This window comes from Methylobacterium endophyticum, from assembly GCF_050591105.1.
Classification (GTDB): domain Bacteria; phylum Pseudomonadota; class Alphaproteobacteria; order Rhizobiales; family Beijerinckiaceae; genus Methylobacterium.
The window spans coordinates 113,678-168,955 of the sequence record NZ_JBNHES010000008.1 but is presented as its reverse complement, the minus strand read 5'-3'; the positions used below and the strand labels follow the sequence as shown (position 1 = coordinate 168,955).

Below are 55,278 nucleotides of genomic sequence, written 5' to 3'. Positions count from 1 at the left end.
CTCGGCCGAGAGGTGCTCGGACTGGCGCGACAGTTCCGAGGCGGAGGCAAGCACCTGGCTCGCCGCCGCGCCCGTCTCCTCCGAGGCCTGCGCCACGCCTGCGATGTTGCTCGTCACCTCGGACGTACCCGAAGACGCCTGGGCGACGTTGCGCACGATCTCCTGCGTCGCCGCACCCTGCTGCTCCACCGCCGCGGCAATGCCGGTCGCCACCGTGTTGATCTCTCGGATCCGGGTCGTGATCGTCCCGATGGCCGAGACCGCCCGATCCGTCACGCCCTGGATCTCCCCGATCTGCCCGCCGATCTCCTCGGTCGCCCGGGCGGTCTGGTTCGCCAACTCCTTTACCTCCGCAGCCACCACGGCAAAGCCCCGGCCTGCCTCGCCCGCCCGCGCCGCCTCGATCGTCGCGTTCAGCGCCAGCAGGTTGGTCTGGCTGGCGATGGTCGAGATCAGCCCGACCATGTCGCCGATCCTAGCCGAGGTCGCCCGCAGCGCCTGGACGAGTTGGGCCGTCTGGTCCGCCTCGCCGACCGCCGCCTGGGCCAGCCCGGTCGATCCCTGCACTTGCCGGCTGATCTCCTGGACGGAGGAGCCGAGTTCCTCGGCGGCCGCGGCGACCGTGCCGACGTTGCAGGCGGCCTCCTCGGCCGCCGCTGCCACGGTGGTGGACTGCGAGGCGGTCTCGGTGGCGGTCGAGGTCAGTTGCTGGGCGGTGGCCTGCAACTCGGTGGCCGAGGATGCGACCAGGCCGACGATGCCGCCCACCGCCGCCTCGAAGCCGTCGGCCAATTCGATCATCGTGCGCCGGCGCTCGGCAGCGGCCGCTTCGTCGGCGCGCCGCTTCACCTCGGCTTCCTCGGCGGCCTTGCGCGCCACCATGGCCTTGATGCCCTCGACCGCCCGGCCGACCGCGCCGATCTCGTCGCCGCGCGCAGCCTCCCCGATCTCGGCCTCGATCTCGCCCTTCGCCATGCGTTGCAACACGCTCACCAGGGAGCCGAGCGGGCGGGTGATCGAGACCAAGACGATCAGGCCGGCCAGCGCCAGGGCGGCGACAAGGCCCGTCACCGCGAAGCCGATCAGCATGTGGGTGCCTTGTGCCGCCTCCTCGGCCGCGCGTACCTTCGCCGCCGCGAGTTCGCCGGCCTGCGCCTTGGCCCGATCCTTCATCCATTCGGTGAGCTTGAGCCGGGCTGGGATGCCCTCGTCGCGGGCGATCCGGAAGGCCTCGTCGCGCTGCCCGCGCATCCCGATCTCGTTGACGCGATCGAGGGTCGCGAAATAACCGTCGACGTCCCTGCGGAAGCTCTCGTTGAAGGCGCGCCGCTCGGGCGTTCCCGCGAGCGCGATGAGCCGGTCGCTGGCTTCGCGCGCCTCGGCCATGCCGGCCTGCTGGAGCGTCCGGAAGCGAGCCTTGGTCTGGGGATCGCTCTCGAGCAGCATGTTGCGGTCCATGACCGCGGCCTCGGTGATGCCGCCGCGCAGGTGCATCAGTGCATCGAGGCGCGCGGCCTGGACATCAGCGATGCCGGCCGCCTGATCCGCCAATCCGTGCATCACGGAGCGGGCGTAAGTGATCAGGCCGGCGCCGATCATCAGTGTCAGAGCAAAGGGTAAGGCAATCTTAACGATTAAACTTATGTTGTTCAGGAAGCGCATCAATTCCTCCCAGAATTGGAAATTGCACCCAATCAATAAAAAGCCGGCAACATGATTAAACAATCGATAAGTTTATCTCCCAATCGGGGTCAGTCATTCAACTAAAAGTGATAGCGATTACATCTTAGGTTGTGTTTGATCCCGTGACAGTCTCTGAGGTGTCGAAGGCGAGCATGCCGTCGACCATGAAGTCCGGGACTGTGTCGCCCTGCCCGGCGTGGTCGACCGGCTTGGGGAGGCCGAGCGAAGCAAGGGCTTCGCGACGGGGTGAGTGATCGGAAAGAGGCTCCGGCGCCCGTCGCGAAAGCGTCTCCATGGACCGATGTGGCTCCGCTCAGGCCGATCCTTCGTCCCGGCCCACCCGCCTCCTCGTGCTCGCCTGCTCGGCGACCAAGCGCCCCAATCCCGGCCGGATCCCAGCGATTGTGCGCTACGACGGCCCGCTGTGGCGGACCCTGCGCGCCGCCGATCCCGAGGGCCGGCTCGCGCAGGTGGCGGTCCTGTCCGCCCACTTCGGCTTCCGCGACGCGGCGACGCCGATTGCGGACTACGATGCGCGGCTGACCGAGGATCTCGCCGCCCGAATGATCGCCGGCGGCGTGACCACGCGCTGGCCGCGGCCGCCCTCGCCACGGCAGTCCGACACCTACGGGATGCAAGCCGGCGCCGAGATCGCCTCGATGACACGGTACGGCGCCGCTCCGTTCGAGGCGATCGCGCTGGTCGGCGGCCGGCTCTACCTCGACGTCATGCAGGCGTTACTGCCGGGCTTCGCCGGCATGGGCTGCGTGCAGCCGAACGCCCGCATCAACTTCATCAACGGGCCGATCGGCCGGATGCGCCAGGATCTGCGGCGCTGGCTGTGCGAGGCCGAACCGGCGGGCGGAGAACAGCCATGACAGGGCGCCTCGGGCACAACGGCGGGCCGGCCCTGCATGAGCCGGCCGACACCCGCCCGGGCCGGTGCAAGCACTGCCGGCACTGGAAGGTACCCTCGGACGAGGAGCAGCGGGTCTACGAGCTTTTCCACTTCGGCCTGTCGCGGCGCCACGTTCGGAGGCCGACGGGCGCCTGCGACGGTGTCCTGATCGGCAACAACCCCACGCCGTCCTTTTCGGCCACGACGGGCGAGTTCGGCTGCGCGAACTTCGAGGCCGCTCCGCCACCGCCGATCCCCAAGGGGGGCGGGTTCGTCACGATCTGGCAGGGCGGTCGCGCCATCTGGCAGGGCAGGGAGGAGGACACCCCGGCCCGCTTCCTCCAGCAGGATCTCGACCTGTAAGCCTTCAGTCGCCGCGATCCCCGAGTTCTCTGTGGTGCAGCGGACGCTTGCGGGCACAAGCAGGAAGCAACCCCAAAGCCGCGGGAAGCCGGCAGCATAACCGCGTATCGCGCTGATATTGATATCCGGTCGATGTCGCGCCCGGCAGGCGGAGGCTGACCCCGCTCTCTCGCAGCAACCCCGATAGGCCGTCGCGGCCTTCCACGATCAACCCTCAAGGGGTCCGCTCCGCAAGCGGGCGGCCGCTGCGGCTACGCCTCTCGCGGTGATCGCGGCCTCTCCCGGCCTCCTGGGGCGCTGTCGAGCGGGGATCACCCCCGCTCCCGCAGGAGCCCGACCCCATGGCGACCGATCTCACCCTCGCCCAGCGCTATGCCCACAGCCTCGCGCTCTCTCTGATGGTCCCGGTCACCGTCTTCCGCTCCGAGGCCGGATACGCCGTCGTCACCTCGGACGAGTTCGAGGGCGATCCCGCCAGCGTCGTCACCGAGTTCGACCCCTACGAGGGGTGAACCGTTCGCAGGGGCAGTTCCACGCCTGCCCCTTCCCGCGAGCGGTCCGGCCGGGCTTGCCTCGCGTCAGGGTGGGGACGTCCTCTGTATCCGATCGGGATTGATCTGGCACTCTTCGTCAAGGATTCCCGAGGCCGATGCGCCCGCCCAGGAACTGGCGCCCTACGAGCACACCAGCCAGACCGAGGCTGTACGGAAAGCTCTGCGCCCGCATCTTTCGCGTACCGTTGTTGTTCACGGGTGACAACATTCCCCTGACCGACGTTCAGGCCACATGATGTCGGCTTGCCCTCGTTGACTTGGGACACTCTTCTCCCCGACGCTCACGCCAGTGCATGAGGGGGAGATCGTCGTGACGCGTGACGTTGGGTCATCCACCGACCGGGATATGGACAGGATCGAACACACGGCCGCGATCGTGTCGGCGTATGTTTCCAACAATCACATCCAGCCCAGTGAAGTCCCCGGCCTGATCGCGGCCGTGCATGCGACCTTCAGCGGGCTCGACCAACTCGCACCGGATGCCGAACCCGAGGCTCAGAAATCCACGCCGGCACAGATCCGCCGGTCGATCACACCGGGGGCGCTGATCTCCTTCATCGACGGTAGGCCCTACAAGACGCTCAAGCGCCACCTGACCACGAACGGTCTGAGCTTCGAGGACTACAAGGTCCGCTACGGCCTGCCGGCCGACTACCCTGCGATCTGCGCCGAGTACTCGGCCACGCGCTCCGCCCTCGCCCGAAGCCTCGGCCTCGGCCAAAAGAGCAAGCCGGCAGCCGAAGCGGTCGAGCCGGACGTGCCTGCGGCTCTGCCATCCAAGCGGCGCGGTCGCCCGAAGAAGGCCGCCGAGTAAGCACTGGGTCCGCCCCGGCAGGCATGTGGGACATCCTCGCGTGCGGCTCCGGCCCTCGCGGCGGACAGATCGCGGTGACAGGCCTCATCGGCCTCGCCGAGGCCCGTTCGGACCGCCGGGGTGGCGTGTCGATCCGGCCGTGAGCCGGGCGCGTCCCTGCTGATCCGCTCCCAGGAACGACCAACCTGCAGGCCCCGTGGAGGCCGGATCGGGGAGGGGGCGGTCGCCAGCGTGCCTTCCCGCGTGTCGGGTGGGCTGAGGGGCCGGGCGTGGCGACGGCGGAGAGCCGTGAACGGGCTGATGGCGGATCCGGGCCGGCCAGGGTTTGCCTGCGCGCCGACGCTCAGAGCCGCTGCCCACGGGCCTCGTAGATGGGCGTGTCTATCCGGGGCCCCCGGGACCACCGCAACGGCGGGGTCCGGGTTATCTTCCCCGCCGCCTGCGGCGGCTCCTCGCGCAGCAAGAAACCCGTCCCCACGCCGTCTTCCGCTCCGCTTCAGCCTGCACGCAGGTGCGGCGCCGGTCGCCTCCGGCTCAGCGACCGCCATCGAGGCCGCGAGGGCGCGGCAGCGAGCAACGGACGAGGATCCAAGACCATGGCGACCATCGGCACCTTCACCCAGACCGAGACCGGCTTCTCCGGCGACATCACCACCCTGACGATCCAGGCCCGGAAGGTCACGATCGTGCGGGAAAGTCGCGGCGGCGAGAACGCACCGACCCACCGCATCTTCCTCGGCAAGGCCGAGATCGGCGCCGGCTGGGCCAAGCGGTCGCGGGAGGAGCGGGACTACATCTCGATCAAACTCGACGACCCGAGCCTGCCGGCTCCGCTCTACGCCGGGCTCTACGGCGAGGAGGACGGCAAGACTTTCTCGCTGATCTGGAACCGTCCCACAGGCCGCCGCCGGGATTGATCCCGGCCTCCGCCGCCCCGCCCAATGGGCGGGGCGGGTTAGCGCGTGCTCAGCTTGACTTTAGAACGGCCGCTAAGAAGGGTTTCCTGCCCGAGCACTCGAACCTGAGATCGCGAAAAGCGAACATGTCGAAGCCCGTCCGTGAACATCTCTTCAATCGGGTGAACCTATGGTGCTGCGGAACAGCCTCCCTACGAGTATCGCTCGATGGTCAACCTATCTCTCTCGTCACGCTTACTCGATGCGCTCCTGCATCAGGACGGGAAGCAGGATCCAGAAATCCGGACCCTCTCGCTCGCGACCCTGAACGATGACGACCTGCTTTCGACAGCCGCGTTGTTCTGGACGCAACTCGGCTGGTTCTGGGCGCTGGCTGCTTCGGATTGGCAGTGGCTCTACGCGTTCAGTGCGATCGATGTGGTCCTCTTCGGTATTCGGTGGCGGTTGCGGCGACGGCTGACGCCAACGGGGCAACCGCTCGACGCGGGCTCACAGGCATTATCCGCCTGGATCAACCTCTGGCTGATTGCCTTGATCGCGATCGATATCTTCATCCTCGCTCAAGCGCCGTCCGAGCGGACCGCGATCCTCGGCATCATCCTGACAGTTGGTTTCTGCGGGTATATCACTGCCCTCTTCGCGGCATTTCCTGTATTGGCAATGCTGAACATCGTCATGCTGAATGGGTCGCTGGCATTCGGGCTGGCGGTGGGCTTTTCGGACATCGCCCGGCCCTTCGCCATCCTCGGTCCAGGTATCGCCATCGCGTTCTGGCTTCTAATGCGGCGCACGCATACCAGCCTTCTCGGTGCGATTCACGGGCAGCATGCGAACAGGCAGACTTCTCTGCACGACGCGCTCACCAAGCTTCCCAACCGGACCTTCATGCGGGAAAAGCTCGCACATCTCTTATCGATCATCGCCGGCTGCAAAGGGTCGTCTACGGTTGGGGTCCTTTGCATAGACCTCGACGGGTTCAAGGAGATCAACGACAGGTATGGTCATGCGGCTGGAGATTGGGTTCTGATCCACGTAGCCGACATACTGCGCCGGCTTCTGCCTCCGGAGTGCCTCGCTTGCCGCATTGGCGGAGACGAATACGTCGTGTTGCTCCCGAATTGGGGCGAAGATCGCATCTGGTCCTTTGGCAGGATCCTGATCGCAGAGATCGAACGACCATTCGATATCGGGCGCGCCATTCCAGCGCGGATCGGGGCGAGCGTCGGCGCGGCAATCACGAGCGACCCCAGGACGCGTCTGGACGATCTTCTGGAGGAAGCGGACACCGCACTATATGGCGCGAAACGTGCCGGCAAGGGTCGCCTACACCTCGGTAACGTAGCCCTGCCTAGCTCCAGAGCGAGCGTCCACTAGGAAAATACGGTCATAAGTCCCTGTATGACTTGAGAGGGTCGCAATCGGGCCCGTGCATGCGCAAGCAGATGAGGTTCTGACCCAGGCGTCCGCATGCCGACGATGCCCAGGGTGCCTTGTGGGGAGGAACGTGCGGGAGTGAGAGGAGGCCGGAGCGGCATGACGGGAGATCAGGCCGGAGAGAGGCTCCGGCGCCCGTCGCGAAAGCCCGCCGATGGCCCGCCGCCCCTCCTCGTCCCTGAAAGCCCGCAGCCCCCGCGCCGACGCGGCTCCCGTCCAGCGCGTCGACCTGTACCGGCGGATCACCGACACGATCGTCGCCCAACTCGAGGCCGGCTGCGTGCCTTGGGTCCAGCCCTGGAGCGCCGGGTCCGGCACCGCCGCGGTGGCCATGCCGCGCAACGCCGCCACCGCCCGCGCTTACTCGGGCATAAACGTGATGCTGCTCTGGGCCGCCGGCATCGAGGCCGGCTACGCCACCCAGCGCTGGATCACGTTTCGCCAGGCCTTGTCGCTTGGCGGCTGCGTCCGCCGGGGCGAGAAGGGGAGCGCGGTCGTCTACGCCGACCGCTTCACCCCCGAGCAGGAGCGCGCGCGTGCTGCGCGGGAGGGTGAGGAGGCGCGCTCGATCGCCTTCCTGAAGCAGTACACGGTCTTCAACTGTGCGCAGTGCGACGGCCTGCCGGAGGACCTCTACGTGCCCCCGCCGCCCCCGCGCGAGGACCTGATCGAGCCGCGCTTCCGCGCGCTGATGGAGGCCTCTGGCATCACCATCCGCATCGGCGGCGACCGGGCCTTCTACCGCCCGGCCGACGACGTGGTCGTGCTGCCCCCGCCCGAGGCCTTCCACGAGGCGGTGAACTTCCACCGGACCGCGGCCCATGAGCTGAGCCACGCGAGTGGCCATTCCTCGCGCCTGAACCGGGAGATGAAGGGGCGGCATGGCAGCCCCTGCTACGCTCGGGAGGAACTCGTCGCAGAGATCTCCGCCGCCTTCGTCTGCGCCAGCCTCGGCATCGTGCCGACGGTGCGGCACGCCGACTACATCAACTCGTGGATCGAGGTGCTGCGCGAGGACGACAGGGCGATCGTACGCGCCGCCTCGCACGCCAGCAAGGCTGCCGACTGGCTGCTCGCCCGCCTGCCCGACGGGGAACCCTCCGCCTCGGCCGAGGACGGCGATGCCGCGCCGTCGGCCGCGACGATCGTGGCGGAGGCGGCCTGATGCGCTTCCGCCGCTCGCCCCGATCCGAACCCTACCGCGAGACCACGCGCAAGCGCGCGGCGTTCCTGCGCAAGCAGCGCTTGGAGCGCGAGGCCCTGCCGCTCTTCGCCGAGGCCATCGCGGCCCGCCAGCACGGCGTCGACGCGGAGATGGCCCGCCGCGCCGTCTGGTGGGGCGAGGCCGAGCGCGCGCGCCGCACCCAGCGCGCCGCCGATTGGCGGCGGATGCGCGCCCGGCTGTTTGCCTTCGACCCCGCGCTGCGCCGGACCATCCGCGCCCTGTGGCGGACCTGCCCCTATCCGGCCGATCCCCACAGCTTCGGCGACCTGCTGCACCAGATCGCCGTCGGCCGGATCGACCCGCTCCGGCCGCCGTGGATCTTCCACGCCCCGACGCAGGCGCGCACCACCCTGAACCCGGCCACCTTCGACTCCGCGTTCCGCCAGATCGGGAAGCGTACGGTCGGGGGCGGCCCCACGACCACGCCGGCCGACGAACTGATCTTTTGCGGCAATCTCGGCGCCGGGATCCTGTTTCTGACCTCGCGCGTTCGGCTCGTCGAGTCGAACGGGAACTTCTACATCTCCTCGAACCACCGGCTGCGTGACAGTCATGTCGGCCGGTCCGGACACTGGATCGACATCGAGGTGCGCGGGCCGTGCTCGGACGCGGACCTCGCCCTGATCGACCATCTCGCGCAGGCCGCCAACACCCGGCCGGTCGTGGTCCGGCGCGTCGTACCGTTCGGGGCCGGCGCCGAGGCGAGGGCGGGGTCATGAGCGTCGCCCGTCCTCCCCGCCTGCTCGGGCTCGCCTGCTCGGCCACCAGGTCATCCGATCCCGGCCTCACGGCAGACGCCCGACTGTTTCTATTTGAGCGCTGCTCTCGAAGTTGTGTATCTAGTATTCGATCGACATGGGTGACGCCGATTTGCTCAGTATTTTGAGCACTTCTTGCTGACTTTAGGAGAGCGTCGGCAGAACATGACCGATGTCAGCCTGTCTCGGGTCGAGATTGTATCGACTGGTCTCGGGTGTTGCGCGGAAGGCACAGATTTTGACGGGCTTATTTTCTACGAACGGCTTTAGTTCTTTCCTGAGACCAAGAACCACCTTGAGGCGCGCCTCTCCGACGAGAGGCGCGCCGATTGTTTTTCGGCCACGTGTCGCAGCCGCTCGCCTGTCCCCGGCGGAGATCATAGGACCGACGCCATCAGCGCCACCGGTCGCTCGTCCCGACACCGATCTCCCGTCCGTCTAGGCGGGCCAGTTCGACCGCGACGCGCGTCCAGAACCAGGTCCGCCGCCCATCCGGACGCCGCGCCCGCTCCCGGGCCAGATAGTAGGCATCACCGCCGTAGCGCGCGTGCATGATCCGGGCTCGCGCCCGCACGCGGGCCCAGCGGCGCGGATGACGATGACATTGCGGCCACATGGCGGTCCGAGAGGCTCAGGCGTCGAACTTCGGCTGCCGCGGCGTCCGGACGGTCGCGTCGTTCGGCCGCCAGCCCAGGGCAGCGAGGATGGCGCCGAGCAGATCCCTCGACCGGAGGAGATCCTGGTCGGTCGCCCGCCAGTCGTCCCAGGCCAGGGAGTCCAGATAGACGCCGCCCAACTCGTCGAGATCGCGCTTGCTGATCGGTCGGAACAGGTCTGCGTCGGGATCGCGCGAAGCGCCCATCGGCCGTCTCCCCGGAAGGCCCGTGTCCGCGGTGCGCCCCCGCAAACGAGCCTCGACCATCCCAGTCGGGGAGTTGGAAAACCGCAACGAAACGGTCCCTGCAACCTTTAGCACCGAGGCGCCTGGACATGCGTCGCAGGCTCCCCGACCCATAGGTCAAGGATTCCGGTGCCCAAGCCGGCGGGCACCAAACCGTTCGTTGAGGGGTTTCCACGCCCCAGGGCGGCGCGTACCGCCCCACGGAGATCATAGGCGCTCGCTCTGCTTCGATCCAGCGTCGCAGTTCAGGAGAGGCGGAGGGTTCGACGTCTCCAACGAGGGATCAGCAAGCTGAGAGAGAGGCTCTCAGCCCCTCCTGGCGGATTGAGCGCACATGACCGAGAGCCTGTCCTACACCCTGGCCCTCCACCTCACGGTCCAGGAACCGGCCCGGGTGCTCGAAGCGGCCGCCCGCAAGATCTTCCGGCACCGCTTAGCCACCTCGGTCGACGCAACTCGAGCCCTGCTCGCCGGTGACGTGCCGAAGGCGCTCACGGTGCTGATCGAACTGCACGATCTCGCCTCGGCCGGTGCGGTGGTGCTGCAGATCCAGTCCGGATCGAGCGAACCGATCCTGTCGGGGTCGGGCCTACCGCTCCCGACCGTCCTCGTACAGCCCGGAACCTGACGACGCCCATGCCGGCCTCCCTCAGGCGAGAGGGGGGCCCTTCGACCGTGCAGGATCGCCGGCTCCCGGCGGATCCGCGGTGAAGGAACGAGCACCATGGGCGAGTACGTGATGACCACCGTGACCGTCGGCGGCCCTCTGCCGGGCCCTGAGGCCGTCGCAGCGCTGATCGCGGCGGCGAGCGTGTACTTCGCCGAGGCCGGCAGCCTCGTGCACGAGGCCCTGGCCGAGGGGACGAACGTGACCTTCGAGGATGCGCAGGATTTCGGCCTGACGCCGAACCTCGACCGCTTCTGCCAAGCGAACGGGCTTCCATACCAGCGCGCCTGGATCGCGCGGCCCGGCGTGTTCGAGGCCGGCGTGAAATTTTGGAAGCCGGGCATGGGGAGCCCGGTGGAGGAGGCGGCCGACGATGGCGGCGAGCCGATGATCACCCTGGCGGCCCTCCGGTGCTGCGTAGACGCGGGCAGACGCTCGCGGACATCGTGGTGCGGCTCGACGAGGCCGTGGCCACTGCCGCGCCGCCGCTGACCCTGGTCGAGGTCGCCGGCGCCGGCCGGCCGACCGCCGCCTAATCCGGCCTCGTCTCAAGTCCCGCGAACTCCTTCAGAGTCGGAGGGGGGCTTCGCCTTTTAGGGTTTCGAGGTCGGGAGAGGGCCCGGCCGCTCGAACCAGGAATGATGGACCATGACCATGTGCGGCGCTGCCCTTCAGAGGAAGAGGCGGCGCTGCGCTGCGTGACGGATTTCAAGGTCGAGAGAGGGTTCTCGGCACCCGTCGCGGAGACATCACGATGGCCAACGCCCCCAAGAAGATCACCCTCGCCCCGGCCCGGCCGATCCCCTTCAGCAAGCTGGTGTTGAGCCAGGCCAACGTCCGGCGGGTCAAGGCCGGCGGTTCGATCGAGGAACTGGCCGAGTCGATCGCCCGGCGCGGCCTGATCCAGAGCCTGCACGTGCGCCCGGTCCTCGACGGCGAGGGCGGGGAGACTGGGATGTACGAGGTCCCGGCCGGCGGTCGCCGCTACCGGGCGCTGGAATTGCTGGTGAAGCAGAAGCGGCTCAACAAGACCAGCCCGGTGCCCTGCATCGTGTCGGATCCGGCCGGCGAGATCCTGATCGACGAGATCTCGCTGGCCGAGAACGTCGAGCGCGCCCCGCTCCACCCGCTCGACCAGTTCCGCGCCTTCCAGACCATGCGCGACAAAGGCATGACCGAGGAGGCGGTCGCCGCGGCGTTCTTCATCGACGTCAAGGTGGTCAAGCAGCGCCTGCGCCTGGCCGAGGTCGCCCCCGCCCTCCTCGATGTCTACGCCGCTGAGGGCATGACGCTGGAGATGCTGATGGCCTTCACCGTCACGCCGGATCACGCCCGCCAGGAGCAGGTCTGGGCGGCGTTGGGAAATTCCTGGCAGAAGGAGCCCTACCAGATCCGCCGCCTGCTGACCGAAAAGACGGTGGCGGCTTCGGACAAGCGGGCGGTGTTCCTCGGACTCGCGGCCTACGAGGAAGCCGGCGGCACCGTGCTGCGCGACCTATTCCAGGACGACCGGGGTGGTTGGCTGCAGGACGTGGCGCTCCTGGATCGGCTTGCCGGCGACAGGCTGAAGGCCGAGGCCGAGGCGATCGCGGCCGAGGGCTGGAAGTGGGTCGAGGTGGCGGTCGGCTTCCCCTCCGGTCATCAGGCCGGCCTGCGCTTGGTCTACGGGGAGCCCGTCGCGCTGTCGGAGGAGGAGCGCGCGGCGATCGACGCGCTCACGGCCGAGCAGGAGCGCCTGATCGCCGAGCACGAGGCGGACGAGGAACTCCCGGAGGCCGTCGACGACCGGCTCGGCGAGATCGAGGCGGCGCTGGAGGAACTCGGCGACCGCCCGCTGCGCTACGACCCGGCCGAGATCGCGCGCGCCGGCGCCTTTGTCAGCCTCGGCCATGACGGCCGGCTCCAGGTCCAGCGCGGCTACGTCCGGCCCGAGGACGAGGCGCCGGCCGCGGCCGGACCGCAGGGCGCGGCCAGCGGCGGCGAGGGCGGTGCGCAGGTTCCGGCGAACGGCGGGGAGGCGGCGCAGCCGGCGGTGCAGCGGGCGGTGATCACGATCGGCGGCGCGCCGGTCGCCCCCGAGCCGGAGGAGGAGGACGGCATCCGCCCGCTGTCCGACCGTCTGCTCTCGGAACTGACGGCGCATCGGACCCTGGCCCTGCGCGACGCGGTGGCGAACGATCCGCAGGTCGCGGTGACGCTGCTCCTGCACAAACTGGTGCTCGATACCTTCCGCTTCCGCACCGCACAGGGCTGCCTGGAGGCCACCGTCCGGGAGGTCCACCTCGCCATGCAGGCCGACGACCTGAAGGACAGCGCCTGCGCCCGCGCCGTCGCCGAGCGGCACGCCGCCTGGAAGGCCGAACTGCCCGAGGACGACGACGCGGTTTGGGACTGGCTCGCGGCGCTGGACGAGGCCAGCCGCATGGCGCTGCTGGCGCACTGCGTCAGCTTCGGGGTCAACGCGCTGCACGAGAAGCCGAACCCCTACGGTGGCATGGGCGTGACCGAGCAGGGGCTGCGGATGCGGCTCGCCCAGGCCGACCGGCTGGCGCGGGCGACCGGCCTCGACATGGTGGCGGCGGGCTGGCGGCCGATGGTGGGCAACTATCTCGGCCGCGTGACCAAGGCGCGCATCCTGGAGGCGGTGCGCGAGGGGGCGGGCGCGGACAAGGCGCAACTCGTCGACCACCTCAGGAAGGGCGAGATGGCCCGGGAGGCCGAGCGCCTGCTCGCCGAGACCGGCTGGCTGCCCGAGCCGCTGCGCCTCGCCTCGGACCTCCACGCTGCGGTGGATGCGCCGGAGCAGGCCGCAGGTCCGGAGGAGGTCGAGGCGCTGCCGGCCTTCCTGGCGGGCGAGACCGGGGAAGCGGATCGCGGCGATGAGGCGGAAGCCTTCCGCATCGCGGCCGAGTGAGTGTCGGGCTCGGATGGGTGCGCGTCTCGGCCCGCACCCGTCCGGCCCCGTTCGCTTCCGCCCTCCCGCATGGCCGCGCCGCGGCCGGGGTCAACGGGCAAGCCGTTTCCGCGTCGCCCTAGGGCTCGCGTGACCCCGGCCGCTCGTTCGCGGCCGCCCGTCCGCTCCTGCGAGCGGGGACCGGGACGATGTGTCGAGTTCTGAACAAGCGCCACACCGGCCTGCCGGCCCGGGCCATCTACATCGGCCGAGGATCGAAGTGGGGGAATCCGTTCGTGATCGGCCGCGACGGCGACCGCGCGACGGTGATCGCGAAGTACGAACGTTGGTTGGCTGACCAGCATCATCTGCTGCGGGCGCTCGACGAACTGCGCGGGTGCGATCTCGTGTGCTGGTGCGCGCCGCTACCCTGCCACGGCGATCTCCTGATGCGCCTCGCCAACGCCAGCCGTGACGAACGCGTCGCGTGGTGGCGCAACGTCAAGGCGGCGGCCTGAACGCTGCGGTGGATGCGCCGGAGGAGGCAGCAGGTCCGGAGGAGGCCGAGGCGCTGCCGGCCTTCCTGGCGGGCGATGCCGACGGCGAGCCCGACCCGGCGCACGCGGCTCCGCTTCACCCCCGACCGTTGCTCATGTAGATGCTGCAATCTACATGTCTACATCAGGATTTCCAGCCGGAGGCCGGGATGCCGATCAACGTCAACAACCCCGAGGCCGATGCGCTGACGCGCAAGTTCGCCGAGCTTGCCGGTGTCGGGATCACCGAGGCGATCGTCATTGCCATGAAAGAGGCGATCGAGCGCCGCCGCAACATCGAAACGCCGCGCGAGACGGCGGCGCGCCTCCGCGAGAAGCACGGTGTGGCGCTCGCCGAGGCGACACGCGCGCCGCTGCCGCGCGAGGCCTTCGACGAGATGTGGGGAGAGCGTTGATGTTCATCGATGCCTCGGCGATCGTCGCGCTCCTCTCGGACGAACCGGAGGCGGAGCGCGTGTCCGACGCCATCGCCGGCGCGGCCAAGCGGATGACCTCGCCGGTCGCCGTGCTCGAGGCGGCGCTTGCGCTGGCGCGTCCGGACAAGTTCGCGCTGCCACTCGAGGCCGTTCAGCCGATCATCCTGGAGTTCCTCGAGGCACGTGGGATCGAGATCCGCGACCTGCCACCGGCCAAGCGCACCACGACGCTCGCCCTGTCCGCCGCGCATCGCTACCGAGCCGGGCGCCGGGGCCTCAATCTCGGCGACTGCCTGCATTACGCCTCGGCGAAATACGACCGCGTGCCGATCCTGGCGACCGCCGACGAGTTTCGGCAGACCGACCTCGACACCGTTCCGTGACCATCAGGCCCCGTAAGCCGCTTCGGTCGCGTGCGGATCGGCGCCCTGGGACGCAGCTTTGGCCGCGGCCCTGCGGGCATAATCCGACCGAGGCTTGGCCGTGTTGCGGTCGTACTGTCCGAGCTTCGTCCGCTTGGCGAGGGCGGCGCGCTTGCGCGTGTAGAAGGCCGGGACCATCGGGTAGTCCTTCGGCAGGCCCCACTTCTCCCTGTATTCGTCGGGCGTGAGTCCGCATTTCGTCAGATGGCGCTTGAGCATCCGATAGCGCTGGCCGTCCTCGAAGCTGACCAGGAAGTCGTCCCCGATCGAGGCCGTGATCTCCTGCCGCGTCGGCCGGCGGATCGCGCTCGGATCGTTCACATGCCGGTGGAGATGCCCGATCGCCTCCGCCACCTCGCGCAGGACCGCGACCAGGGCCCGCGGAGTCAGGGCGTTGCCGGCCAGATAGGCCCTCACGATCCTGGCCGTGAGGGTCACGACCCGATCGCCGTTGCTCGCCTGCGGCCGTTCCAACCGTCGAATCCTCCCGCCTCTTGCCGGGCCTTCCATGACTGGATGACAGAGTCTTTCGCTACGTCAATCGTCATGAAGTCCAAAACAGAACTCTCCCACGGGATCTGCGATGGCGCAGGCTCTGGCACGGCGCGTGCCAGTACATCCGACCGCGGATAGAGAGGAAGAGGAGGCCGGCCGACGGGCGAGCCGGCGGCAGGGCAGAGAGAGCTTGCGGTCCGGCACGACCACGCCAGGAGGCCGCGCGTGAACATCTCCATCCTCGCCCAGCACGTCCAGGACAGCACCGCCCTCACCCCAAGCCCGGTCCCGGCCGCGATCCTGCAGGCCGCCTCGCGCATCGCCGGTCAACTCGCGCAGGGCAGGGCGCTCGAGATGGGCGCCCTGCGCGGCGCCATGGAAGCCGCCTGCGGCGGCAGCGACGCCGACGGCCTCTGGCTGTGGAAGGATGCCTACGAGGCGAGCGAACTCGCCCAGGTGCTGTTCCTGCGCCGGTTCTGGCCAGCGATCCGGGCCAAGGCCGAGTCTCCGGCCGCGCGGCTGGCCATGCTCGGCCGGGTTGCCGGACTGCTGCCGACCCAGACCCGCCGCTCCGAGGAGAGCGTCGCGTTCCAGCAATTCTCGACCCCGCTGGAGATCGGCTACGTCGCCGCGCTCGCGGCCGGCCTTCGGCCGGGCGAGCGCCTGCTGGAGCCCTCGGCCGGCACCGGCCTGCTGGCCGTGCATGCCGAACTCGCCGGCGTGAGCCTGCACCTCAACGAGTTGGCCCAGACCCGCGCGGGCTTGCTGCGGGCGCTGTACCCGGCCGGCGCCGTCACGCAGCTCGACGCGGCCCAGATCCACGACCGGCTCGACGCGGGCGTGGTCCCCGACGTGGTACTGATGAACCCGCCCTTCTCGGTCGCGGCGCACGTGGAGGGGCGCTACCGCGACGCCACCGCCGACCACCTGCGCGCGGCGCTGGCCCGCCTCGCCCCTGGCGGGCGCCTGGTCGCCATCACCGGTGAGGGCTTCCGCCCTGACCGGCCGTCCACGTCTGGCGCCTTCGCGGCGCTGGCCGAGCGGGGCGGGCGGCTGGTGTTCTCCGCCGGCCTGTCGGGCCGCGCCTACGCCCGGCACGGTACCACGGTCGACGTGCGCCTGTCGGTCTTTGACCGCGCCCCGGCCGGTGAGGTGGGTGAGCCCACGGTGCCGCTCGGGCTGAGCCCCGATCCGGCCGCGCTCCTGGACGCGGTCCTGGCCGGCGTGCCGCCGCGCTTCGCGCCGGCCCCGACTCCGGACCCCCGCCGTATCATCCCCGGCCTGTCCCGCCGTGTCGGACTCGCACCGCGCCCGGTTGCCGTCCGCACGTCCGCTCCGCGACCGGCGCCCGCCGCGGCGGTGGCGGCCGAGAGCGCCGAGCCGATCGCCTACACGGCGATCGAGGAGTTGCCCGCGACGCTGGCGGCGGAGGCGGCGCTCTACGAGGACTATGCCCTGGAGACCGTGCGGATCGAGGGCGCCCGGCCGCACCCGACCCCGCTGGTCCAGTCGACCGCGATGGCTTCGGTACGCCTGCCGCGCCCGAGCCACGCCCCGCGCCTGCCGGCGCCGGTCGTCACCGACGGCCTGCTCTCGGAGTGCCAGATCGAGACCGTGATCTACGCCGGCGCCGCCCATGCCCGCCACCTGCCCGGCCACTGGACCGTCGACGAGACCGGCACCGTCCTGTCTGCCGCGGCTGAGGGCGCGGAGGGGGTGCGCTTCCGCCAGGGCTTCTTCCTCGGCGACGGCACCGGTGCCGGCAAGGGCCGCCAGGTCGCCGGGGTCATCCTCGACAACTGGATGCAGGGGCGCCGCCGGGCGCTCTGGGTCTCGAAATCCGACACTCTGATCGAGGATGCCCGGCGCGACTGGCGCCATCTCGGCCGCGAGCCGCTGCAGATCGTGCCGCTCAGCCGCTTCGCGCCGGGCAAGTCGGTGACGCTGACCGAGGGGATCCTGTTCACGACCTTCGCCACCCTGCGCGGAGCCGGCCGCAACGGCGCGGGCTCGCGCCTCGACCAGATCTGCGACTGGCTCGGGAGCGACTTCGACGGCGTCATCGCTCTCGACGAGGCCCATGCGCTCGCCAACGCCGCCGCAGGCTCAGGCGATCGCGGCGTGGTCGAGGCCTCGCAGCAGGGCAGGGCAGGGCTGGCGCTGCAATACCGCCTGCCCGACGCCCGCGTGCTCTACGTCTCGGCCACCGGCGCGGTGACGGTCGAGAAACTGGCCTACGCCCACCGGCTCGGACTGTGGGGCGGCGGGGCCTTCCCGTTCCCGACCCGCTCGGACTTTGTCTCCGCGATGCAGCAGGGCGGCCTTGCCGCCATGGAGGTTCTGGCCCGCGACCTGAAGGCGTTGGGACTCTACACCGCCCGCTCGCTGTCCTATGCCGGCGTCGAGGTCGAGATGCTCGACCACACGTTGACCCCTGAGCAGACGGCGATCTACGACGCCTATGCCGACGCCTTCCAGGTGATCCACACCAACCTCGATGCGGCGCTCAAGGCGTCGGGCGTCACCGGCGCGTCCGGAACGTTGAACCGGGCAGCCAAGTCCGCGGCACGGTCAGCCTTCGAGTCGAGCAAGCAGCGCTTCTTCAATTACCTGCTCACGGCGATGAAGTGCCCGAGCCTGATCGCGGCGATCGAGGCGGGGATCGCGGACGGCCACGCTGCCGTCGTCCAGATCGTCTCGACCGGCGAGGCGCTGATGGAGCGACGGCTCTCCGAGATCCCATCGTCGGAATGGGGCGACCTTCAGCTCGACGTGACCCCGCGCGAGTACGTGATGGAGTACCTCGCCAGCGCCTTCCCGACCCAACTCTACGAGCCCTACACCGACGACAGCGGCACCATCTTGTCCCGGCCTGTCTTCGACGCCGACGGCCAGCCCGTCCCCAGCCGCGAGGCGGTCGAGCGCCGCGACGCCCTGATCGAGCACCTGTGCGGGCTCGCCCCCGTGCAATCGGCCCTCGACCAGCTCGTGCAGCACTTCGGCACCGAGGCCGTGGCCGAGGTGACCGGCCGCTCGCGGCGGATCGTGCGCCGGACTGGCAAGGACGGGGTCGACCGCCTCGTGCTCCAGAACCGCCCGGCGGCCGCCAATCTCAGCGAAACACAGGCGTTCCAGGACGACGAGAAGCGGATCCTGGTGTTCTCGGACGCCGGCGGCACCGGCCGCAGCTACCATGCCGACCGCGGGGCGAAGAACCAGCGCCTGCGGGTCCACTACCTGCTCGAGGCCGGCTGGAAAGCCGACGCCGCGGTGCAGGGGTTAGGTCGCACCAACCGCACGAACCAAGCTCAAGCCCCGCGGTTCCGTCCGGTCACCACCGACGTGAAGGGCGAGCGCCGCTTCCTCTCGACCATCGCCCGCCGCCTCGACACCCTCGGCGCCATCACCCGCGGCCAGCGCCAGACCGGCGGCCAAGGCCTGTTCCGCCCCGAGGACAACCTGGAGGGGCCCTACGCCGCGACGGCGCTGCGCCAGCTCTTCTGGGCGATCGTGCGCGACGAGATCGCGGGCTGCCCGCTCAAGCAGTTCGAGGCGATGACCGGCCTCGCGCTGACCAACGAGGCCGGGGGGCTGCTCGACGAGCTGCCGCCGATCGGCCGCTTCCTCAACCGGGTGCTGGCGCTACGCATCGCCGTGCAGAACCTGTTGTTCGAGGCGTTCGAGGAGCGCCTGTCGGCGGTGATCGAGGGCGCGATCTCGGCCGGGGTCTACGACGTCGGCGTCGAGGTGCTCACCGCCGAGAGCTTCACGGTCACGGACCGCGCGGTGGCCTACACCCATCCCCGCAGCGGCGCGCGCACGCATCTCCTCACGCTCAGTGAGCGGCGCCGGCTCAAGCCGCTGGATCTCGATGCCGCCCGCGACCTGATCGCGGAGGGCTATCAGCCGGTGGTCAACGCGAAGTCCGGGCGCCCGGCACTCGCCGGTCGGGCGGCGAGCGAGACCCGCGAGGACGGCTCGGTGGTGGCGCGGGTGCGCTTGGTGCGCCCGCTCCAGCGCCAGATCCTCGACCGCACCGTGTTCGAGCGCTCGCACTTCACCGAGGCCACCATGGAGGCGTTCCGGGTCGCCTGGAATGCGGAACTCGCCAGCTTGCCCGAGTTCGAGGAACGCACCCTGCACGTCGTCACCGGTCTGCTCCTGCCGATCTGGGACCGGCTGCCGGGCATCGACATGCGCGTGTTCCGCCTCGTGACCGACGCGGGCGAGCGCATCGTCGGCCGCGTCGTCGAGCCCGAGGACCTGCCCATCATCCGCGAGCGGCTCGGCCTTGGCGCCGGCACCGCCATGACCTCGGCCGACGCCTTCGCGGCCGTGCTCTCCGGCCGGGCCGGCCTGGAACTCATCGGCGGCCTGCAGGTCCGGCGCGTGCGGGTGATGGGCGAGGACCGGATCGAACTGATCGGCTCCAGCGACAGCGCCCGAGCCGGGCTGAAGGCGCTCGGCCTGTTCGCCGAGGTGATCGCGTGGCGGACCCGCCTGTTCGTGCCCACCGGCGAGCGCGGGCCGGCGATCCTGACGGCGGTGCTCGACCGTCACCCGCTGCTGCGTTGCACAAACGCCAAAGGCCACGCTTAATGCCGCGACCGGACTGGGAGGCCACCATGTCGACCCTACCCCCCGCCGCGGAGATCGCTCGCCAACTCGCCGAGAACGTCGAGGCGTTCTGCCGGCACTACCTCTCCAACGGCCACCGCTCCGGCCGGTACTGGTGCGTCGGTGATGTCCACAACACGGAAGGCGGGTCGCTCTACGTGCGCCTGACCGGCCCGACCAGCGGCAAGGGCGCCCGCGGGCGGTGGCAGGATGCGGCCACGGCCGAGCACGGCGACCTGCTCGACCTGATCCGGTTGCAGCGCGGCGACGGCTGGAAGGATGCTCTTGCCGAGGCGCGGGCGTTCCTGCGCCTACCCCTGCCACCCGAGTCGGATCGGACCCGCCCGAGCGAACTGGCCAAGGATACGGTCGAGTCGGCCCGGCGCCTGCTGCGCCACGGCCAAGCGCTCGCCGGCACGCCGGCGGCGGCCTACCTGCGCTCGCGCGGGCTCGAGCACGCGCTCAGTCAGCCCGCCCTCCGCTTCCACCCGCACTGCCTGTACCGAGCGTCCCGCAAGGCCCCGGGCCCGGACACCTGGCACCCGGCCCTGCTCGCAACCGTCACCGATCTGTCGGGCACCGTCACCGGCGTCGGCCGGACCTGGCTCGCCCCGGATGGGCGCGGCAAGGCCAACCTGCCGAAGCCCCGGCGGTCGCTCGGGAACCTGCTTGGCCACGGCGTGCGCTTCGGCGGAACCGTGCCTCACCTCATGGTCGCCGGCGAGGGCACCGAGTCCGTGCTGTCGGTCCACCGGATGATGCCGGGCGTGCCGCACGTCGCCGCTCTCTCGGCCGGGCACCTCGGCGCCCTGTTCCTTCCGCCCGGCCTGCGTCACCTCTACATCGCACGCGACGCCGATCCGGCGGGCGAGCGCGGGGCAGCGATCCTGCGCCGCCGCGCCGAGGCCGCGGGCATCCCCGTGACCGACCTGATCCCGCGCGAGGACGACTTCAACCGCGACCTGTGCCACCTCGGACCGCGCGATCTCGCCCTGCATCTCGCGCCCCAGTTCGATCCGAACGATGCGGTGGCCCACCTCACGTTCGAGGAGGCGGTGGCCTGACGGTCCTCGCGGCGGGGCGTGCTGCAAGCTTGGCGGGCTTTCCCGGACCGGAGAGGGCCGGCGTCCACGGCCTTCTTGAGAGGGCGACGGGTGCCGGGCCGGGGATCTTGGGCGCAATGGCCCCGAGCCGACGATTGTCCGCCGCCGCCTGACGGCGGCTTTGCATCGCGAGGCAAAATCGCCGGTCAGGGGCCGTCCTCCGCTACCGCTGCGGCCCGCACGAGCCGCATCGCCTGACGATGCGATGCGGGTGCACGCGCGGGTGCGCCAGACCCCTGGGCCCGGCCTTGGGTCGCCAGGAAGGCCGCGATGGACGCGGTCACCCTGACCCAAGGATCCCGCGATGCTTGACCAGCCGATCCACGACGAGGACCTGCCCGCCGACCCGTCCCTGCTGGAGGAGTTGGCGGTCACCGGCTACCGCCCGTTCGAGGAGCACGACGATCCCCGGCCGCTGCCCACGAAGCGCGTGATGGATGGGGCCCTGCGCGTGGCGATGGCCGAACTCGAGCAGGCCTTCACCGGCACCCGCCTGGAGGACGACCTCGAGGACGTGCTGTGGGGCTTCGTGAACGTCCTGCACCGCCGGGTCGAGCAGATAGAGCGCAAGCTCGACGAGAACGAGCAGGCCCAGCGTCAGAGCCAGCGCGAGCAGGACGGCAGCGAGGTGCTCTCGGTCGAACTCGAACGTCTCACCGCCCTTGGGCAGACGCTGAGCGAGCGCCGCAACAGCTTCGAGTACGCCCGCGACACCGCCGCTCATTTCTTCACCCGGACCACCCGGTCGCTGTGGCGCCCGCATTCCGGATCGCGGGTTAACCACGCCACCATGACCGCGGCGATGATCGACTCGCGCGACTACATCAGCGCGCGGCGCCGGGCGGAGACCGAGATCCACCTTCCTCAGGGGACGCGCATCGCCTTCACGGGGGGCAAGCAGTTCCAGGATGTCGCCGTGATCTGGGCCACCCTCGACCGGGTGCGCGCCAAGCACCCCGACATGGTGCTGCTGCATGGGGGCGGGGAGGGGGCCGAACTGATCGCCGCGAAGTGGGCGGAGAACCGCAAGGTCGCCCAGGTGGTGTTCCGGCCCGACTGGAAGCGCCACAGCAAGGCGGCTCCGTTCCGGCGCAACGACGCGATCCTGGAGCAGATGCCGATCGGCGTGGTGCACTTCCCCGGCGGTGGCATCAGCGACAACCTTGCCGACAAGGCCCTGACCAAGGGCATCCCCGTGCGGCGGGGCGTGAAGCCCGCTGGCTAGTTACCTTAGGGGTAGGGGAGGGGGCTGTCGCGTCCGGAAAGCGCCCTCCCCTCCCGTCCTTATGAAACTGCCAAAAGCTGAGGCATCACTCAGCTATGGATTTTTCAGTATCCTGCCGTAAGATGAGTTATTTGTTTCGAAGAGCTGATTAGGTTCCATAACGTATATTATGCGAATACGTGTTGTGCCCGTTGGATTAGAGGGTCTTGCTTGGTGGATGAGGGGCAACGCATTCCCCTTTCCGAGGGGAGCGGTTGCCTGTGGTGTCGCTGGGGAGGACTCTGATGAGAAGGAGGGAACGCTGGAGCGCTACTGTTGTACCCGCCCTCCCCCGTATCATTCCTGCTGTGAGAAAATTTAACGGATCGCGCTGATCTGAGCTGAGCCGCTTTGCGTAGTGCGATCGCGTCGCATCTTGCGAGTTGCGCCGCCTGATACCTGGCGCCGGAAGACAGCGAGGTGCGTCCGGTCGAGCGCGAAATGCTGCCCAAGTAAAGCCTCCTGTCCTATCAAGCCGCTCGACTTGATTTGCTGTCCCCTCCCCCCTCCCCGCCCCTGGTAAACCTATGACCGCCGTTGCTGACCCATTGCAGACGGTCGGAATGTCCGCTTCCAGGCAGTTCAATGGACTCGGTTCGGCAAAGTCTGGCCAGTAGTGGCCTGTCTACTCTGGGGAGGGATTGCCAAAAAGAGCAGACAAGGCCCTACCGAACCAACCCAGTCGTAAAGCTCGATTGGCGTCGGCCTCAAAAATAGACAACAGTACGCCGCCAGTCACCGCCGCCCGGCGGCCTCCAAGCGGGTCCGGTCAACAATCTCTACCGCGCCTCGACGAAGTTCGATCAGGCCCGCCTCGGCCCATTGTGCCAGGATGCGGCTCACCACCTCGCGCACGCTGCCGACATCGTCCGCGAGCTTTTGATGGGTCACCGCGGCGACGCCTCGCGGATCGGCTTCAGCGAGGAGGCGTTGCGCGAGGCGCTGCTTCAGCGGTGCGAACGCGACCTCGTCGATCAGCGTGAACAGGCCGGACATCAATCGCGTGTAGTCATCCATGACGAAGCTGCGGAACGCCGCGCTGTCGCCCATCAGGTGCTGGAACGTGCTGTCCGGCAGGGCCGCGAGCTCGGTTCGCTCCTCGGCCACGCTCTGCGCTGGAAAGGTGCCGCCGGACAGAAGACATTGGGTGGTCAGGGCGCAGGTGCCACCCGGGCCAACCTTGTAGATCAGCACCTCGCGTCCGCCCTCCGACATCCGGAAGATCCGCGTGCGTCCCTCTAGGCACATTAGGTAATTGGCACACGCGCCATCCAGTTCATAGGCGATGGCCCCCGCGTCCAGCACCGGGAAATGCACGGTTCCCCGAGCGATCTGAAGGTGCGCCGGGCTGAGAGCCTGGAGGAGCGGAAACCGGTCGATCCATCGCTCGACCCTCTGGGCATCCGTCATGGCTGGCGTGGTCCCCCGGCCATGACGACGGGTTGATCGTCCGGCGCGCGTTGCGTTTTTCTCCCGCCGCGCCGGATTTGTGTGACCTGGGTCACCGACCGGGTGCAGCGGCCCAGCATAGCATCGCGACACAACGAACACGATAAGGGCGCTCGCCAAGCGCGGCGCTCACCGGGAGGAAACCGATGCGCTACCTCGCCCTCAGCTTCATGCTCGCCGTCTTCGCCGCCGGTCCTGCCGCAGCCGAACAGGACCTGCTGCTCGGGGCAGACATGTCCTCACCCGCCATGACGAAGGCCGAGATGAGCCGCGCCGACGTCGAGGCGATGATCCAGGCCGCGGACGGTAAGCCCATCGACCTGCACGACAAGGCGCTGTCGGGCCTCGATCTCTCCGGGCTGAATCTCCGGAGCGTCAACTTGCGCACTGCGCGCCTGAACAACGCCAATCTGCGCGGCGCCGATCTCAGCGGCGCAAACCTCGAACAGGCATGGCTCCTGAAGGCAGACCTTTCCGGCGCCAAGCTCGCGGACGCGAAAATGTTCGGCATCACGGCGCGGGACGCCAACCTCAGCGGGGCCGACCTCAGCCGGTCCATGCCCATCGGCGATTTCAAGGGCGCCGACATGAGCGGCGCAACGCTGGTCGATCTTAAGGGCGGAGCCGACATCAAGAATCAGTCCATGGGTCTGATGCGGGCGGTGTTTACCTCGGTGAACCTGTCGGGCGCGAACCTCAGGGGAGCCAACCTCGGCCGGTCACGCCTGGAGTATGCGAATCTCAAGGATGCCGATCTCACCGGCGTGGTGCTGATGGGTTCGGACTTGTCCGGGGCCAATTTGACCGGAGCTACGGTCACGGGTGCGGATTTCAAGAACGTCGACGTCAGCGGTGCCCGGCTGATCAACCTCAAGGGTCAGTCCGAGGCCAAGGACTGGGCGGAGAGGGTGAACATCGACCGTGCCGTCACTCAGGCATCCAATTGACGCGCCCGTTCACCGACCTCACGGCCCGCCGCCGACCTCAACGGCTTCTGTCTCCTGAGACCCTGTCAGCGGAATCTGCAATGTTCCCTGCATATCAGCGAAGCCGTAAACTCGGGTTGCCCATTCGCAAAGGCTGGCTTCAGTCCGAAGCACGACGTTCGTCGTCGCCAGCTAAATCATCTCATCACGTGATCAAAACGATCAATACGTTCCGTTGGAGTGATCGAATGGGCGCGGTCATGATCGTGGCAGCTTCAGTCCACGAGGTGCACGCACCATGCCCGCAGCAGCGTTTCTCCGATCACGCGCGCTTGCCCTGACTTCCATCCTGCCCGGCCTGAGCCTTTGCCTCGCGGTGACGGGCGTCGCCCTCGGGCTGGAGAGGGTCGAGGAACACATCTTCGGCCGTGCGTGGCTGGAGGCTCTGGTCCTCGCCATCGTGCTGGGCACGGCCGTCCGCACGGCCTGGAACCCGGGTCGGCGCTTCGCTCGCGGGATCGCGTTCGGCGCCAAGACCGTCCTGGAAATCGCCGTCGTCCTGCTCGGCGCCTCGCTCAGCCTCGGGACGCTGCTCGCAGCCGGGCCGGGGCTTCTCGTCGGCATCGCGGTGGTGGTGGCTCTCGCCATCGCGGCGAGCTACGGCATCGGCCGGGCTCTCGGGTTGACCCCGCGCCTGGCCATCCTCGTCGCCTGCGGCAACTCGATCTGCGGAAACTCGGCGATCGCGGCGACGGCCCCGGTGATCGACGCGGACGGCGAGGACGTCGCCTCGTCCATCGCCTTCACCGCCGTGCTCGGCGTTCTCGTCGTTCTCGGCTTGCCCCTGCTCGTGCCGCTGCTCGGACTCTCACCGATGCAGTACGGCGTGCTCGCGGGGCTCACGGTCTACGCCGTGCCGCAGGTGCTCGCCGCAACCGCGCCGGTGGCCGCCCTCAGCGTTCAGGTCGGCACCTTGGTCAAGCTGGTCCGCGTGTTGATGCTCGGGCCGGTGGTCCTGGCTCTCTCGCTCGGGATCGGCCGGCTGCGCGCGAGGACGGGCGTGACCGTGCCGCACCCCACGGCCGGCGAGCGCCCTGCCTCGGGCCGGATGCCGCTGCACCGGCTGGTGCCGTGGTTCATCCTCGCCTTCCTGGCCCTGGCGGGTCTGCGCTCGGCGGGACTCGTTCCCGAAGCGACCCTGCACCCGATGGCCACGACGGCGAACGCGCTGACCATCGTGTCGATGGCGGCCCTCGGCCTCGGCGTCGACGTGCGCAGCGTCGCCAAGGCGGGACCGCGCGTCACCCTGGCGGTGGTCGCTTCGCTCGCCGCCCTCACGGCCGTGAGCCTCGGGCTGATCCGCATGCTCGGCATCGCCTGACAGAGGCCTGCACCCGGCGCGTCCGCACGCGTTGAACCTCGACCTTTTGAAATAGAGACATCCGATGTCGAGCTTGACCGAGCGTATGGCGCGCCTGATCGTTCATGGGGAGCGTCCCTACAACGCCGAGCCGCCGCTGACCCGCCTGCGGGCCCGTTACCGGACCCCTGCGGAAGACTTCTACGTCCGCTCCCACGGCGACCTGCCGGAGATCGACCCCGCCACATGGCGTCTGTCCATCGACGGCGCGGGTGTCGGTCCCCTCGATCTGTCGCTGGCGGATCTGCGCACGCGGTTTCCCGAGGCGACCGTCACGGCCACGATGCAATGCGCCGGCAACCGCCGCGCCGACATGCGGGCGGTGGCCCCGGTCTCGGGCGATCCCTGGGACGGCGGCGCCATCGGGACGGCGGACTGGACCGGCATCCGCCTCGGCGACGTCCTGCGTGCGGCGGGCGTGGCGCCGGGAGCGAACCTCCACTCGGCCCTCCACGTCGCCTTCGAGAGCCACGACGTGGTGGAGGGCCAGCCCTACAGCGTCTCGATCCCGCTCACCAAAGCGGTCGCCGACGAGACGCTGCTGGCCTTCGCGATGAACGGGGCACCGCTGTTGCCCGAACACGGTTTCCCCGTGCGGGCCGTCGTACCGGGCTTCGCGGGGGTGCGCAGCCCGAAATGGCTGAAGCGCATCACGGTGCAGGACCACCCCTCGACCAACCCGATGCAAGCCGACGACTACAAGCTGTTCCCGCCGGACATGACGGCCGAGACCGCGGATCCGGCGAAAGGCCACACCATCGAGACGATGCCGCTCAACGCCGCGATCTGCGAGCCCGCGCGCGGAGCCCGGCTCAAGGCGGGCGAGACCACCGTCCGCGGGTACGCCATCGCGGGAGACCGGGCGGTCGTGCGCGTCGATGTCTCAAGCGATGGCGGTCGGTCCTGGCATCAAGCCACGCTGAAACACGAGGCCGGCGCTCCCTTCGCCTGGACGTTCTGGGAGATCGTGCTGGACCTTCCGTCCGGTGAGCGCGACCTCGCGGTGCGCGCCTGGGACAGCGCCGGGCAGACCCAGCCGGCGCGGCCGGACGAGACGTGGAACTTCAAGGGCTATCTCAGCGCCTCCTGGCACCGTGTGCGGGTCGAGGTCGCCTGAGTTCCACGACCGATCAAGGAGCGGCACGGATCAGGTCGAGCAGCGCGTCGGCGGCGCGACTGCGGTAGCGCTCCTTGTGGCGCAGGACCTGGAAGGTCCGCGTCGGCAGGGCGAAGGGCACGGCGACGAGTACGCCGGTTCGCAGCGAGGGTCCGACCACCGCTTCGGACAGAACGCTCGCCCCGGCCCCTGCCACGATGGCAGCGAGGACCGCCTCGTTCGACGGCAGTTCGAGGGCAACGGTGAGTGCGTCCGGCGCGATGCCCAAAGCAACGAGCGCCGCCTCGAAGGCGGAGCGCGTGCCCGATCCGGGTTCGCGCAGCACCCAGGAGACCGAAGCGAGGTCCAATCGTCCCGGCCGCGCGCATGCGGCCAATGGGTGGCCGGGCGAGACCACGAGGACCAGCCGATCCTCGGCGATCGGGGTGCTCGCGAGGCTGCCGTCGTCGATCGCGCCTTCCACGAAGGCGAGTTCCGCCGTCCCCGCCCGCACCGCTTCGGCGGCCTCGGCGGTGTTGCCGATGCCGAGGCGCAGGACGATGTCGGGATAGGCCGCCCGGAAGGCGACGAGATGCCGGGGGAGCCAGTGGCCGGCGATGGTCTGGCTCGCCTGGATGGCCAGCGTGCCGCGCCGCAAGCCGCTGAGGTCCGCGAGCACGAGTTCGGCCGCCTGGGCGCGGGCGAGCACCGCGCGAGCCTCGCCGAGGAAGACGCCGCCCGCCTCGGTCAACTCGATGCCCCGGCCGACCCGGTGGAACAGCTTGACGGCGTGCCGGGTCTCCAGGGCGTTGATGGCGGCGCTGACCGCCGACTGGACAAGGTTCAGCGCCTCGGCCGCCCGCGTGACGTGCTGGCGCTCGGCGACCGCCACGAAGATGCGCAACTGGTCGAGGGTCATGGCGTCTCGGGCTCGGCGGGGGCCTTGGCCGGCGTGGTCGGGCAGGATCCGGACGCGCGCGTCACCGCGCGCCCTCGCGCTTGCCCGAGACCTGCGCATCGACCGCCTCGGCGACCCGGAGCAGCCGCGCCTCGTCCGTGCGGGCCGTCACCACGTAGGACATCCCGGCGTCGATCCACGAGAAGGCGGCCACGTCGTCGGCGCGGGCGTAGCGGAACACGCCGCGCCCGCCGGTCGGCCCGGCCCGGCTGTAGAGGGTGAGGCGGGTGCCCCGGTCGTCGTCGTACATCAGCATCGCCGCCGGCTCGTCTCCGGCGGGGAGCAGGCGCCCGCCCATCAACCGGAAGCCCTGCGCCCGCAGGTCCGGCACGGTGACGGGCCGGCCCAGGCGCGCGCTGAGCCATTGCACGAGGTCGGTCGAGCCGTCGGCGCGGACCTCGACCGGATGGGCGGCCTCGACCACGTAGGTGCGGAAGGCGGAGACGGCCGCCTGCGTCATCGGTTCGGCCGGGGCCGGGCCCGGCACGGCGCCGCGCCCGACCCACCCGGCCGCACCGCCGAGGGCGAGCAGGAGCGCCGCCGCCGCGGCGTTCGGCCACCCGCGCGGGATGCGCCTCCGGCGCGGAGCCGCGAGGTTCGCGATGCGCAGGCGGGCGGGGATCGGCTCGTCCGCCACGGGCGCGAGCCGCGCTCGCAGACGGTCCCGCACCGCCCGGTCGGTGGCGACCCGGGCGGCCGCCTCCGGATGCGCGGCGAGCCACGCCTCGACGCGGGCGCGGCGGCCCGGATCGAGCCGTCCGTCCACGAAGGCGTGCAGGTCGTCCTCGCCGACGGGACGCGGGTCGGACGCGGTCATTTCACCCTCCGCAGATGCCCGGTGACGATCGTCGGGGCCTGATCGAGGAAAGCGCGCATCCGGCCGCGGGCCCGGCTGAGGCGCGACATCACCGTGCCGATCGGGACCGCGAGCACGGCGGCGACCTCGGCATAGGACATGTCCTCAACCGCGACGAGGAGCAGGACGGATCGCTGCTCCTCGGGAAGCGCGGCGATCCCGTCGAGCACGTCCCGCGCGCCCACGGCCGCCTCGGGATCGACCCCGGCCTCCGCGATCTCCATCAGCGCCTCCGGGCCGACCTCGATGCCCCGGCGTCGGCGCACGCCTTCGAGGTAGCGGTTGCGCAGGATCGCGAACAGCCACGCCCGCAGATCGCCCTCGCGGCGCTGCGGCCAGGCGCGGATCGCCCGTTCCAGCGTGTCCTGGACGAGGTCGTCGGCCGCCTCGCGCTGGCGCAGAAGCGCGGTCGCGTAGCGCCGCAAGGCCGGGATCTGCGGTTCGATCAGGACGGCGAGGTCGTCCAAGGGCGGTCTCCGGTTCGCGGCGACGGCGATGCCCGCGCCGCCGTTCGGACGAGAGATGCCGGAATCGCCCGAACTATTCCAAGCCTCGCCCCGGCAAGCCCATCACGCATCCGTGACCCATTGGCCGGGAGCGGTGGGGAATATCCCGGCCCGGCCGGCATCTCTCCCCGCGTGACCTCGACACTGCGGGAGAGACCATGCGCGGAGCACCGACGGCGATCCTCATCACCCTCCTGATGGCCGGGGGGATCTTGGGTGGCGGCATGATGATGCGCGCCGGGCATGCGGAGACCGCCCCCGGCGGCTTCGATGCGATGATGGCCCGATCGATGGCGCGGATGCACGCGGACATGGCGGTGGCGCCGTCCGGCGATCCCGACCGGGACTTCGCCGCCATGATGATCCCGCACCATCAGGGCGCGATTGAGATGGCGAAGGCCGAACTCGCCTACGGCCGCGACCAGGTCCTGCGTCGGCTCGCGCAGGGCATCATCGTCGAGCAGGCACAGGAGATCGAGGTCATGCGCCGCGCCCTGGCCGAGCGACCGGTCGCGCAGACCCCACCGACGCAGCCGCCGGCCCACCACCGTCACTGAGCGGATTGCCGTCCCCCGTCCCGACCATCAGCGCGAAGAGACCTTCACGATGCGACACCTCATTCCGGCGACCCTGATGCTCGCCCTCCTCGGCGGGACCGCGCTTGCGGGCCAAGCGCCGGGGCCTGCCTCGGCGCCGGACGTGCCCGTCGGCCCGCGCGACCGGTTCTATACCTCGGACCAGTTCTCCAACACGGTCTCGGTGATTGATCCCGCCGCCAACACGCTCCTCGGCGTGATCCGCCTCGGCGACACGACGCCCGCGAACCTAAGCCCCCTCTATCGCGGCCAGCTTCTCGTCCATGGGATGGGCTTCTCGCCCGACCGCAAGACCCTGCTCGCCGTCTCGATCGGCTCGAACTCGGTCAGCTTCATCGACACCGCCACCAACACGGTGCGCCATACGACCTATGTCGGGCGCTCGCCGCACGAGGCGTTCTTCACGCCGGACGGGCGCGAGGTCTGGGTCAGCGTGCGCGGCGAAGACTACGTCGCGATCCTCGACGCCGGGACGGGCCGGGAGATGGGCCGGATCGCGGTGCCGAACGGGCCGGGCATGACGATCTTTTCGCCCGACGGGCGTTACGGCTACGTCTGCTCCAGTTTCAGCCCCGAGACGGTCGCCATCGAAGTGAAGAGCCGCGAAATCGTCGGGCGGATCAAGCAGGAGAGCCCGTTCTGCCCCGACATCGCGGCGACGCCCGACGGCCAGCAGGTGTGGTTCACCCTGAAGGACGTCGGCCGCGTCCAGGTGTTCGAGGCCACGCCGCCGTTCAAGGCGCTTAAGACCATCGAGACCGGAGCGATCACCAACCACGTCAACATCGCGCGCACGAAGGCCGGCCAGTTCGCCTACGTGACGGTCGGCGGCCTGAACCAGGTGAAAGTCTTCCGCACCGACGACTTCTCGCAGGTCGCGACGATTCCCACCGGCGCGCTCCCGCACGGCCTCTGGCCCTCGGGCGACGGTTCGCGGATCTATGTCGGCCTGGAGAATGCCGACGCGGTCGCGGTGATCGACACCGGCAGCAACGCGGTGATCGCCACGATCCCGGTCGGCCAGGGGCCGCAGGGCGTGGCCTACGTCCCGGAGGCGGTGCCGGAGGGAGCGGGTGCGCCGAACCTCCAGCCGCTGGGCGCAGCGGGCCAATCGAGTACGCTGACGCTGGCCGGGCCGGACGGCAAGGCGGCCACGCAGGTCACGCTGTTCGACCAGGGCGTGCTGCAGACCCTGCAGGCGGCGGTCACGGGCCTCACGCCGAAGAAGCCCTACGTGCTGGCCCTCTCGGCCGATCCGAAGGGCGCCGGGCCGCTGGAGCCGCTCGCCGCCTTCATGACGAACCCGGCAGGCGCGGCCATCGTCAATGCCGTGGGCCCGATCCGGCAGGTGACGCAGAACGCGAACGAGGCCGCGCGGCGCAGCCTCGTCATCGTCGAGGGCAAGCCCGGCGAGACCGGCGCGACGGTCCAGACCCAGGCACCGCGCTGACGAGACGGGACGAGGGGGCGGTCGCCGGACCGCCTCCCTGTCGCGCGCCGCGCCTCATACCAATCGGCGATGACAATGACTCATCGCCGATTGCCCGCGCGACTGCGCGGCGGCGGTCGTCCGCCGGACGCACGGAACAGGACCATCGGTCCTGTTCCGTGCCGCTTGGTATCAGTAGGTGTCGGCGAGGTAGGCGGCGATGGCCTTGGCTTGCGCCTCGTCGATCGGCGCGTGGTAGACCTTGACCATCTTGGTCACTTCGGACTCCCAGAAGGCCGCGCCTTTGCCCGGCGGCTGCATCGCGATGTAGTCCACCGAATGGCAGACGAGGCAGTTCGCCTGGGCCGCCTCGAAGCCTTCCGCGTGCGCGCCTTCCTTCGGCGCCCGCAACTCCGCGGCCGGCTCCGGCACCGCGTAGGATTTCGGGGCGGCAAGCGCCGCGCCGGCCGCGAGGGCGAGGGCCGCCGCCAGGGCGAGGGTGATGCGGGTCATCGTCGTCACTCCCTCAGGCCGCGCGCACGCGGGTGGTCTCGACCACGTTGCGCAGGTACCCGGCCGGGTTCCAGCGCGGCTCCATCGGCTGGCTCGCCCCGTCGTTGGCGGTCGCCCGCACCCGGATCGCGTGCGCCCCCGGCGACAGCTCCGCGTCGAGGGTCCAGGGCCGGAAGGCGTAGGGACCGAGATCCTGCCCGAGCCGTGCCTCCGTCCAGGTCTTCCCGTCGTCGGTCGAGACCGCCACCGACCTGATCCCGGAGCCGCCATCGAAGGCGATGCCGCGCAAGGGCGTGCGCCCGGCCTTCACCTCCGCCCCGTCGGTCAGGTTGGTCAGGAAGGAGCGCACCGTGAAGCGGTTGATCGGCACCGTCTTGTCCGCCGCCTTGCCGGGTTCGGTGCAGGCGCAGTCGTTGTCGGGGATGCGGTAGGCCTTCTGCATCCAGAAGCCGTCGAAGGGTTTGTCGAGCACGCGGATGCTCTCCAAATGCTTGACCCAGTAGGTGCCGTAGAAGCCCGGCACGACGAGGCGCAGGGGATAGCCGTTGAGCCAGGGCAGGTCCTGCCCGTTCATGCCCCAGGCCAGCATCACCTGCCCATCGCGGGCGTGGTCGAGCTTGAGCGACTTGGCGAAGTCCGGCGTCTCCGTGATCACCGGGCCGTCGAGGCCGGTAAAGGCGACCTCCACGGCGCCCGCCTTCACCCCGGCCCCGTCGAGCACGGCCTTCAGCGGCACGCCGGTCCAGCGGGCGCAGCCCATGGCGCCGTTGGCGAGCTGCCCGCCGGCCATGCGCGGTTCAAAGAAGCCGCGGGAATTGCCCGAGCACTGGTTGACCGCGACGATCTCGGTCGTCGGCATCGCCTTCAGGTCGGCGAGCGAGAGCGAGACCTCCCGCTCGACATGGCCCTTGATCGCGACGCGGTAGGTCTCGGGATCGATCTCGGTCGGGATGTCGGCGAGATGGTAGCGCACGAAGAACGCGTCGTTGGGCGTGATGGCACCCTCGTCGAACACCGAGAACGGGGTCTCCAGCTGCGGCGGCCGCGCGGTCATCTGAAGCAGCGGGCGCTTGCCCGGATAGGCCACCAGGGGCCGCTCGCCATTGCCGAAGGGCAGCGTGGCGGTGTCGCCCGCGAGCGCCCGCAACGACGCGAAGCTGCTGCCGCCCAGGCCCGCCAGGGCGGTGAGGCCCGCCCGCCTGATGAGATCGCGTCTGTCGAGCATCCGATTCCTCCCCGATCCGCGCGAGGCTCCGGCGACCGGGCCCGCGACGTGCGGAGGAGGAGACGCACGTCGCCCCCGGTCTATTCGCGGCGGGTCGAAATAAATCCCGCGGCGCGCGCCGGTCAGCCGGTGCAGGGGCGCTCCGACAGGCCGGTGGCCCGGTCCAGGGCGAGCCGCAGGCGGTCCGTCTTGTTCGGTTCGGTGAGCAGCACGGCTGCCTCGGCCAGCAGGGCGAACCGCTCGGTCGGCACCATCTCGGACAGGAGGACGTAGCGGCGCCCCTCGCTGTCCCAGCGCGCCATACGCAGGCCGCCGCTCCCTTGCGCGATCTCCAGACCGGCCTGTCCGCGCGACGGGCCGCTCCAGATGGCGAGCCGGCAGCCGTGACGCCCCTCGTAACCGGCGAGGCGACTGGCCGAACCGTCGTCCGGGGACAGGTAGACCAAGCGGAAGCCGGCCGCCCCGAGATCGAGGGGGAAGCCAGGGGGGCCGCCCGCGAGCCGTACGTCGTTCGCGGGTGAGCCCGCCGCGCTCCAGGCCGTGAAGGCCGCGCGCGCGGAGTCGGCCGGCGCGCGAGACGACAGGACGAGCCAGCCGGTGCCGACGAGGACGACCAGGGCCGCGGCGCAGGCCCATCCGATGTAGGCGCGGGCGATCGGCGCGCGCCGGGGCGGCACGGCCGCCGCCGTTACCGCTTGCTTCACCCCCTGCTTCAGCCGGGTCAGGGTCGCGACCCGCGCGGCCAGGATCGGGTCCCGTGCCAGCGTCTCCGCGACAGCGCGCCGGTCCTGCGCGTCGAGTTCCCCATCGACGTAGGCATTTAGGGTCTCCCAGCGCATCACCGCCCCTCGCTCCCATCGGACGGCCCGGCGATCCGGTGCAGCATGATCCGCCTCGCCCGGTGCAGACGGCTCATGACCGTGCCGACGGGAATGCCGAGCCGTTCGGCGGTCTCCCGGTAGCTTAGGCCTTCGACGTCCACGCAGGTCACGACCGTCCGGCAGGGCGCATCGAGGGCGGCGAAAGCCTGGCGCACGGCGATGGCCTCGATCAGGCGGTCGTCGAACCCTTCGTCGGGCCAATCCACGAGATCGTCCTCGCGCCGGGATCGGTTCCGGCGGATGCGGTCGATCCAGGCGTGGCGCACGATCCGGAACAGATAGGCGCGGGCCGCCCGGGGTTCGCTCGGCGTCGTCCCCGTCGAGAGCGCCTTGAGGGCGCTCTGCTGCATCAGGTCGCGCGCGGCGTCAGGCTCCCGCGTCAGCGTCAGGGCGTAGCGGAACAGGCGCGGCCACGCTTCGACGAGGTGCTGGCCGATGGATCGCATCCTGACGTATCGTCCCCCCGTGCTCCGTATCATAACGACGCATGAGGAGACAGCAGCGCCATCCGTGTCGATGATTTTGGATGGTGGGAGGCCTGATATTGCCGCAGGGTGGGCGGCGACCAGGCGGGCGTTGGCCGCTGTCAGCGTGTCGGCGCGCAGGTAATTGTGCTTGACCCAGCTCAGCCGTGCGCGGCGCAGCGCCGCAACGTCAGCGCGCATCAGAGGCTCGAAGCCGGTGTTGCAGGCCTCGGCCAGCAGCACCGCGCTGAGGCTCGTTGCCAGTCCCGCGGCGCGCGATCCGGCTTCGCTGGCGTGGGTGAAGGTATCGAGGAAGCCGGTGCGGGCATGGACCTCCAGCAGGACCTCCGGCAGGTCCACACGCGGCATCCGCGCCTGAACGGCCGTCCGCAACGTCAGGAGGCTCGCCGGCTCTTCGAGCTTGTCGAGGGTGGTCAGCACGAGGCCGGGATCCTCCCCGTCGCGCAGACGCATCGCCGTGCTGGCGGGTAGCATCTCGGCCGCCTGCCGCCAGGCGGCGTCGAGTCGCGCGCCGAGCTGATTCAGTTCCTCCGTCGCCGACGGTGAGACGCCGAGGGAGCGGCACACGGCCGGGCGGGCCGCCTCCCACGCGGCGCCCTCCAGCAACCCCTTGCGCGGGTCGGCGTAGCGCAGGCTGGGTTCCGCGTGCAGATCGCGTCGGCGCAACGCCGCGCGCATCCGGAGCAGGAGGCAGACCCGGTAGCCATCGCGAGGACACGGCGCACGTTGGGGGGCGTCCTCCCGAGCCATCCTGGAGCAGCGGCGGGCGTGGGAAACGGCCACCTCGCCACGTCCGGCAAGCACGGTGGCCGGCCGACCCGACCATGCGGAACCGTCGGTGAACCGCGGCGCCGACGGTCGCCACAGCGACGGACCGTCCCAACACGATGGCGACGAGGGAACAGACGCCGTCACCGCCCGCAACCGTCCGGCCGGACGATTTTCCCCTGGCGCTGCGCGCCATTCCTCGCGGGACAAAATCGCCCGTCCGGCCGGTCCTCCGCTGCGCTGCGGCCCCTTTCGGGGTGCGGGCGGCGCCGTCGCCTGTTTGGGGGTCGCATCGCGCCGGGACGGTCCCGGGCGCCAGGGACACCCCACCGATGCCGCGCCCCACCTCGAGCCTCCCCGCCCACGCCCGCTACGCCCTCATGACCCACGTCGCGGAACTCCAGGCCGAGCTGGCCTCGGTCTCCTGCCCGCACGAACGGCGCACCATCGCGGCCGAACTGAAGGCCGCCCAGGCCGAGGTCGCCAAGCTCTCCACGGAGGGCTGAGCCCCTCCCCCAGGGCCGCCTACCGGCGGCCTTCAATCCGGCGATCGGGGCGGGTGTCACCCTGGTTTGTGCCGCGCTAAAAAAGCCTTCGGCGGCCTCCCATGCGGGCGGCCGCCGAACCGTCCGTGCGGACGGGTTTTGCTGCGGCTGGCGACGCGGCGAACGGCCCGTCAGGCCGCCTCCTTCACGGCGTCCTCGCCGACGTTCCCGATGTCGAGCGCATCCTGCGCGTCGCGGGTATGGAAGCGGTTCGTTCCGACCAGCTTCTTCATGTCGTCGCGGCGGTAGTAGATCGGGCGCCCGCAGCGGATCGGCTCGACGCCGCCGACGAACAGGAGTTGCTCGTCGCGCCGCATCGTGTTGATGATCTCGTCGGGCAGGATCAGGGAGCGCTTTTGCAGGCTGGTCGAGGCCGACAGGCTGACGCCGCGCCCTTTCCCGGTGTTGGCCTGCTGGCTGTAGGAGACGATCTCCTGCGTGTACGACCCGCAGCGCTCCGACAGCCACTTGGCCGTATCGACGTCGGTGATCGCTGAAAAGCTCTGCCAGGACGTCGACTCGAACCAGTCGGAGACGGCGTCCTTGCCGCCCCACTGATCGCGCAGTTGTCCGAGCGACTGATAGACCAGAACCATCGTGATGCCGTACTTGCGGCCGGCGTCGCGCGCGACCGGGATGAGGCTCATGTTGCCGAGCCGCGCCGCCTCGTCGAGGATGAAGGCGACGCGGTCCTTGATCTCGCCGTTGGCGTGATAGAGCGCGTTGAGGAGACCGCCGATGATGACCCGCGCCAAGCCCGCATAATCCTGCAGCGTCTGGAGATCGAGCGAGATGAACACGTCGATGTCGCTCTCGATCAGATCGAGGCTGGAGAACTCCCCCTCGGAGACGATGGCGGCGTATTCCCTGAAGCTCAGCCAGTTGGTCAGGTCGGCCGCGGTGGCGTAGACGCCCGAGAAGGTCTGCGGCGTCATGCTCTTGAAAGGCCCGAGGGCCAGTGACGCGAACGAGCCCTCATCCTCGGCGCGCAGGATGACGCTCAGCCGCTCCAGGAAATCCGGCTCGGGCTCGGAGATCATCTCGCGCAGGGTGCGCAGGGTGCGCGGCTTCTCCGCGAACGATCGGTTGAGGCAGATGTAGGCCAGGACCCCGCGCAGGAGCTGCAGGGCCGAGTTGCGGAAGAAATCCTTCGGATCGTCCCTCTTCACCGGTCCGGTGGCGATCCAGCCGACGACGGCCGAGATGTCCTTCTCGGCGGAATTCTCGCCCCGGCCGATCCAGTCGAGCACGTTGAAGCCGCTTTTCGGCTGGGTCGGCGTGATGCAGTGGACGGCCCGCCTGAAGCCCTTGCCGCGGATGTTCCTGCGATACGTGTCGAGCATCGGATGCAGTTCGGTCGAGGGATCGAGCACCACCGCGTTGCCGGGCCACGACAGCAGCATCGGGATCACCGTGCCGGTGGTCTTGAAGCCGCCCGATCCGGAGAACACGAGGCCGTGGGTCGAGCCGAAATCGCAGTCGAAGCCCATCATGGGCTTCCGGCCGCCTGAGCCCCAGGTCCGAGGGTCGTTCGGCTTGAACACGCGCGAGGTGCTCTTGGGGTCGAGATCGGGGCGGTAGAGCTCGCCCAGCACCAGGGCGCCATCCTCCGGAAACAGCTCGCCGGCGAGCTTCATCGTCGCCCATTCGGCATCGCCGTAGGCGGCGGATTTCGAGCGGATCGGCTTGTTGTAGCCGCGCGTGGTCTTCTTGACCCGGACCAGCGAAACCAGCGGCGCGATGAACGCCACGAAACCCGCGAAGCACACCGCGCAGAACAGCGGAATGTCGGCCTGCCGCAGGAGCCGACGCGCATCCGCGCCCGGGTTCTGTGCGACGAGGCGCGCGACCTCGTCCCGCACTGTCCAGGCGCAGAGTCCGATCAGGAACAGGGACACGGCCATCGCGACCACGCGGCCGCTGACACCCGGCCGCGTGAGGCCGGCGGCGGCGAACAGAACGAGGGCGGGCAACGCCACCGCGGCGACGCGCAGGGCGCGGAGCATCATCGAATGCCCCGGCTCCACGACGTAGACCGCCCCGACGAGCGGCGTGAGGAACAGGCTGATCCCGAGATGCAGCGCGAGCCCGATCGCGACGACGAGGGCGGCGTAGATCCACTTCATGATTTGAACTCCTTCGCTCCTCGCCGGGCAAACTGCTCGGCGATTTCGGGATCGCGGACGCGTTCGCGCCCATCGAGGAGGAGGCCGAGGAGCTGGTCGCGCGGCATGTCGCCGAGTCCGGCCTTGATGATGAGACCGCCGAGCTGGATCTTGAGATGGGCGTCGGCGCGCCGCTCGTCAGTGCGCTCCCGCATGAGCCTTCTTCGCGCCTCCCGCAGGCTTCGCATCAGGCTCTGACGCTCCGTCGCCCTCGGGCTTCGATCCCCCTTCGCCGTCGGGCGCTCCGTCCTTGCGAAATCGCCGTGCGAGATCCGCGAACGCCTCGCTGAGCTGCGCCTCGTTGAGGTCGAGGGCGGCCAGCCCGGCCTTCACCGCGATCTTCCCGATGCGCTCGGCCTGTGCCTTGTCGTGGGCCTCAAGCCTCTTCTGAAGGGCCTCGATTTCAGCGAGGATCGTCGCGCGCGATTGCTGCCTTGCCATGAACTGAACTGCCCATCCCTGCTGCAAATTGAGCATCGGGCGTGTAGCAACAGCTTGGCCGTTTGCGAAGCCGAAACCCTACGTTGCCTCTGACAATCGGCACCGCCTGCCCCTCGATCAGGGCGGCGCCTGTTCGTTCGAACGACGCGCAACCGTCCTCCGGCCCGGTCCCCTGCCCTCCTTCCAGCCACGCCGGTCCTCCTTGAGCGGCTGCGTCAGCGGGCTCACGCTCGACGGATGGACGGCCCCGAAAGGGGCCTCGTCGAAGCGGAGCTACGGCGCGTCAGCGCCTCCGCAGGATCCCGGAGCAGGGCGAAGGGCGCACTTATGGGGAAATCGTGGATTTCCCCGGATCGGCGTGGTACGGCCAAGCTCGGAGGCGCTCTTGGCGATCTACCACCTCAGCGCTCAGGTCATCAGCGCGGCCGGCGGACGGAGTGCCGTCGCAGCCGCTGCCTACCGGCGCGCCGCCAGCATGACCTGCTCCGCCACCGGCCAGAGCTTCAGCTATGAGGGCAAGGAGCACGTCACCCACGCTGAGCTGTCCCTGCCGGCCGAGACGCCGGCTTGGTTCCGCACCGGCATCGACGGACGAAGCGAGAATGGCGCCTCCGAGTTCCTCTGGAACGCGGTCGAGCGGAAGGAAGGCCTAAAGGGCACCGGCCTGGCGATGGAGATGAACGTCGCCCTGCCCGTCGACCTGACGCGTGAGCAGAACGTCGCGCTCGCCCGCGACTGGATCGAGGAGCACGTCACCGCCAAGGGCTTCGTCGCCGATTGGGCCGTGCACGACAGCCCCGGCAACCCGCACTTCCACCTGATGATTCCCCTGCGCCGGCTGACCGAGCAGGGGTTCGGGGCGAAGTTCGAATTGGCCCGCGACACCTCCGGGGCCGTGCTCTATCGCGGAGACGGCAAGCCCCGGTACGAGCGGATGGCGGCGCCGATGAAGGAGTTGATCGGCTGGCGCCGCTCGTGGGCGGACAGCGCCAACCAGCACCTCGCTGCGGCCGGTCTAGAGAGGCGCATCGACCACCGCTCGCATGCTGAGGCCGGCATCGTCATCGAGCCGACCGGACATATCGGCGTCATCGCCTCGAACATGGCGCTCAACGGCAAGGAGGCCGTGCGCGTCGCCGAGGAGCGCGAGCGCCGCGCCCGCAACGCCCAGGCGATCGTCGAGGATCCGAGCCGGCTGCTGCCGATCCTGTCGCGCGAGAAGAGCGTCTTCGACGAGCGCGACATCGCCAAGGCGGTGTTCCGCTACATCGACGATCCGATCGCCTTCGACGCGGTCCGTCTCAGGCTCGGCCAATCCCCGGATCTGGTGGCGGTCGCCGAGGAGGTGTTCGACCCGGAGAGCGGCCGGGTGGTGTCGCCGGCCCGTTGGACCACGCGGGCGCTCCTGCGCGCCGAGGTGGCGATGCAGGCTGCCACCGGACGGCTCTACGCCGATGCAGGCCACCGCGTCCCGGAGCGCGCGCTGGAGCGCGCCTTCGCTGCCCGCCCGGAACTGTCCGAGGAGCAGCGCGAGGCGGTGCGCCACGTCACGTCACCGGCTCGGATCGCGGCCGTGGTCGGCTTTGCCGGGGCCGGCAAGTCGACCATGCTCGGCGTCGCGCGCGCCGCCTGGATCGGCGCCGGCCACCGCGTCGTCGGTGGGGCTCTCGCCGGCAAGGCGGCAGAGGGATTGGAGCGCAGCGCCGGGATCGGCAGCCGCACGCTGGCCTCGTGGGAACTGGCCTGGAAGAATGACCGCGACCTGATGGCGAAGGGCGACGTCTTCGTGCTCGACGAGGCCGGCATGGTCGCCTCCGAGCAACTCTCCCGGATCGTCCAGGAGGTGGAGCGGCGTGGGGCCAAGCTCGTGCTGGTCGGCGACGCGATGCAACTCCAGCCGATCGAGGCCGGCGCCGGGTTCCGGGCGATCACCGAGACGATCGGCTTCGCCGAACTCTCGGAGGTCTGGCGGCAAGTCAGCCCGGCGATGCGGCGGGCAAGCGTGGCCTTCGCCCGCGGCGAAGTTGCGGCGGCGATCGGGGTCTATCGCGAGGCCGGGATGGTCCGGTTCTCGCCCGATCGGGAGAGCGCGCGCGAGGCCCTGATCGCGGCCTGGAAGCCGGATTATCTTGGCCTCAAGCCAGACGGTCGTGCGACCGAGACGCTGATCCTGGCGCAGACCAACGCCGACGTGCTCGCTCTCAACGCGATGGCCCGGTCAGCCCTGAAGGCCGATGGGCGGCTTGCCGACGACGCGCGGTTCGTGACGGCGCGCGGCGAGCGGATGTTCGCCCCCGGCGACCGGGTGCTGTTCCTGGAGAACGACCGCTCGCTCGGCGTGAAGAACGGCATGCTGGCCACCGTCGAGGCGGCTTCGAGCGGCCGGCTGGTGGTGCGGCTGGACCGCGACGGGACCGGGGATGGCGAGCGGATCGAGGTCCGGGCGGAAGCCTACCGCAACCTCGACCACGGCTACGCCGCGACCGTGCACAAATCTCAGGGCGCGACGCTCGATCGGGTGCATGTGCTGGCCACGCCCGGCATGGATCGGCACCTCGCCTACGTGGCGATGACGCGCCACCGGCACGCGGTGGTTCTGCACGGCGCGCACGCCGACTTCGTGCCGGAATGGCGCCTGCCTAAGCTCGGCGCGGCGCCGTCGACGGACGTCCTCGACGCGGCCGCCCTCGACGGCTTGGCGCGCCGGATGTCGCGCGACGGGTCGAAGGCTTCGACGCTCGATCATGCCGGCGAGGCCGCGTTCCGCGAGTCGGCGGTGGCGCTGACAGAGCTTCCGGAGGCGATGGACGGCGAGGCCGTCCGGGCTCGCGCGAGCGAGCTGCCGCTGCTCGACGCCGGCCGGATGGCGGCCGGGATCACGGCTCTGGCGAACCGGCTCGAGTCCGCGTCGCCGGCCGGCGAGGCTCCGGGATCCGCGGCCGTCGAGGTCGGTGCTGCTCTGCACGCGGCCGAGCTCGGCGCTTCGGCGAAGACACCAACCATCGAACCGTCCATATCCCCCGCACTGGCGGCGATCGAAGCCGCCCTGGCGCGGCTGGAACGGGCGGAAACCGACATTGCTGACCGGGTGCGCCCGCAGGATCTGCGGGCGCTGGCCTCGGCCTTTGCCGAGCGCCGCGGCCTCAACGGTCATGCCGCCCTCGCCCCCGCGATGGTGAAGCGCGCCCGGGCGATGATACGCAGCGCCGAGGGTCGCTGGCGCCGTCTGCACGGCCTCGCCGCGCGGCTCGCCGTGGCCTGGAAGGCGATTGCCGCACACCGTCCCGCCGAGGCGGTGCGCGTCGAGCCGACCGCGGAGGTGCGCGTCGATCCGGCGCCGACAGTGGCCACGAATGCGGACGCCGCCGCGCCGCTCAAGCCGTTCCTTGCGGCGATCGACCTCGGCGAGAAGGGCATCAGGGAGGCGCTCTACGATCGGGTCGACGTCGAGACGGATCTTTCGCCATGGAGCCGGCCCGTTCTCCGGGAGTTGCGACTGGCGGTCAAAAAGCCCGGCCCGCTCTACGCCGCGATCCTGGCCGAACTGCGCCAGCCCGCGCGCGTGTTCGATGCCCAGCTCGATGCCTTGTTCGCCGATGTCGAACCGTATGGCGGCCTGCGCGGCCGGAAGGGTTGGTTCGTCCCCAAGGCGGAGAAGGAAGAGCGCGCCGCGGCGGAGTCGGCCCTGACTGAGGCCAGGATCTTGGCGAACGAGCTGAAGGGGCGTCTCGAGTCGATCGCCGGCAAGGGGCGTCCGGCGGAGATCCAGTATCGTCGGCGCCTGCTGATCGAGGTGCCGGGCCTGAGCCCGAGAGCCGCCACCCTCCTGGCCAAGGTCGGTCGCACGTCGACGTCGGTGACGAAGGCCCTCGACGCCGGCGTGGCGGAAGCCGTCGCGACGCCCGAGCTGCGGGCGGAAATCGAGGCCTTCGCCGAGGCGGTGGGACGCCGGTTCGGCGCCAACGGGGCGATCGGCCATTCGCCGCAGCGCAGCCTCGGCCCGGGCCAGTGGCTCGACGACGAGGAGCGGGCGATCCTGAGCGGGGGCGGGTACGTCGCCTCCTACATCAAGGACGGCACCCTGGACCGGCTCGTCGCCCTGGCGCAACGCCAGGAGCGGCACCTCGACAAGGAGCAGACCCTGGACCAGCGGCAGGAACTCGACAGAGGGCCGGATCTCGGCCCCTCGCTGTGATGCGGACGCCACGGTGATCGTATTGGCGCCGCAGCGACGATGGGTAAGGGTAGGAGAGAGAGGACACCTTGGAGTTGGGCCGTCGCATGACGGATCGAGAGGATTGCCCGGAGTTGGGTGCGGCCGGGCCCACCAGAGGGGACGACACCATGAGCTATCGCGACCTGCCGGCGCTCGTGACCCGGCGCGAGGAGGCCTTGACCCTGCTCGAGGCCATCGCCGCGGGCGTCGAGGAGAGCGAGTTCGCACCCTTCGTCGGCGCCATGACGACCGTCGAGGCCGAGCAGGCGCTGGCGATCATGCGTGGATCCGGCAACGAGATGGGCCTGCGCACCCAGTTGGGCGCGTTGCTCGCCGAGACTGGGCTCGTGAGCCAGGACGAGGTGTTCGCGGCGCTCGACGCGCGCCGCGCCCTCGGCCGGGGAGAGGCGGCATGAGCGCGGACCCTTACGTCTACGAGGGCACCGACGTCCTTCGGAACCGGGCGGACATCCGGGATCCGGAGGCCCTGGCCGAGCGCGAGCAGATCGTCTCGTTCCGAGCGCTGGTCCAGATGCAGAAGGAGCCCGTGCTCGGCCAGTTCGACCTCGCGCACTACGCCGCCGTGCACAAGCGGCTGTTCGGCGAGATCTACGCCTGGGCGGGCGAGACCCGCACCGTCGAGCTGTGGAAGCCGGAGATCGCCCTCAAGGGTCAGAGCGTCAAGTACAGCCCGCCGGCCGCGAGCGAACAGCACGCGCAGGCTGCCTTAGCACAGTTGCAGCGGGGCGAGCCCGGCAACCTGAAGGACAGCCGGCCGGCGATCCGCTTCGCCCAGACCATGGCCGCGCTCTGGCAGGCCCACCCGTTCCGGGAGGGCAACACCCGCACCCTGCTCGCCTTCATGGAGCAGTACGCGCGGCATCACGGACAGCCGCTCGACCAGGCACTGATCAACCGGGTGCCGAGCGAGACCCGGGACGCGCTCGTCGTGGCCACCCGGGGCATGATCCGGCCGCTCAGCGAGATGGTCCGCAATGCGAGGTACTCGGAGGAGCAGCGCGCGCACCCGGTGCTCGGCCGCCTGTCGGCCGAGGCGTTCGAGGCCATGCGCCTGATGGGAGCCCCGCGCGTGGTCCTGCCGGAGCCCGGAACCCAGGTCCGGGGCCAGGTCATCGCCACCAGCTACCACCACGCCCTCGTGCGCGACAGCCGGCAGATCTCCGCGGTGCCGCTGAACGCCTTCCACGCCATGCCCCGGAACAACCAGCGGGTCGACGTGCGCGTGCTGGCCGACGGCGAGCGCCTCGATCGCGCCCAGCCGCGCGAGGAGGCCGTGCGCAGCCAGGTCACCGGCCGCGTCCTGATCCCGGCCACCTACCTGATGCTCGCCGGCCAGACACCGGAGGATGCGGTTCGCAACCGGATCGAGATCCCGGGTCCCAGCGAGGCCCTGTCCGAGGCCCTCAGGACGCGGACCCCGAAGGAGATCGCGGCCGAGCCGCAACTGGCCGCGGAGGTGCGCCGGATCGATCGGAACCTGATCGACCGGTTCGGCCGCCAGGGCTCGGTCCTGCTGGTCCAGGGAGGCGCCGGCGAGGCCACGAACCTGCTGCCCCCCGGGCAGGACCTGGATGAGCTCCGCGCCGTGCTCCAACCGCTGTTCAAGGCCGTGATCGCCGACGACCGGCTGCAGACCGCGCTCGCGCAGCAGCAGACGCTCGGCCGGGACGAGCCCCAACTCGGACGCTCCGTATGACCACGCTGTTCCAGAAGCCGGTCCAGGCCACGGGCGCCGGCAAGATCGTCGGTGCCGGGGTGCTGGGCTTTGCCACGCTGGCCATGCTCGGCCTCGTCTGGTGGAGCCTCTCGCCGATCCTCGGGCAAATCTATGCCGGCATCCGCCTCGCCGAGACCGCCACGCTGTGGCGGTTCACGGGCTGGGGCCGGTACTTCACCGGCATGCCGGCCGGGCAGCCGTTCGCGTTCGTGTCGATCTACAAATCGAGCGTCGGCTTCGGCCTGGGTGCCACCCTCGTCACGGCCCTCCTCGGCTTCCTCGCATGGCGCAAGCGCAGCCGGGAGCACATCGAGGTGCTCATCACCGCGCCGGCGGCCGGGTTCGCGCAGAGGGATATTCTCGGCGCCTTCGTCCCGGCCGGCCGCTTGGTCAGGACGCCGGTCACGGAGGCGGAGGTGGCCGACCCGTCAGCGTTACCGGCCGCAAACCCGTTCACGGCGCTGCGCGACCTGCGCGACACGCGGGCGGTGGAGACGGTCGCGGATTCCGTGCCCTGGTATCTGGCCGCCGCGCTCTTCCTGACGATCGATGCGGCCGCCCCGCTCAAGGACCGCAAAGGCCGCGACGCCCTCCTCAAGGCCGCGAGGACGGCCGCGGACCGCCTTGCCGCCGATCCCGGCGTCGTCCTGCCGGCCGACCTGCTGTCGACCCTGCGCGGCTACATGCTCGTGGCGATCACAGACCAGGCCGGGCGGGACATCGACGTCCTGAACCAGGTCCACGCCGAGTTCGGCGGCGAGGACGACCTGAAGGACGTCATCACGGAACTGGCAGCCCTGGCCCTCTCGAGGAGAGCGCTGTTCTTCCCGGACTATGCCTGGCTTCGCCACGTCGATCCGAACCTGCAGTCACGGATCACCAGCTACGCGTGATGTTCCGTTCATTGGGCGGCCTTGAGCAAGGCGGCATGGGCTTCATCGGCGAAGGCAGCGACCGAGGCGCCCGATCGGTAGCCGATCCCTTGCACGACGTGGACGGTCTTGTCCCCGGCCGAGATGCAGTAGGCGACGATTGCTCCCCTTCCGTCGCTTGGACCGCCGGTGATCGCGACGGCCGGCTCACTCGGATCGGACACCATGACCGGGATGCCGCTCGCCTGCGCGGTCCGGCGCAGGATCTGCGTGCATTGGGCAAGACTCAGCTTCGCTGCGTCAGTCCGTTCAATGCGATAATCGAGCTTGAAGTCGTCGCTGGCAGACGCGTTGAATGCTGACGCTGCTGAGAGGACGGTCACCGCGACACCGATCAATGTCTTTTGCATCCTGGACCCTTCGCGCTCTTCGAGCATGTCTTCTCGCGGGCCGTTGATGAGACCGACCCGCCTGGTTCGCGTGCGCCAGAAGATCGAGCGGAGGGCGCTACATCCCTCCGCTCGATGCATGGCATCGTCGTCAGGTATTCCCGGTCATGTAAGTCGTCACGACGCCGATGATGACACCCAGGATGGTGATGCCCGAGCCGACGATGAGTCCGACCAGCGACCGGCCGGCATCCTCGCGGGCGTTGTCGTCCTGCGAACTCTTGTACAGCTTCACGCCCGAGATCCCGGCGAGCGCGATGCCCACCACCGCGAACAGGATCGTGAACACGATGCCGGCGTTGTTGCCGCCCTGCGCGATGCTCGACGCGTTGAGCTGAGACGATTGCGCCTTCTGCCGCGCCGTCTTGAGAATATCCAGCGGCGCCGAAGGATCGCCGGTGGTGCCCTGACCCAAAGCCGACATCGCGCTCATGGTCAGAATAGTGGCGCTCGCGAGCACCCGGTACTGGATATCCTTGTAACGCACTGGAGCCTCCATCGTCATGCAGCGGTTCTGGATCGATCGATCGGAGGCCGAGCTTCGCTCATGAGTTCCCCCAGCACTTGATCGACGATCGTCTTGGCGATCCGGTCCTCACCGAACCGTGCCAGCGCGGCCACCCGGCCCCAGGTCTCGATGGCGGTGCCATCGGGAAAGCGGGCCGCCAGGATGCGCAGCGCCTCGTTGACCGCCATCCGGCGGTACAGCTCGTCACGCACCAGGCGGTCCTCGGCCTTGGTGGTCAGGGCCCACAGCATCCGTGGCCCGAGCGCATTGGTCAGGATGGTCCAGCGCTCCTCCTCGCGGAGCTTGAACCGGGCGAGCAGGTTGGCGCCCCGCCGGCCCTGCGGGCCGTGCACCTGGCGCTCGAGCGCGGCCTTCACCGCCCCGTCGAAGCCGAAGGTCTTGCGCGCCTGCTCGCGGATCTCGTTCGAGTCGGCGTTCAGCACCAGCACTGTCGAGGCCATGTCGGCCAGCGTGTCGAAATCGGCCAGGAACTGGCTGACCAGGATCAGCTCCAGGCCCCACTTGCGGCCCTCGCGCGCGTCGCTCTTCACCTGCCGGGCGATCGTCTCGACGCCGCCGGTCAGGTGATACTCGTCCATGCACAGGCGCTTCGGGGTCTCCGCCACCTCGTGGTAGCGTGCCTCCCAGTACCGGACGTATTCGGCCCGAAGGTCTGCGTCCGACGGGAAGTCCATCTTTGGGATCTCCTCGGAGAACCCGGAGATCTTCGACAGGTAGACGTGCCGCGCGATCATGAACATCAGTGCGTTGTTCCGCTCGGCCTCCGGCGACTTGTGGCGCTGGGCCACGTCCTGCAGGTCGATCGACACCACCCGCGCCTCGCCGAGGTCGAGTTGGGTCCGACGGGCGAAGATCGGGAACTTCTCGATCGCCGCCTCGAGCGCGCGCTGGACCGCGCGCACCAGTTCGGGCGTGAAATCCGCCGCCATGATCGGCTCGCCGAGCACCCGGGCGAGATCCTCCAGCACCGGCATGGCGTGGCGCTGCGCGCGCTGCGCGGCGGTGTAGAGCCGGCGCTCCACCAGCGCGTCGACGATGCGCCACCAGCGCGTCCGGCCGCTCACCTCGATCCGGTGCTGCGCGATGACCCGGTCCAGTTCCGGATCGACGTTCGGCTGGTAGATCGAGGGTGAGGAGGAGAACTCCAGGTCGCTCTTGAGCTGGTAGAGCCGCGAGATCAGGCGCGGGATCAGGAGCGCGACTTCCGGAGACGCCACGTTGAGGAGCGTCGTCAGGAAGTTCTCGATGAATGTCCTCTCTCTTTCGAGAGGCATCCGGCGACCGAGCCCGAGATCGAACGGGTTGACGGCGTAGTCGGCCGTGTTGAGCAGGCGCACGTAGTACGCCTCGTGCCGCCGCTCGGGAGGCAAGGCGTTCCTCACAAGCTCGATGAAGCCCGACGAGCTGACGCCAACGTCGATGACGGCCAGGAACGGCAGGGCTGCACCGGCGCTGAAGGCGGTGAACTCGACGTTGAGCCGGTTCATCAGCACCGACTTGCCCGAGCCGGGCGTGGCGTAGATGAGCGTCAGCCAGAACAATTGCTCGGCCGACAGCGCCTCGTAGGCCATGGGCTTGCCGTCGGGCGTCAGCAGCAGGGTCTGGCCCTGCCGGAATACCCCCGCCGTTCGGTGGAACGGCAGCATGGCGGCAAGATCACCCAGCGGCGCGATCGAGCCCGGCGGAACCTCGGCCTGGACCGTCATGCCGGGCACGGTCTCGCACAGGGCGCGCAGCGGATTGTGGGGCGCATCGGACATCACCGCCTCGCCCCAGGTCATCATCCCGCTCATCAGGTAGGAGCGGCGGCGCTCCAGCAGCCCCGGATCCTCGCCCGGCTCGGTCCAGGTCGTGGCGATCACGCGGCCCTTGACGATCGCCTCGCCGTCCTTGTCGATCACGTCCTCCAGCTCGCGCAGGGCCCGGAACAGGTTCTTGTTGGTCGGGCTCGCGAAGGCGAGCAGGCCGGCCAGCACCTTCTTGAGCCGGAAGCCGATGTCGGCATCCCGCAGCGCCTCGATGTGGAAGCAGACCCGGAACGGCATGTCGGCCGTCTTCGACGCGCTCTCCAGCAGCGTCTCGAGCAGCCGGTTGAACGGCAGGACGCTCGCGGGGAACATCCGCATCACGGCGAGGGCGTAGCGGCGCCCGCCCATGTCGAGGGCGCGCATGGTGTTGGCGGCCTCGGCGTTCGACGTCATGATCTGACGGGCGACCGTCGGCGTGAAGAACTCGCTGACGTCGTCGTCGTGGCGCTCCTTGGCGCCGGGATAGCGCCGCGTGCCCGGCCCGTAGGGTGACCAACCGTCGGGGGTCTCGTGGTAGAGCACTGCGGCGCGGATTTGCTCCAGGTCGCGCCGGCGCCCCTGGTCGTCGGGCGAGAGGATGCGGCCCTGCAGGCGCGCCTCGCCGAGCGCCTCCATGATCCGCCGCACGAAGGCACCATGCGGGCCCGCGATCGAGCCGAGATGCAGGTAAGGGTTCTGGGCGTCCCGTGCCGGGGGCAGCGCCTGCCAGGCCCGGCGGTTCTCGCGCTGCTCCTTGCGGACCTCGTCGGGCGTCCCGGCCGTCGGCCGGGTCCAGGCGGCGAGCAGGATCGTCTCGGCCCGCGCCCGTCCCTCCAGCACGGCGCGGCCCTCCTCGATCAAGGCCTCGACCGACAGCGCCTTCTGGCGAGCACGCCGACCCTGCTGCGCGACGAACGGATCGAGGAACCGGGCGGTGTTGAGCGAGGACTCGTAGGAGACGGTGATCTGGTGGCCGGGCCGCTTGAGGATCTGCGCGATCCCGCCGGCGAAGCGCTCGACCACGTTGATGAGGTAGTCCTCGCCCGAGATGATCGAGCGGGTGCCGTCGACCTCAATCAGGGTGAGTTGCGAGCCGTCATGGGCGTAGACGACGGCTTCCTCGCGCTCCGGATCGAAACCGGCGAGATCGCAGAACTTGTCGGCCGTCCTCATGGCGCCCCCCGCAGGATGAGGGCGAACTGGTAGACTGGCACGCTCAGCGCGAAGAGCCAGGCCCCGAGTACACCCGGGATGGTCGCCCGCAGCAGCGGGGCCGGCCGGACGTGCAGCGCGCAGAAGATCTGGACGCCGGCGAAGGCCATCGCCCCGCACGCGACCACCATGCAGGCGGCGTAGTAGACGTGGACGAGCAGCATGCACGTGATGGCACCGCTCGCGCCCATGAGCAGGCTCTCGTAGAACAGGCCCGTCGTGAACAGGCACGCACCGGCCACGAGGCCGGACAGACTCAGCGTCGCGGCCAGGTTCCTGTCGGAGGTGACCCGGAGCGCCCAGGCGGGGGCCGCCAGCGCGACGTAGCAGCCGGCGGCGAGCGTGATCGCCACGGCGCCCTGGCTCGCGAGCGGGTGCTCGGCGAGGCAGCGGGCCGTGTTGGCGGTCAGGTTGTCGATGAAGACCCAACTCCCGTCGTTCATCGCGGCGACTAGTCGGCGAAGTAGTAGGAGAACTGGGCGATCAGGATCGTGCCGCAGGTCATCGCGCTGCCGATGATCGCGGCGACGATCCAGTTCCCCGCCGTGCCGTCGCCGGATGCATTGGCCTGATAGACCCGCACCATGGCGTAGCCGGCCAGGAAGATGCCCATCACGGCCGCCAGCACGACGAGCAGCCAGGCCAGGACCGGCATGGTGTCGATCAGCCCGCGTAGGACGTCGGCGATCCCCTTCGAGCCGGTCATGGCCGCCTCGCGTCGCTGATGGGCAGAGCCTCGCTCCGGGAGCCGGGACCATGGGCCAGCGAGCACAGGACGCGGGCGATCCGCTGACGGCCACCCATCACGGCCGCCTCACGTATGAGACGGGCAGGGTCTCGAGCCGGTAGCCCGGACCGAAGGCCGGGTCGGGCCCGAACCCGGTGCCGGCGCCGGCCGCCACCCGGGCGGCATCGAGCGGCACCACGACCGGCTGCAGGAAGACGATGCCGATGGGGAAGTTCACCGGGCTGCTCAGCGTCGGAGGCCGGCTGAACGAGCGCGCCGCCGCGGAGGTCATCGCCTGCCCGACCGGCAGGGCCGCGCCCATGCCGGCGGTGATCCAGTCGATGTTGCGGCCCGACTGCACCGCGAAGCCGTTGCCGAGCACGGTCTGGGTGTTGAGCTGGGTGAGTTGCTGGCCGACCTGGCCGACGCCCTGAAGCAGCCCGGCGACGACGAGGCCGCCGTAGCGCTCGAGCACGTGGTTGTCGACGTCCTCGGCGACGCCGGTGCGGGCTTGGTCGACCGTGATGGCGATCGCCTGCATCGGCCCCTGGCGGCCGTCCTGCAGGATCATGGTGGTGAAGCGGATCGAGGCTTGCGTCTGCGAGTAGGCGATCTGGCCCATCAGCCGGATGCCGTTGAGCGGGCCGGGCTGCTGGCGCTCGTCGAGATCGACGATGGTGGCGAAGATCGGGGCTCCGGGGTCGTCGCTGTCGAAGCCGCGGTCGAGCACCGCGTAGGCGACGTCGCCGGCCCGCGCCACGGTGGCGTGCCGGATGCCGGGCCCGAACGGTCCGGTCACGACCGCCGCCGCGGCGGCCCGCGGCTCGGGGGGCTTGGGCCGCTCGCCCTTGGCGAAGGACCGCACGACAAAGCCGCCCGGGCTCGGCTTCAGCAGCGCCTTGATCTGCTCGTTGATCGCCGCGACCTGCTCGGGGTCGGCCATGGGCTGGACCGGCAGGTCCTTGTAGACGACCTGCACCACGTCGCGGTCGCGGTAGACGATCCGCTCCTGGACCACGGGCTCGACAGGCCTCAGTGCCGGTGGCGGGTTCGCGTCCGGCATCTCGCCGAGTTGCGCCCCCCGGCTCTCCGCGATCACGGTCGGGGCCACGTACGGCTTGCCGGTGCCGGCCCTCTCGTCCGCGGCCTGCCGGTTCACCCCGGCGCGCCGGTCGGCCTCGGCCTTGCCCACCGGCTGCATCATGTTGTTGGCCGGGTTCGGCGTGGTCCCCCGGATCTCGGAGGCGCCGCCGGCACCCCGGTCGATCCCCGGCGCGTCGGACAGGATGAAGGCGGCCGAGCCGAGCGCCGCCACCAGGACGACGCCACCGAGCGCGGCCGACGTTTTCATGTCGATCATCGCCACCCCCTAGAACTCGATGCTGATGGCGGTCTCGGCGCCGTCGCCTTGCTCGGCGACGAGGCGCGAGGCCGGGCGCAGGAACTCGTAGACGCGGAATCCCGCCGCGGCGTCGGCCGAGGCGATCGGCTGCGGGCTCACCAGCGTGCCCTGGACGCGCACGTACATCCGCTCGCGGTAGAGCCAGGCCTGCGCGCCGTTGGCGACCAGCGCCTGCGCCCCGGCCGGAGGCGTGCCGGCGCCGAACAGATGCAGCAGCGCCGTCGTGTCGGGCGCGCCCGCGCCCCGGCCCGGGCCCGCGAGCGGCCCGCCGCCCTTGCGCGCCGGGCCGGGGCTCGCCGTGGCTACCTTGACCGGCACGAGCGGCGAGGTGCCGGCCACCCGCACGGTGACCGGGATGTCCACCGTCTCGCTCGACCCGGACACGATCATCAGGGGGATCGGGTAGGGGACGTTCTCCAGCCGGATCAGGATGTTGCCCCAGGTGTCGAACCGGCACGGCATCAGGTTGATCGAGGTCGGCCGGTCCGATCCGGCCGCCGCCGCGACCTGGCTCGCACCCATCGCGGCATCTGTCCCGCAGCCGACGCCATCCTGTGCGAACAGGCGCGGATCGTAGGCGACCGAGGCGATCGGCCAGGGCGCGCCCTTGGCGTCGACGAAGGTGATCGGGCTCAAGACCCCGTAGGCGAGATGCAGCGTCTCCGGCGCCGCCCGGCCGATCTCCTGCGTCACGCTCAGCAGCCGGGGCTCGGGCCGGGGCATGCGCCCGTCGCGGCCCGGGAAGGTGCCGGCCCCTTGCGCCTCCTGCACCGCACGGCGGATCTCCGAGATCTCGCCGGGCTTGAGGATCACGCCTTTCGTGCCGCCGAGCATGCGCTGGCGCAACTCCTCGAGCTCGACCGGCGTCAGTGGACGAGGGACAGGCGGAGGCGCCGACGTTCCCGCCGTACCCACGGGTGGTGTGCCGCCCATGGATGGAGGGCTGGCCGGCGGAACACCCGTCGGGGGCACGCCGGGCGGGCGCCGGACCGCGGCTCCGCCGGCCGACTCGGCGGGCTGCCCCGCTTCATGGGCGCGGGCGGCGGGCGCCGCCCACACGGCCGCCGCGACCAGGCAGCCCGAGGCCCACACGCGCTTCATGGGCTTCATGGCGCCACCTGACCGGTCAGTTGCTGCGTCGAGATCACCGAGTCGATCGCGATGCCGTTCGGGTTGATCGGCGAAGGGTCGATCCGCACGATCGTCATCTCGAGCACGCGCCGCTCGACCTTGGTCTCGACGTTCGTCCTGTAGAAGATCTGCAGGGGCACTTCGACCCGCCAGTAGTATCGGCCGGATGCCTTGCCCTCCTCGGCAATGTTGGCCGGATCCGTCGTCACCGCCGACACGGTCTGGTAGCCGAGGACGACCTTCTGGATGATCCCGCTCTCTTGCAGGGCGGCGCGGTAACGGTCGCGACCCTTCGGGGTAAACGACTGCGACAGCGCGTTGTTGATGAGCGCGCGCCAGTTCGCGTAGTCGTAGCTGTTCAACTCGACGGCCGAGGAGACCGCGAATTCCTTCAGCCGGGCCTGGCTGATGTTGGGCTCGGAGAGCGGGATCGCCTCGCAGACTGCCTGCGCGTCCGACGTCCAGATGAACTGCTTGATCGGGTAGCGGTAGAACGCGTTGTAGAACAGCAGCAGATTGACGACGAGCGACAGGCACAGGAACATCGCCAGCAGCAGGATCCAGTACCACTGGTTCCGCAGCATCATCAGGCCGGCATCGACCTCGCGCGATATGCGCTCGGCCGACTTCATGGCTCGGCCTTCCCAGGTTGCTCCAGCGGCAGGGGCCGTGGGGCGGCCACGGTCCTCACCTCGCAGCCGAACACGCCGCCGTCCGCCACGTAGGGGATCACGTCGGCCCGCTTGAGGCACAGCCAGGTCAGCCACATCATGGCCATGAGCGAGGCGAACACGGCGCCCGCGAGGAACGACGCCATCCGCGTGTGGCCGACGAGCCGGTCGGCCAGCGCCGAGGGTGACAGGCATCCTTGGGCCGAGGGCAGGCTGAACGCTCCGATGGACGCACGACGGGCCATCGTCAGCTTCCGGTCAGGACCGAGCGCAGCTTGGCGTCGTCGCCCGGCTCGTAGCCGACCATGATCGCGAGCCGCCCGTCCGGGCGCGGCACGAACATGGTGGGAACTCCGGGGCGCAACTGCGGGGCGGCGGCGAAGATCGAGGCGAAGGCCTCCCGGTTCTCGGCGAGCTTGGCCGCGGTCTCCGGACCGACCGGAGCGGCCGGGGTGAGCTTCGCGTCGAAGGCGCCCTTGAGGGCTGCGACCCGGTCCGGGCTCGCGAGGATTGCCGCCGCCATGCGGTTGCCGGCCTCCGGCTCGCCCAGGACCACGACCGGCACCCAGCGCACCGCGATCCGGCCGTGCAGGGCAGTGAACGCCGCGTGGCAATAGGGGCAGCGCGGATCGAAGAAGATCGTCGCGACCTGGCCCTCCGGCGTCCCGGCCGGGATGTCGGAGACGGCTTCGAGCTTGCTCAAGGTGTCCGTCACCTGCCGGGCGACCTTCGCGTCCTCGATCGTGGCGTAGGGCAGGTTCGCGGCCGGTGATGTCGCGATGGATTGCGGCGCAACCTGAGGGGTGCCGGGGACCAGTCCGGGCGCCGCCGGGGTGGTTGGAACGGTCCCCGCGCCTGCCGCGGGGACAGTGGATGGAAGCGCTGCCACGGACTGATTAGGTGCACCCGCAACGATCTGAACCGAGATCGGAACCCAGTTGTGATCTGTGGCAAGATAGGCACAGGCAACGAATGATCCGGCCCAAGCCAAGTGTTTAACTGCGTTCTCCATGCTGAGTTTGCCTCGTGGAAGTCGCCGAATTCCTGCACGAGGTGCTTATTGCGAACTCGCGCCCGACGTGTCAAGGAACGGAAAGCATACGAAGAGTCGATCGGGCTAAATCCGGAGTCGTCATGGTGTCAGAAACGCAGTCGCCCACAATGTACATTTTGAATTCAAAAATGATGCATGGCAATATGCTTCATGCTGCGAGATATATTTCCCGCAAGAGTTCCTAGTCACCGCCATGCAGTGCGAACGACAGCTCGGACCACGGAGTGTGGAAACCGGCCCGCAACATTGGGTTCGGTCCGGATTGCGAAACACAACCTTGGCGATTTTACTTAGCGTTGGTTTCGTTTGTGCGCTGCAACACGCTGCTGCCGACCCGGCGCTTCCCGAGGGACAGAAGAAGAGCAGATCAAGATTTGAGTATCATGATGGAAGTGCTGAAGAAAAGCGACTCTATCGAAGGCCGGATCTCGATATCGACCCGACAAATCTGAAACTGGAGGAGCTGAGAGAGCGCATTAACACGCTGGAAGAGAGATTGGAGCGACTGGAATACCAGTCGAATAATCCTAGAAAGGTGCGGTGATGGCTATTCCAGACCTCGGCAGCCTGCTGGTGTCGCTGAGCGAGGTGTTCCCGCTCTTCGTTAACCTGCTCTTTCTAGGCATCGCCCTGCTTGGCATCTGGTATGGCGCATCCGGACTATATGTTCTCTACAATGTGGCTGCGGGAGAATATAAATTCTCCAACCGGCCCGGGACGCTCGATGCCGCCTTCGGTCGGCTCGCGCTGGCGAGCGCCATGATCGTCGCCCCCGTCCTGCTGTGGAAGTTCGCCAACTCGTTCGTCCTGGGCGGCGACGTCACCTTCAGCATGTTCAATTACGGCGGCTCGCCGCGCGGCTCGACCTGCGAGCAGATCCGGCTCGCCATCACCTACTTCTTCATGTGCCTCGGCGCGCTCGCCTGGCTCGTGGCCGGGACCAAACTCTACCACGCCACGAACGGCCAGCACGGCGGTTCGGGCTCTGCCTTCCTCTACCTCGTCGGCGGCACGCTGGCGTTCTTCATCAACGACGTGGCGCAGCTCGTCGGCAACACGATCAGGATGGACGTGTCGCTCGCGAACGTCTGCACGATGATCGGGGGCTGACGATGCGGTCCCCTGCCCTGCTAACGCCCGCGCCGGACCAGGCCGTCGAACTCCGCGGCCAGGAAGGCGCCGAGCGGTGCCCGCGCCTCGAACATCCGGCTCTCCTCGAACTGCCAAGCCCGGTAGCGCGACACCATCGC

Annotated in this window: 55 protein-coding genes (2 of these 55 only partly in view); 29 read left to right on the top strand and 26 right to left on the bottom strand. The window is 69.7% G+C overall.

Going from position 1 to position 55,278, the window contains the following annotated elements; all coding sequences use genetic code 11:
* On the bottom strand, positions 1–1,662 hold the 5' portion of the coding sequence (locus tag ACP56T_RS11610) for a methyl-accepting chemotaxis protein (protein ID WP_430912266.1). Its footprint begins 36 nt before the window's first position; only the first 1,662 of its 1,698 coding nucleotides appear in the window; the start codon lies at positions 1,660–1,662; the stop codon falls past the left edge of the window.
* A gap of 425 nt (positions 1,663–2,087) precedes the next feature.
* Between ACP56T_RS11610 and ACP56T_RS11605 the strand changes: the two genes are divergently transcribed.
* The 8 genes from ACP56T_RS11605 to ACP56T_RS11570 all read left to right on the top strand — a co-directional run bounded on the left by ACP56T_RS11605 (position 2,088) and on the right by ACP56T_RS11570 (position 8,607).
* On the top strand, positions 2,088–2,561 hold the full coding sequence (locus ACP56T_RS11605; RefSeq protein ID WP_430912265.1) for a hypothetical protein: 474 nt from the start codon (positions 2,088–2,090) through the stop codon (positions 2,559–2,561).
* A complete protein-coding gene (locus ACP56T_RS11600; protein ID WP_430912264.1) occupies positions 2,558–2,944 on the top strand; it encodes a hypothetical protein in 387 nt (128 codons plus the stop codon). The genes ACP56T_RS11605 and ACP56T_RS11600 overlap by 4 nt, the downstream gene beginning before the upstream one ends.
* Before the next feature lie 341 nt (positions 2,945–3,285).
* On the top strand, positions 3,286–3,456 hold the full coding sequence (locus ACP56T_RS11595) for a hypothetical protein (RefSeq protein ID WP_430912263.1): 171 nt from the start codon (positions 3,286–3,288) through the stop codon (positions 3,454–3,456).
* A 388-nt stretch (positions 3,457–3,844) separates the two neighbouring features.
* A complete protein-coding gene (locus tag ACP56T_RS11590) occupies positions 3,845–4,312 on the top strand; it encodes a Ros/MucR family transcriptional regulator (RefSeq protein WP_430912285.1) in 468 nt (155 codons plus the stop codon).
* 596 nt (positions 4,313–4,908) lie between these two features.
* Entirely contained in the window at positions 4,909–5,229 is a 321-nt protein-coding gene (locus tag ACP56T_RS11585) for a DUF736 domain-containing protein (protein ID WP_430912262.1), read from the top strand.
* 207 nt (positions 5,230–5,436) lie between these two features.
* Entirely contained in the window at positions 5,437–6,603 is a 1,167-nt protein-coding gene (locus ACP56T_RS11580) for a GGDEF domain-containing protein (protein WP_430912261.1), read from the top strand.
* 214 nt (positions 6,604–6,817) lie between these two features.
* Positions 6,818–7,828: an ArdC family protein gene (locus ACP56T_RS11575; protein ID WP_430912260.1), complete on the top strand. Its 1,011-nt coding sequence runs from the start codon at positions 6,818–6,820 to the stop codon at positions 7,826–7,828.
* Positions 7,828–8,607, top strand: a complete 780-nt coding sequence (locus ACP56T_RS11570; protein WP_430912259.1) for a hypothetical protein — start codon at positions 7,828–7,830, stop codon at positions 8,605–8,607. Before ACP56T_RS11575 ends, ACP56T_RS11570 begins: the two co-directional genes overlap by 1 nt.
* Positions 8,608–9,040: 433 nt before the next feature.
* Here the strand turns inward: ACP56T_RS11570 and ACP56T_RS11565 are convergent, their stop codons facing one another.
* A complete protein-coding gene (locus ACP56T_RS11565; protein WP_430912258.1) occupies positions 9,041–9,199 on the bottom strand; it encodes a hypothetical protein in 159 nt (52 codons plus the stop codon).
* A gap of 78 nt (positions 9,200–9,277) precedes the next feature.
* Positions 9,278–9,508: a hypothetical protein gene (locus ACP56T_RS11560; protein ID WP_430912257.1), complete on the bottom strand. Its 231-nt coding sequence runs from the start codon at positions 9,506–9,508 to the stop codon at positions 9,278–9,280.
* A 373-nt stretch (positions 9,509–9,881) separates the two neighbouring features.
* Here ACP56T_RS11560 and ACP56T_RS11555 point away from each other — a divergent pair, with 373 nt between their 5' ends.
* From ACP56T_RS11555 to ACP56T_RS11530, 6 genes are all read left to right on the top strand, one after another.
* Positions 9,882–10,175 carry a hypothetical protein gene (locus ACP56T_RS11555; protein ID WP_430912256.1) on the top strand — a complete coding sequence of 98 codons (294 nt, stop codon included), beginning with the start codon at positions 9,882–9,884 and terminating at the stop codon, positions 10,173–10,175.
* 96 nt (positions 10,176–10,271) lie between these two features.
* Positions 10,272–10,706, top strand: coding sequence for a hypothetical protein (locus ACP56T_RS11550; RefSeq protein ID WP_430912255.1), 435 nt, complete (start codon positions 10,272–10,274; stop codon positions 10,704–10,706).
* A 262-nt stretch (positions 10,707–10,968) separates the two neighbouring features.
* Entirely contained in the window at positions 10,969–13,128 is a 2,160-nt protein-coding gene (locus ACP56T_RS11545) for a ParB/RepB/Spo0J family partition protein (RefSeq protein WP_430912254.1), read from the top strand.
* 188 nt (positions 13,129–13,316) lie between these two features.
* Positions 13,317–13,625, top strand: a complete 309-nt coding sequence (locus ACP56T_RS11540; RefSeq protein ID WP_430912253.1) for a DUF4326 domain-containing protein — start codon at positions 13,317–13,319, stop codon at positions 13,623–13,625.
* Positions 13,626–13,813: 188 nt separating this feature from the next.
* Positions 13,814–14,059: a type II toxin-antitoxin system VapB family antitoxin gene (locus ACP56T_RS11535; protein ID WP_430912252.1), complete on the top strand. Its 246-nt coding sequence runs from the start codon at positions 13,814–13,816 to the stop codon at positions 14,057–14,059.
* The gene (locus ACP56T_RS11530) at positions 14,059–14,463 is read left to right on the top strand and encodes a type II toxin-antitoxin system VapC family toxin (RefSeq protein ID WP_430912251.1); all 405 of its coding nucleotides are present in this window, start codon (positions 14,059–14,061) and stop codon (positions 14,461–14,463) included. Before ACP56T_RS11535 ends, ACP56T_RS11530 begins: the two co-directional genes overlap by 1 nt.
* A gap of 3 nt (positions 14,464–14,466) precedes the next feature.
* Here the strand turns inward: ACP56T_RS11530 and ACP56T_RS11525 are convergent, their stop codons facing one another.
* On the bottom strand, positions 14,467–14,940 hold the full coding sequence (locus tag ACP56T_RS11525) for a Ros/MucR family transcriptional regulator (protein ID WP_430912250.1): 474 nt from the start codon (positions 14,938–14,940) through the stop codon (positions 14,467–14,469).
* A 282-nt stretch (positions 14,941–15,222) separates the two neighbouring features.
* Between ACP56T_RS11525 and ACP56T_RS11520 the strand changes: the two genes are divergently transcribed.
* The 3 genes from ACP56T_RS11520 to ACP56T_RS11510 all read left to right on the top strand — a co-directional run bounded on the left by ACP56T_RS11520 (position 15,223) and on the right by ACP56T_RS11510 (position 21,942).
* A complete protein-coding gene (locus ACP56T_RS11520) occupies positions 15,223–19,596 on the top strand; it encodes a strawberry notch-like NTP hydrolase domain-containing protein (protein WP_430912249.1) in 4,374 nt (1,457 codons plus the stop codon).
* Between the two features lie 26 nt (positions 19,597–19,622).
* Positions 19,623–20,678 (top strand): DUF7146 domain-containing protein, encoded by a 1,056-nt coding sequence (locus ACP56T_RS11515; protein WP_430912248.1) that lies wholly within the window; start codon positions 19,623–19,625, stop codon positions 20,676–20,678.
* Between the two features lie 343 nt (positions 20,679–21,021).
* Complete coding sequence (locus tag ACP56T_RS11510; RefSeq protein ID WP_430912247.1) at positions 21,022–21,942, top strand: DUF2493 domain-containing protein; 921 nt, start codon at positions 21,022–21,024, stop codon at positions 21,940–21,942.
* Positions 21,943–22,716: 774 nt separating this feature from the next.
* On the opposite strand, the gene ACP56T_RS11505 is transcribed toward ACP56T_RS11510, so the two are convergent.
* Positions 22,717–23,391, bottom strand: coding sequence for a Crp/Fnr family transcriptional regulator (locus tag ACP56T_RS11505; RefSeq protein WP_430912246.1), 675 nt, complete (start codon positions 23,389–23,391; stop codon positions 22,717–22,719).
* A 185-nt stretch (positions 23,392–23,576) separates the two neighbouring features.
* Between ACP56T_RS11505 and ACP56T_RS11500 the strand changes: the two genes are divergently transcribed.
* The 3 genes from ACP56T_RS11500 to ACP56T_RS11490 all read left to right on the top strand — a co-directional run bounded on the left by ACP56T_RS11500 (position 23,577) and on the right by ACP56T_RS11490 (position 26,893).
* The gene (locus tag ACP56T_RS11500) at positions 23,577–24,377 is read left to right on the top strand and encodes a pentapeptide repeat-containing protein (RefSeq protein WP_430912245.1); all 801 of its coding nucleotides are present in this window, start codon (positions 23,577–23,579) and stop codon (positions 24,375–24,377) included.
* Between the two features lie 277 nt (positions 24,378–24,654).
* Entirely contained in the window at positions 24,655–25,737 is a 1,083-nt protein-coding gene (locus tag ACP56T_RS11495) for a YeiH family protein (RefSeq protein ID WP_430912244.1), read from the top strand.
* A gap of 64 nt (positions 25,738–25,801) precedes the next feature.
* Positions 25,802–26,893 carry a molybdopterin-dependent oxidoreductase gene (locus ACP56T_RS11490; protein WP_430912243.1) on the top strand — a complete coding sequence of 364 codons (1,092 nt, stop codon included), beginning with the start codon at positions 25,802–25,804 and terminating at the stop codon, positions 26,891–26,893.
* A gap of 13 nt (positions 26,894–26,906) precedes the next feature.
* Here the strand turns inward: ACP56T_RS11490 and ACP56T_RS11485 are convergent, their stop codons facing one another.
* The 3 genes from ACP56T_RS11485 to ACP56T_RS11475 form a co-directional block, all read right to left on the bottom strand.
* A complete protein-coding gene (locus ACP56T_RS11485) occupies positions 26,907–27,791 on the bottom strand; it encodes a LysR family transcriptional regulator (protein ID WP_430912242.1) in 885 nt (294 codons plus the stop codon).
* Between the two features lie 61 nt (positions 27,792–27,852).
* Positions 27,853–28,647: an anti-sigma factor family protein gene (locus tag ACP56T_RS11480; RefSeq protein WP_430912241.1), complete on the bottom strand. Its 795-nt coding sequence runs from the start codon at positions 28,645–28,647 to the stop codon at positions 27,853–27,855.
* Positions 28,644–29,153, bottom strand: coding sequence for a sigma-70 family RNA polymerase sigma factor (locus tag ACP56T_RS11475; RefSeq protein ID WP_430912240.1), 510 nt, complete (start codon positions 29,151–29,153; stop codon positions 28,644–28,646). The genes ACP56T_RS11480 and ACP56T_RS11475 overlap by 4 nt, the downstream gene beginning before the upstream one ends.
* 263 nt (positions 29,154–29,416) lie before the next feature.
* Between ACP56T_RS11475 and copM the strand changes: the two genes are divergently transcribed.
* Both copM and ACP56T_RS11465 read left to right on the top strand, forming a co-directional pair.
* The gene (gene copM / locus ACP56T_RS11470; RefSeq protein WP_430912239.1) at positions 29,417–29,749 is read left to right on the top strand and encodes a CopM family metallochaperone; all 333 of its coding nucleotides are present in this window, start codon (positions 29,417–29,419) and stop codon (positions 29,747–29,749) included.
* Between the two features lie 49 nt (positions 29,750–29,798).
* Positions 29,799–31,238, top strand: coding sequence for a YncE family protein (locus tag ACP56T_RS11465; protein ID WP_430912238.1), 1,440 nt, complete (start codon positions 29,799–29,801; stop codon positions 31,236–31,238).
* A gap of 171 nt (positions 31,239–31,409) precedes the next feature.
* On the opposite strand, the gene sorB is transcribed toward ACP56T_RS11465, so the two are convergent.
* The 4 genes from sorB to ACP56T_RS11445 form a co-directional block, all read right to left on the bottom strand.
* Positions 31,410–31,730, bottom strand: coding sequence for a SorB family sulfite dehydrogenase c-type cytochrome subunit (sorB, locus tag ACP56T_RS11460; RefSeq protein WP_430912237.1), 321 nt, complete (start codon positions 31,728–31,730; stop codon positions 31,410–31,412).
* Between the two features lie 13 nt (positions 31,731–31,743).
* The gene (gene sorA / locus ACP56T_RS11455) at positions 31,744–32,955 is read right to left on the bottom strand and encodes a SorA family sulfite dehydrogenase catalytic subunit (RefSeq protein WP_430912236.1); all 1,212 of its coding nucleotides are present in this window, start codon (positions 32,953–32,955) and stop codon (positions 31,744–31,746) included.
* A 122-nt stretch (positions 32,956–33,077) separates the two neighbouring features.
* Positions 33,078–33,794, bottom strand: a complete 717-nt coding sequence (locus ACP56T_RS11450) for an anti-sigma factor family protein (RefSeq protein ID WP_430912284.1) — start codon at positions 33,792–33,794, stop codon at positions 33,078–33,080.
* Positions 33,794–34,987 carry an RNA polymerase sigma factor gene (locus ACP56T_RS11445; RefSeq protein ID WP_430912235.1) on the bottom strand — a complete coding sequence of 398 codons (1,194 nt, stop codon included), beginning with the start codon at positions 34,985–34,987 and terminating at the stop codon, positions 33,794–33,796. The genes ACP56T_RS11450 and ACP56T_RS11445 overlap by 1 nt, the downstream gene beginning before the upstream one ends.
* Before the next feature lie 434 nt (positions 34,988–35,421).
* Here ACP56T_RS11445 and ACP56T_RS11440 point away from each other — a divergent pair, with 434 nt between their 5' ends.
* Complete coding sequence (locus tag ACP56T_RS11440) at positions 35,422–35,595, top strand: hypothetical protein (protein ID WP_430912234.1); 174 nt, start codon at positions 35,422–35,424, stop codon at positions 35,593–35,595.
* Positions 35,596–35,765: 170 nt separating this feature from the next.
* Here ACP56T_RS11440 and ACP56T_RS11435 read toward each other — a convergent pair whose 3' ends face one another.
* The 3 genes from ACP56T_RS11435 to ACP56T_RS11425 are packed head-to-tail and all read right to left on the bottom strand — an operon-like array spanning position 35,766 to position 38,276.
* On the bottom strand, positions 35,766–37,760 hold the full coding sequence (locus ACP56T_RS11435; protein ID WP_430912233.1) for a conjugal transfer protein TraG: 1,995 nt from the start codon (positions 37,758–37,760) through the stop codon (positions 35,766–35,768).
* Positions 37,757–37,954 (bottom strand): conjugal transfer protein TraD, encoded by a 198-nt coding sequence (locus tag ACP56T_RS11430; RefSeq protein ID WP_430912232.1) that lies wholly within the window; start codon positions 37,952–37,954, stop codon positions 37,757–37,759. Before ACP56T_RS11430 ends, ACP56T_RS11435 begins: the two co-directional genes overlap by 4 nt.
* Complete coding sequence (locus ACP56T_RS11425) at positions 37,938–38,276, bottom strand: TraC family protein (protein ID WP_430912231.1); 339 nt, start codon at positions 38,274–38,276, stop codon at positions 37,938–37,940. Before ACP56T_RS11425 ends, ACP56T_RS11430 begins: the two co-directional genes overlap by 17 nt.
* A 349-nt stretch (positions 38,277–38,625) precedes the next feature.
* Here ACP56T_RS11425 and traA point away from each other — a divergent pair, with 349 nt between their 5' ends.
* The 4 genes from traA (at position 38,626) to ACP56T_RS11405 (ending at position 45,087) form a co-directional block, all read left to right on the top strand.
* A complete protein-coding gene (gene traA / locus ACP56T_RS11420) occupies positions 38,626–42,435 on the top strand; it encodes a Ti-type conjugative transfer relaxase TraA (RefSeq protein ID WP_430912230.1) in 3,810 nt (1,269 codons plus the stop codon).
* A gap of 149 nt (positions 42,436–42,584) precedes the next feature.
* A complete protein-coding gene (locus ACP56T_RS11415) occupies positions 42,585–42,872 on the top strand; it encodes a hypothetical protein (RefSeq protein ID WP_430912229.1) in 288 nt (95 codons plus the stop codon).
* Positions 42,869–44,173, top strand: a complete 1,305-nt coding sequence (locus ACP56T_RS11410; RefSeq protein WP_430912228.1) for a Fic/DOC family protein — start codon at positions 42,869–42,871, stop codon at positions 44,171–44,173. Before ACP56T_RS11415 ends, ACP56T_RS11410 begins: the two co-directional genes overlap by 4 nt.
* Complete coding sequence (locus tag ACP56T_RS11405; protein WP_430912227.1) at positions 44,170–45,087, top strand: hypothetical protein; 918 nt, start codon at positions 44,170–44,172, stop codon at positions 45,085–45,087. Before ACP56T_RS11410 ends, ACP56T_RS11405 begins: the two co-directional genes overlap by 4 nt.
* 8 nt (positions 45,088–45,095) lie before the next feature.
* Here ACP56T_RS11405 and ACP56T_RS11400 read toward each other — a convergent pair whose 3' ends face one another.
* From ACP56T_RS11400 to ACP56T_RS11355, 10 genes are all read right to left on the bottom strand, one after another.
* On the bottom strand, positions 45,096–45,503 hold the full coding sequence (locus ACP56T_RS11400; RefSeq protein WP_430912226.1) for a DUF6180 family protein: 408 nt from the start codon (positions 45,501–45,503) through the stop codon (positions 45,096–45,098).
* Between the two features lie 103 nt (positions 45,504–45,606).
* Positions 45,607–46,020 (bottom strand): hypothetical protein, encoded by a 414-nt coding sequence (locus ACP56T_RS11395; protein WP_430912225.1) that lies wholly within the window; start codon positions 46,018–46,020, stop codon positions 45,607–45,609.
* Entirely contained in the window at positions 46,017–49,004 is a 2,988-nt protein-coding gene (locus ACP56T_RS11390) for a hypothetical protein (RefSeq protein WP_430912224.1), read from the bottom strand. Before ACP56T_RS11390 ends, ACP56T_RS11395 begins: the two co-directional genes overlap by 4 nt.
* Positions 49,001–49,486 (bottom strand): hypothetical protein, encoded by a 486-nt coding sequence (locus ACP56T_RS11385; protein ID WP_430912223.1) that lies wholly within the window; start codon positions 49,484–49,486, stop codon positions 49,001–49,003. The genes ACP56T_RS11390 and ACP56T_RS11385 overlap by 4 nt, the downstream gene beginning before the upstream one ends.
* Positions 49,487–49,494: 8 nt before the next feature.
* The gene (locus tag ACP56T_RS11380) at positions 49,495–49,749 is read right to left on the bottom strand and encodes a hypothetical protein (protein ID WP_430912222.1); all 255 of its coding nucleotides are present in this window, start codon (positions 49,747–49,749) and stop codon (positions 49,495–49,497) included.
* A 97-nt stretch (positions 49,750–49,846) separates the two neighbouring features.
* Positions 49,847–51,121, bottom strand: a complete 1,275-nt coding sequence (locus ACP56T_RS11375) for a DotG/IcmE/VirB10 family type IV secretion system protein (RefSeq protein ID WP_430912221.1) — start codon at positions 51,119–51,121, stop codon at positions 49,847–49,849.
* Between the two features lie 18 nt (positions 51,122–51,139).
* Positions 51,140–52,006 (bottom strand): DotH/IcmK family type IV secretion protein, encoded by an 867-nt coding sequence (locus tag ACP56T_RS11370; RefSeq protein WP_430912220.1) that lies wholly within the window; start codon positions 52,004–52,006, stop codon positions 51,140–51,142.
* 272 nt (positions 52,007–52,278) lie between these two features.
* The gene (locus ACP56T_RS11365) at positions 52,279–52,935 is read right to left on the bottom strand and encodes a DotI/IcmL family type IV secretion protein (protein WP_430912219.1); all 657 of its coding nucleotides are present in this window, start codon (positions 52,933–52,935) and stop codon (positions 52,279–52,281) included.
* Positions 52,932–53,219, bottom strand: a complete 288-nt coding sequence (locus ACP56T_RS11360; protein WP_430912218.1) for a hypothetical protein — start codon at positions 53,217–53,219, stop codon at positions 52,932–52,934. Before ACP56T_RS11360 ends, ACP56T_RS11365 begins: the two co-directional genes overlap by 4 nt.
* Before the next feature lie 2 nt (positions 53,220–53,221).
* Positions 53,222–53,986, bottom strand: a complete 765-nt coding sequence (locus tag ACP56T_RS11355) for a thioredoxin domain-containing protein (protein WP_430912217.1) — start codon at positions 53,984–53,986, stop codon at positions 53,222–53,224.
* Positions 53,987–54,305: 319 nt separating this feature from the next.
* Here ACP56T_RS11355 and ACP56T_RS11350 point away from each other — a divergent pair, with 319 nt between their 5' ends.
* Both ACP56T_RS11350 and ACP56T_RS11345 read left to right on the top strand, forming a co-directional pair.
* Positions 54,306–54,572: a hypothetical protein gene (locus ACP56T_RS11350; protein WP_430912216.1), complete on the top strand. Its 267-nt coding sequence runs from the start codon at positions 54,306–54,308 to the stop codon at positions 54,570–54,572.
* Entirely contained in the window at positions 54,572–55,138 is a 567-nt protein-coding gene (locus ACP56T_RS11345) for a hypothetical protein (protein WP_430912215.1), read from the top strand. Before ACP56T_RS11350 ends, ACP56T_RS11345 begins: the two co-directional genes overlap by 1 nt.
* Before the next feature lie 20 nt (positions 55,139–55,158).
* Here ACP56T_RS11345 and ACP56T_RS11340 read toward each other — a convergent pair whose 3' ends face one another.
* Positions 55,159–55,278, bottom strand: partial view of a hypothetical protein gene (locus ACP56T_RS11340; protein WP_430912214.1) — the 3' portion only. It continues 327 nt past the right edge of the window; the window shows 120 of its 447 coding nt (coding positions 328–447); its start codon lies off the right edge, out of view; the stop codon is at positions 55,159–55,161.

Excerpts from the sequence above, each read along its gene's own strand:
- ACP56T_RS11600 (WP_430912264.1), top strand. The coding sequence starts at position 2,558 with ATGACAGGGCGCCTCGGGCACAACGGCGGGCCGGCCCTGCATGAGCCG.
- ACP56T_RS11580 (WP_430912261.1), top strand. The coding sequence starts at position 5,437 with ATGGTCAACCTATCTCTCTCGTCACGCTTACTCGATGCGCTCCTGCAT.
- copM (WP_430912239.1), top strand. The coding sequence starts at position 29,417 with ATGATGATGCGCGCCGGGCATGCGGAGACCGCCCCCGGCGGCTTCGAT.
- ACP56T_RS11425 (WP_430912231.1), bottom strand. The coding sequence starts at position 38,276 with ATGCTCAATTTGCAGCAGGGATGGGCAGTTCAGTTCATGGCAAGGCAG.
- ACP56T_RS11530 (WP_430912251.1), top strand. The coding sequence starts at position 14,059 with ATGTTCATCGATGCCTCGGCGATCGTCGCGCTCCTCTCGGACGAACCG.
- ACP56T_RS11575 (WP_430912260.1), top strand. The coding sequence starts at position 6,818 with ATGGCCCGCCGCCCCTCCTCGTCCCTGAAAGCCCGCAGCCCCCGCGCC.
- ACP56T_RS11400 (WP_430912226.1), bottom strand. The coding sequence starts at position 45,503 with ATGCTCGAAGAGCGCGAAGGGTCCAGGATGCAAAAGACATTGATCGGT.
- ACP56T_RS11490 (WP_430912243.1), top strand. The coding sequence starts at position 25,802 with ATGTCGAGCTTGACCGAGCGTATGGCGCGCCTGATCGTTCATGGGGAG.
- ACP56T_RS11535 (WP_430912252.1), top strand. The coding sequence starts at position 13,814 with ATGCCGATCAACGTCAACAACCCCGAGGCCGATGCGCTGACGCGCAAG.
- ACP56T_RS11485 (WP_430912242.1), bottom strand. The coding sequence starts at position 27,791 with ATGACCCTCGACCAGTTGCGCATCTTCGTGGCGGTCGCCGAGCGCCAG.
- ACP56T_RS11375 (WP_430912221.1), bottom strand. The coding sequence starts at position 51,121 with ATGAAAACGTCGGCCGCGCTCGGTGGCGTCGTCCTGGTGGCGGCGCTC.
- ACP56T_RS11430 (WP_430912232.1), bottom strand. The coding sequence starts at position 37,954 with ATGCGGGAGCGCACTGACGAGCGGCGCGCCGACGCCCATCTCAAGATC.
- ACP56T_RS11500 (WP_430912245.1), top strand. The coding sequence starts at position 23,577 with ATGCGCTACCTCGCCCTCAGCTTCATGCTCGCCGTCTTCGCCGCCGGT.
- ACP56T_RS11590 (WP_430912285.1), top strand. The coding sequence starts at position 3,845 with ATGGACAGGATCGAACACACGGCCGCGATCGTGTCGGCGTATGTTTCC.
- ACP56T_RS11440 (WP_430912234.1), top strand. The coding sequence starts at position 35,422 with ATGCCGCGCCCCACCTCGAGCCTCCCCGCCCACGCCCGCTACGCCCTC.
- sorB (WP_430912237.1), bottom strand. The coding sequence starts at position 31,730 with ATGACCCGCATCACCCTCGCCCTGGCGGCGGCCCTCGCCCTCGCGGCC.
- ACP56T_RS11515 (WP_430912248.1), top strand. The coding sequence starts at position 19,623 with ATGTCGACCCTACCCCCCGCCGCGGAGATCGCTCGCCAACTCGCCGAG.
- ACP56T_RS11410 (WP_430912228.1), top strand. The coding sequence starts at position 42,869 with ATGAGCGCGGACCCTTACGTCTACGAGGGCACCGACGTCCTTCGGAAC.
- ACP56T_RS11565 (WP_430912258.1), bottom strand. The coding sequence starts at position 9,199 with ATGCACGCGCGCTACGGCGGTGATGCCTACTATCTGGCCCGGGAGCGG.
- ACP56T_RS11505 (WP_430912246.1), bottom strand. The coding sequence starts at position 23,391 with ATGACGGATGCCCAGAGGGTCGAGCGATGGATCGACCGGTTTCCGCTC.
- ACP56T_RS11355 (WP_430912217.1), bottom strand. The coding sequence starts at position 53,986 with ATGGAGAACGCAGTTAAACACTTGGCTTGGGCCGGATCATTCGTTGCC.
- ACP56T_RS11560 (WP_430912257.1), bottom strand. The coding sequence starts at position 9,508 with ATGGGCGCTTCGCGCGATCCCGACGCAGACCTGTTCCGACCGATCAGC.
- ACP56T_RS11405 (WP_430912227.1), top strand. The coding sequence starts at position 44,170 with ATGACCACGCTGTTCCAGAAGCCGGTCCAGGCCACGGGCGCCGGCAAG.
- ACP56T_RS11555 (WP_430912256.1), top strand. The coding sequence starts at position 9,882 with ATGACCGAGAGCCTGTCCTACACCCTGGCCCTCCACCTCACGGTCCAG.
- ACP56T_RS11365 (WP_430912219.1), bottom strand. The coding sequence starts at position 52,935 with ATGAAGTCGGCCGAGCGCATATCGCGCGAGGTCGATGCCGGCCTGATG.
- ACP56T_RS11415 (WP_430912229.1), top strand. The coding sequence starts at position 42,585 with ATGAGCTATCGCGACCTGCCGGCGCTCGTGACCCGGCGCGAGGAGGCC.
- ACP56T_RS11595 (WP_430912263.1), top strand. The coding sequence starts at position 3,286 with ATGGCGACCGATCTCACCCTCGCCCAGCGCTATGCCCACAGCCTCGCG.
- ACP56T_RS11380 (WP_430912222.1), bottom strand. The coding sequence starts at position 49,749 with ATGACCGGCTCGAAGGGGATCGCCGACGTCCTACGCGGGCTGATCGAC.
- ACP56T_RS11370 (WP_430912220.1), bottom strand. The coding sequence starts at position 52,006 with ATGCTCGGCGGCACGAAAGGCGTGATCCTCAAGCCCGGCGAGATCTCG.
- ACP56T_RS11480 (WP_430912241.1), bottom strand. The coding sequence starts at position 28,647 with ATGACCGCGTCCGACCCGCGTCCCGTCGGCGAGGACGACCTGCACGCC.
- ACP56T_RS11510 (WP_430912247.1), top strand. The coding sequence starts at position 21,022 with ATGCTTGACCAGCCGATCCACGACGAGGACCTGCCCGCCGACCCGTCC.
- ACP56T_RS11495 (WP_430912244.1), top strand. The coding sequence starts at position 24,655 with ATGCCCGCAGCAGCGTTTCTCCGATCACGCGCGCTTGCCCTGACTTCC.
- ACP56T_RS11390 (WP_430912224.1), bottom strand. The coding sequence starts at position 49,004 with ATGAGGACGGCCGACAAGTTCTGCGATCTCGCCGGTTTCGATCCGGAG.
- ACP56T_RS11570 (WP_430912259.1), top strand. The coding sequence starts at position 7,828 with ATGCGCTTCCGCCGCTCGCCCCGATCCGAACCCTACCGCGAGACCACG.
- ACP56T_RS11395 (WP_430912225.1), bottom strand. The coding sequence starts at position 46,020 with ATGACGATGGAGGCTCCAGTGCGTTACAAGGATATCCAGTACCGGGTG.
- sorA (WP_430912236.1), bottom strand. The coding sequence starts at position 32,955 with ATGCTCGACAGACGCGATCTCATCAGGCGGGCGGGCCTCACCGCCCTG.
- ACP56T_RS11540 (WP_430912253.1), top strand. The coding sequence starts at position 13,317 with ATGTGTCGAGTTCTGAACAAGCGCCACACCGGCCTGCCGGCCCGGGCC.
- ACP56T_RS11545 (WP_430912254.1), top strand. The coding sequence starts at position 10,969 with ATGGCCAACGCCCCCAAGAAGATCACCCTCGCCCCGGCCCGGCCGATC.
- ACP56T_RS11585 (WP_430912262.1), top strand. The coding sequence starts at position 4,909 with ATGGCGACCATCGGCACCTTCACCCAGACCGAGACCGGCTTCTCCGGC.
- ACP56T_RS11435 (WP_430912233.1), bottom strand. The coding sequence starts at position 37,760 with ATGAAGTGGATCTACGCCGCCCTCGTCGTCGCGATCGGGCTCGCGCTG.
- ACP56T_RS11465 (WP_430912238.1), top strand. The coding sequence starts at position 29,799 with ATGCGACACCTCATTCCGGCGACCCTGATGCTCGCCCTCCTCGGCGGG.
- ACP56T_RS11385 (WP_430912223.1), bottom strand. The coding sequence starts at position 49,486 with ATGAACGACGGGAGTTGGGTCTTCATCGACAACCTGACCGCCAACACG.
- ACP56T_RS11450 (WP_430912284.1), bottom strand. The coding sequence starts at position 33,794 with ATGCGCTGGGAGACCCTAAATGCCTACGTCGATGGGGAACTCGACGCG.
- ACP56T_RS11550 (WP_430912255.1), top strand. The coding sequence starts at position 10,272 with ATGGGCGAGTACGTGATGACCACCGTGACCGTCGGCGGCCCTCTGCCG.
- ACP56T_RS11360 (WP_430912218.1), bottom strand. The coding sequence starts at position 53,219 with ATGGCCCGTCGTGCGTCCATCGGAGCGTTCAGCCTGCCCTCGGCCCAA.
- ACP56T_RS11345 (WP_430912215.1), top strand. The coding sequence starts at position 54,572 with ATGGCTATTCCAGACCTCGGCAGCCTGCTGGTGTCGCTGAGCGAGGTG.